Origin of the sequence: Shewanella sp. BJSY2023SW005 (assembly GCF_047314585.1) — a bacterium.
Lineage (GTDB): Bacteria > Pseudomonadota > Gammaproteobacteria > Enterobacterales > Shewanellaceae > Shewanella > Shewanella algae.
Genome location: NZ_JBKORJ010000003.1, coordinates 1 through 55,706 on the forward strand (window position 1 = coordinate 1; position 55,706 = coordinate 55,706).

Annotated in this window: 38 protein-coding genes, 1 tRNA gene and 2 pseudogenes; 22 read left to right on the forward strand and 19 right to left on the reverse strand. The window is 48.7% G+C overall.

Going from position 1 to position 55,706, the window contains the following annotated elements; all coding sequences use genetic code 11:
- Nucleotides 1-219, forward strand: a pseudogene (locus ACMHXI_RS00320) (alpha-amylase family glycosyl hydrolase); the annotation flags it as partial.
- Between the two features lie 203 nt (nucleotides 220-422).
- Here the strand turns inward: ACMHXI_RS00320 and ACMHXI_RS00325 are convergent.
- Together ACMHXI_RS00325 and ACMHXI_RS00330 are read right to left on the reverse strand one after the other, a co-directional pair.
- On the reverse strand, nucleotides 423-1,382 hold the full coding sequence (locus ACMHXI_RS00325; RefSeq protein WP_028780494.1) for a GGDEF domain-containing protein: 960 nt from the start codon (nucleotides 1,380-1,382) through the stop codon (nucleotides 423-425).
- A gap of 16 nt (nucleotides 1,383-1,398) precedes the next feature.
- Nucleotides 1,399-2,394, reverse strand: coding sequence for a response regulator (locus ACMHXI_RS00330; RefSeq protein ID WP_025888766.1), 996 nt, complete (start codon nucleotides 2,392-2,394; stop codon nucleotides 1,399-1,401).
- Nucleotides 2,395-2,759: 365 nt separating this feature from the next.
- Between ACMHXI_RS00330 and ACMHXI_RS00335 the strand changes: the two genes are divergently transcribed.
- Nucleotides 2,760-3,563, forward strand: coding sequence for a crotonase/enoyl-CoA hydratase family protein (locus ACMHXI_RS00335; protein ID WP_144225945.1), 804 nt, complete (start codon nucleotides 2,760-2,762; stop codon nucleotides 3,561-3,563).
- A gap of 90 nt (nucleotides 3,564-3,653) precedes the next feature.
- Nucleotides 3,654-4,157, forward strand: a complete 504-nt coding sequence (locus tag ACMHXI_RS00340; protein ID WP_025010320.1) for a YqhA family protein — start codon at nucleotides 3,654-3,656, stop codon at nucleotides 4,155-4,157.
- Between the two features lie 76 nt (nucleotides 4,158-4,233).
- Here the strand turns inward: ACMHXI_RS00340 and ACMHXI_RS00345 are convergent, their stop codons facing one another.
- Nucleotides 4,234-5,226 (reverse strand): DUF3530 family protein, encoded by a 993-nt coding sequence (locus ACMHXI_RS00345; protein WP_345884793.1) that lies wholly within the window; start codon nucleotides 5,224-5,226, stop codon nucleotides 4,234-4,236.
- A 227-nt stretch (nucleotides 5,227-5,453) separates the two neighbouring features.
- Nucleotides 5,454-8,360, reverse strand: a complete 2,907-nt coding sequence (rapA, locus tag ACMHXI_RS00350) for an RNA polymerase-associated protein RapA (protein ID WP_413733679.1) — start codon at nucleotides 8,358-8,360, stop codon at nucleotides 5,454-5,456.
- A gap of 355 nt (nucleotides 8,361-8,715) precedes the next feature.
- Here rapA and ACMHXI_RS00355 point away from each other — a divergent pair, with 355 nt between their 5' ends.
- The 4 genes from ACMHXI_RS00355 (at nucleotide 8,716) to ACMHXI_RS00370 (ending at nucleotide 19,318) form a co-directional block, all read left to right on the forward strand.
- Nucleotides 8,716-10,110 (forward strand): PhoH family protein, encoded by a 1,395-nt coding sequence (locus tag ACMHXI_RS00355; RefSeq protein WP_025010322.1) that lies wholly within the window; start codon nucleotides 8,716-8,718, stop codon nucleotides 10,108-10,110.
- Nucleotides 10,111-10,256: 146 nt separating this feature from the next.
- A complete protein-coding gene (locus ACMHXI_RS00360) occupies nucleotides 10,257-13,949 on the forward strand; it encodes a response regulator (protein ID WP_413733681.1) in 3,693 nt (1,230 codons plus the stop codon).
- Between the two features lie 60 nt (nucleotides 13,950-14,009).
- Nucleotides 14,010-16,415, forward strand: coding sequence for a zinc-dependent metalloprotease (locus tag ACMHXI_RS00365; protein ID WP_413733683.1), 2,406 nt, complete (start codon nucleotides 14,010-14,012; stop codon nucleotides 16,413-16,415).
- A 119-nt stretch (nucleotides 16,416-16,534) separates the two neighbouring features.
- Entirely contained in the window at nucleotides 16,535-19,318 is a 2,784-nt protein-coding gene (locus ACMHXI_RS00370; RefSeq protein ID WP_260852515.1) for a M16 family metallopeptidase, read from the forward strand.
- Here the strand turns inward: ACMHXI_RS00370 and ACMHXI_RS00375 are convergent.
- The gene (locus ACMHXI_RS00375; protein ID WP_413733685.1) at nucleotides 19,315-21,123 is read right to left on the reverse strand and encodes a protein kinase domain-containing protein; all 1,809 of its coding nucleotides are present in this window, start codon (nucleotides 21,121-21,123) and stop codon (nucleotides 19,315-19,317) included. The two genes, ACMHXI_RS00370 and ACMHXI_RS00375, sit on opposite strands and share 4 nt — an antisense overlap.
- Before the next feature lie 228 nt (nucleotides 21,124-21,351).
- Here ACMHXI_RS00375 and ACMHXI_RS00380 point away from each other — a divergent pair, with 228 nt between their 5' ends.
- Both ACMHXI_RS00380 and ACMHXI_RS00385 read left to right on the forward strand, forming a co-directional pair.
- Nucleotides 21,352-21,699, forward strand: coding sequence for a hypothetical protein (locus tag ACMHXI_RS00380; RefSeq protein ID WP_025888775.1), 348 nt, complete (start codon nucleotides 21,352-21,354; stop codon nucleotides 21,697-21,699).
- Nucleotides 21,700-21,840: 141 nt separating this feature from the next.
- Nucleotides 21,841-22,497, forward strand: coding sequence for a thiopurine S-methyltransferase (locus ACMHXI_RS00385; RefSeq protein WP_144216689.1), 657 nt, complete (start codon nucleotides 21,841-21,843; stop codon nucleotides 22,495-22,497).
- Nucleotides 22,498-22,614: 117 nt separating this feature from the next.
- Here the strand turns inward: ACMHXI_RS00385 and ACMHXI_RS00390 are convergent, their stop codons facing one another.
- Nucleotides 22,615-23,694 (reverse strand): porin, encoded by a 1,080-nt coding sequence (locus ACMHXI_RS00390; protein ID WP_101095676.1) that lies wholly within the window; start codon nucleotides 23,692-23,694, stop codon nucleotides 22,615-22,617.
- Nucleotides 23,695-24,332: 638 nt separating this feature from the next.
- Here ACMHXI_RS00390 and tcdA point away from each other — a divergent pair.
- Both tcdA and pepT read left to right on the forward strand, forming a co-directional pair.
- The gene (tcdA, locus tag ACMHXI_RS00395; protein WP_037436925.1) at nucleotides 24,333-25,166 is read left to right on the forward strand and encodes a tRNA cyclic N6-threonylcarbamoyladenosine(37) synthase TcdA; all 834 of its coding nucleotides are present in this window, start codon (nucleotides 24,333-24,335) and stop codon (nucleotides 25,164-25,166) included.
- Nucleotides 25,167-25,252: 86 nt separating this feature from the next.
- Nucleotides 25,253-26,482, forward strand: a complete 1,230-nt coding sequence (gene pepT / locus ACMHXI_RS00400; protein WP_101059449.1) for a peptidase T — start codon at nucleotides 25,253-25,255, stop codon at nucleotides 26,480-26,482.
- Nucleotide 26,483: 1 nt separating this feature from the next.
- Here the strand turns inward: pepT and ACMHXI_RS00405 are convergent, their stop codons facing one another.
- Complete coding sequence (locus tag ACMHXI_RS00405; protein ID WP_109248779.1) at nucleotides 26,484-28,115, reverse strand: ATP-binding protein; 1,632 nt, start codon at nucleotides 28,113-28,115, stop codon at nucleotides 26,484-26,486.
- Between the two features lie 167 nt (nucleotides 28,116-28,282).
- On the opposite strand from ACMHXI_RS00405, the gene ACMHXI_RS00410 reads away from it, so the two are divergent.
- Nucleotides 28,283-28,894, forward strand: coding sequence for a superinfection exclusion B family protein (locus ACMHXI_RS00410; RefSeq protein ID WP_028780504.1), 612 nt, complete (start codon nucleotides 28,283-28,285; stop codon nucleotides 28,892-28,894).
- A gap of 86 nt (nucleotides 28,895-28,980) precedes the next feature.
- On the opposite strand, the gene ACMHXI_RS00415 is transcribed toward ACMHXI_RS00410, so the two are convergent.
- On the reverse strand, nucleotides 28,981-29,109 hold the full coding sequence (locus ACMHXI_RS00415; RefSeq protein WP_071237139.1) for a DUF3149 domain-containing protein: 129 nt from the start codon (nucleotides 29,107-29,109) through the stop codon (nucleotides 28,981-28,983).
- 271 nt (nucleotides 29,110-29,380) lie between these two features.
- Here ACMHXI_RS00415 and ACMHXI_RS00420 point away from each other — a divergent pair, with 271 nt between their 5' ends.
- The 4 genes from ACMHXI_RS00420 (at nucleotide 29,381) to ACMHXI_RS00435 (ending at nucleotide 32,332) form a co-directional block, all read left to right on the forward strand.
- Entirely contained in the window at nucleotides 29,381-30,970 is a 1,590-nt protein-coding gene (locus ACMHXI_RS00420; protein WP_345859725.1) for a bacteriohemerythrin, read from the forward strand.
- Between the two features lie 272 nt (nucleotides 30,971-31,242).
- Nucleotides 31,243-31,327: transfer RNA gene (locus tag ACMHXI_RS00425), tRNA-Leu, on the forward strand.
- A 134-nt stretch (nucleotides 31,328-31,461) separates the two neighbouring features.
- The gene (locus tag ACMHXI_RS00430) at nucleotides 31,462-31,875 is read left to right on the forward strand and encodes a hypothetical protein (RefSeq protein WP_335922694.1); all 414 of its coding nucleotides are present in this window, start codon (nucleotides 31,462-31,464) and stop codon (nucleotides 31,873-31,875) included.
- Nucleotides 31,876-31,912: 37 nt separating this feature from the next.
- The gene (locus tag ACMHXI_RS00435; RefSeq protein ID WP_335922695.1) at nucleotides 31,913-32,332 is read left to right on the forward strand and encodes a hypothetical protein; all 420 of its coding nucleotides are present in this window, start codon (nucleotides 31,913-31,915) and stop codon (nucleotides 32,330-32,332) included.
- A gap of 596 nt (nucleotides 32,333-32,928) precedes the next feature.
- On the opposite strand, the gene mobV is transcribed toward ACMHXI_RS00435, so the two are convergent.
- The 5 genes and pseudogenes from mobV to ACMHXI_RS00460 all read right to left on the reverse strand — a co-directional run bounded on the left by mobV (nucleotide 32,929) and on the right by ACMHXI_RS00460 (nucleotide 40,020).
- Nucleotides 32,929-34,002 (reverse strand): MobV family relaxase, encoded by a 1,074-nt coding sequence (gene mobV, locus ACMHXI_RS00440; protein ID WP_413733690.1) that lies wholly within the window; start codon nucleotides 34,000-34,002, stop codon nucleotides 32,929-32,931.
- Between the two features lie 176 nt (nucleotides 34,003-34,178).
- Nucleotides 34,179-34,970 carry a hypothetical protein gene (locus tag ACMHXI_RS00445; RefSeq protein WP_335922620.1) on the reverse strand — a complete coding sequence of 264 codons (792 nt, stop codon included), beginning with the start codon at nucleotides 34,968-34,970 and terminating at the stop codon, nucleotides 34,179-34,181.
- Nucleotides 34,971-36,066: 1,096 nt separating this feature from the next.
- Complete coding sequence (locus ACMHXI_RS00450; protein WP_335922619.1) at nucleotides 36,067-37,416, reverse strand: site-specific integrase; 1,350 nt, start codon at nucleotides 37,414-37,416, stop codon at nucleotides 36,067-36,069.
- Between the two features lie 606 nt (nucleotides 37,417-38,022).
- Nucleotides 38,023-38,274, reverse strand: a pseudogene (locus tag ACMHXI_RS00455) (transposase); the annotation flags it as partial.
- A 912-nt stretch (nucleotides 38,275-39,186) separates the two neighbouring features.
- On the reverse strand, nucleotides 39,187-40,020 hold the full coding sequence (locus ACMHXI_RS00460; protein WP_083390195.1) for a DUF6597 domain-containing transcriptional factor: 834 nt from the start codon (nucleotides 40,018-40,020) through the stop codon (nucleotides 39,187-39,189).
- A gap of 239 nt (nucleotides 40,021-40,259) precedes the next feature.
- Between ACMHXI_RS00460 and ACMHXI_RS00465 the strand changes: the two genes are divergently transcribed.
- Nucleotides 40,260-41,333: a redoxin domain-containing protein gene (locus ACMHXI_RS00465; protein WP_413733693.1), complete on the forward strand. Its 1,074-nt coding sequence runs from the start codon at nucleotides 40,260-40,262 to the stop codon at nucleotides 41,331-41,333.
- An 87-nt stretch (nucleotides 41,334-41,420) separates the two neighbouring features.
- The gene (locus ACMHXI_RS00470; protein ID WP_413733695.1) at nucleotides 41,421-43,439 is read left to right on the forward strand and encodes a protein-disulfide reductase DsbD family protein; all 2,019 of its coding nucleotides are present in this window, start codon (nucleotides 41,421-41,423) and stop codon (nucleotides 43,437-43,439) included.
- A 167-nt stretch (nucleotides 43,440-43,606) separates the two neighbouring features.
- Here the strand turns inward: ACMHXI_RS00470 and ACMHXI_RS00475 are convergent, their stop codons facing one another.
- The 5 genes from ACMHXI_RS00475 to ACMHXI_RS00495 all read right to left on the reverse strand — a co-directional run bounded on the left by ACMHXI_RS00475 (nucleotide 43,607) and on the right by ACMHXI_RS00495 (nucleotide 48,288).
- Nucleotides 43,607-44,242 (reverse strand): CatB-related O-acetyltransferase, encoded by a 636-nt coding sequence (locus tag ACMHXI_RS00475; RefSeq protein ID WP_413733697.1) that lies wholly within the window; start codon nucleotides 44,240-44,242, stop codon nucleotides 43,607-43,609.
- Between the two features lie 297 nt (nucleotides 44,243-44,539).
- A complete protein-coding gene (gene ampC / locus ACMHXI_RS00480) occupies nucleotides 44,540-45,688 on the reverse strand; it encodes a class C beta-lactamase (protein WP_413733699.1) in 1,149 nt (382 codons plus the stop codon).
- Nucleotides 45,689-45,974: 286 nt separating this feature from the next.
- Nucleotides 45,975-46,952, reverse strand: a complete 978-nt coding sequence (locus ACMHXI_RS00485) for a hypothetical protein (RefSeq protein ID WP_101059233.1) — start codon at nucleotides 46,950-46,952, stop codon at nucleotides 45,975-45,977.
- Between the two features lie 100 nt (nucleotides 46,953-47,052).
- Nucleotides 47,053-47,484, reverse strand: a complete 432-nt coding sequence (locus ACMHXI_RS00490; RefSeq protein WP_101059232.1) for a GNAT family N-acetyltransferase — start codon at nucleotides 47,482-47,484, stop codon at nucleotides 47,053-47,055.
- A gap of 153 nt (nucleotides 47,485-47,637) precedes the next feature.
- Nucleotides 47,638-48,288, reverse strand: coding sequence for an FMN-dependent NADH-azoreductase (locus tag ACMHXI_RS00495; protein WP_208184873.1), 651 nt, complete (start codon nucleotides 48,286-48,288; stop codon nucleotides 47,638-47,640).
- Nucleotides 48,289-48,349: 61 nt separating this feature from the next.
- Between ACMHXI_RS00495 and ACMHXI_RS00500 the strand changes: the two genes are divergently transcribed.
- From ACMHXI_RS00500 to ACMHXI_RS00510, 3 genes are all read left to right on the forward strand, one after another.
- Nucleotides 48,350-49,723, forward strand: coding sequence for a PLP-dependent aminotransferase family protein (locus ACMHXI_RS00500; RefSeq protein ID WP_101059230.1), 1,374 nt, complete (start codon nucleotides 48,350-48,352; stop codon nucleotides 49,721-49,723).
- Between the two features lie 379 nt (nucleotides 49,724-50,102).
- On the forward strand, nucleotides 50,103-51,692 hold the full coding sequence (gene pqiB, locus ACMHXI_RS00505) for an intermembrane transport protein PqiB (protein ID WP_208184885.1): 1,590 nt from the start codon (nucleotides 50,103-50,105) through the stop codon (nucleotides 51,690-51,692).
- A gap of 1 nt (nucleotide 51,693) precedes the next feature.
- Nucleotides 51,694-52,296 carry a membrane integrity-associated transporter subunit PqiC gene (locus ACMHXI_RS00510; protein WP_071237759.1) on the forward strand — a complete coding sequence of 201 codons (603 nt, stop codon included), beginning with the start codon at nucleotides 51,694-51,696 and terminating at the stop codon, nucleotides 52,294-52,296.
- A 90-nt stretch (nucleotides 52,297-52,386) separates the two neighbouring features.
- Here the strand turns inward: ACMHXI_RS00510 and ACMHXI_RS00515 are convergent, their stop codons facing one another.
- Nucleotides 52,387-54,639 carry a TonB-dependent receptor gene (locus ACMHXI_RS00515; RefSeq protein WP_413733703.1) on the reverse strand — a complete coding sequence of 751 codons (2,253 nt, stop codon included), beginning with the start codon at nucleotides 54,637-54,639 and terminating at the stop codon, nucleotides 52,387-52,389.
- A gap of 433 nt (nucleotides 54,640-55,072) precedes the next feature.
- On the opposite strand from ACMHXI_RS00515, the gene ACMHXI_RS00520 reads away from it, so the two are divergent.
- Nucleotides 55,073-55,537, forward strand: a complete 465-nt coding sequence (locus ACMHXI_RS00520; protein ID WP_045283125.1) for a Fur family transcriptional regulator — start codon at nucleotides 55,073-55,075, stop codon at nucleotides 55,535-55,537.
- Nucleotides 55,538-55,706: the final 169 nt, after the last annotated feature.

Below are 55,706 nucleotides of genomic sequence, written 5' to 3' on the forward strand. Positions count from 1 at the left end.
GTGCGGGAAGACAAGCGTGGCTTTATTGCCTCTTCCAGACCCAAACTACTGCTTGAGCTTGGTATCAGTGACGATGCCTGGATAACTTCCGCCAAAGAGTTTCGCCGTCAGTACAGTGGCATGAGTGGCCGATGGGATGCGATGTGTGCCATGAAGGCCAAATGTGGCGGTAAATGGTGCCGGGGTAAGCAACAAAGCCAAGCAATACATCCCCATTAACCTTAAACCGTTGGTGATTTTGCAGAAACAGGCTTAAGCCTGCTGCAGGCATGCCTGGCAACCGCAGTTTTTGTATGAAGCACGCAGATTACTCGTCTCAGAGAATTTACTTCGAATAATTCATCTTCACTTATAAGCGATTGAGACCGAATGATGTGCTTCCTGTATGCCTCTTAGGTTTTTTATTGGCCGTCATCTGTGGATCAATCACTGAAAATACTGACACAGTTGCGGCCGGAAACCTTGGCCTGGTAGAGGGCCTGATCGGCATTGGCCAGCCATTGATCGCTGTTTTCCACCTCATCACTCAGATCGCAGATCCCCAGGCTGATGGTAAAGGGCACCGGCTGACCATTGAAACTGAAGCGGCTGCTTTCCACCTGAGAGCGCAGCCGCTCGGCAAAGGAGCGGGCATCCTCGGCGCTGGTGTGGGACAAGACCACAGCAAACTCTTCGCCCCCGTAGCGCCCGGCGCAATCGGTTTCCCTGAGGTTTTGGCTGAGAATATGGGACAGATGCTGAATAACCCTGTCTCCGGCGATATGCCCCAGGCTGTCGTTGATCCGCTTAAAGTGATCTATATCGAACATCACCAGACTGGCAGGATCGCCATAGCGGGAATGGCGATCAAATTCCCGCTGCATGCATAGTTGCCAGTGTCTGCGGTTATGCAGTTGGGTCAGGCCATCGGTTTGGCTCAGGTGTTCCAGGCGCTCGTTGGCACTCTTGAGCTGCAGCTTGTTGATGGCAATATCCGTCACATCATAGATGATGATGCTGATATGGGAGATCTGTCCGGTCAGAGAGGCCAGCGGCAACAGGGTGACATTCTGGAACATGAACTCGGCGCGGCCTGTGATGGGCCGGTAGTTCTTGAATTTGAATACATAGGGCCTCTGCTCCCAACTGATGAAGGCGCGGTTCTTCAGCAGAAACACAGACTCCATCTTCTGCTTGAGCCAGCTGGCCGGCAGATCAGGGAAACGTTCAAACAGGTTGTCGCCCTTGATATCGTTGGGAGAAACGCCGCTGTGGTTCTCCATAAAGCCGTTCCACAGCTGAATATTGTACTCTCTGTCCAGCACCACCAGGCCGACCTCTATGGTTTGTACCATATCGATCAGCCAGTGCAGTTCATTCATTGCATCCAAATCCTTTGCCATGGCAAACCTGTTTTTGTCAGTTCATCAGATAGCCGAGCTTGAAATTCAGCGTCGGCAAGGAGTCTTCGGTAAAGAGCAGCAAGAGATCGCACTGCACATTGTGATCTTCGATACGATAATTGATCTCCATCGCCAGCGTGCGTTGCCAGCGATCTGAGTTATCGTGGATCAGATCGTTTACTGTGCAATGTCGACCGAGCACCACAGGGTGCGCCTGGCTGAATTGCATGTCCAGTTGCTCCGAGATACCGCTGAGGAAGGCGCCGATCAACACGTTGGCTGTGTCGATCATCACCTCGATTTCTGTGTTGGCATCTTCGGGATCCGACAGGCCCATCAACTTGGCCATATCCTTAAAGCTGGAGTCGTGAAACAGCAGCAGAGCCTCACCGGCAATCCCGGCACCGATAAAGCCTTGGCACAGCGCCGAAATTTTGGGGCTTTCCTCTGTGGCCTTGAGTGCCATGGTCAATTCGCTGACCTCCAGCACATTGACGTTGGGAATAGGCAAGAGCACAAACACATCCAACAGCTTGGCCAGCAGATCGGCGGCGCGGCCCATGGCAACGTTGGCAACCTCCTGGCAGGCATCGCGCATATCCACCTGGATCATTGGCTCTTCATTGCTTTCGCCGCCTTCGGCCAACTGCAAAATGCCATATTCCTGCAGTATGCTGCTGATGGCGTCTGCGCTGACGGGTTTTTGAATAAAATCCAGCGCGCCCAAGGCCTTGACTCGCTGATGAGCCTTAATTTGTATATCGCCCGAGACGACTATCACCATGGCCGGCAGGTCTTGCTGCTGAATCGTTTGCAGCACTTCGTAGCCGTCCATGACCGGCATGTTGAGATCCAAAAAGACAATCTCGCCCTTGCCGGCGCGAATTGCCTCCAGTCCTTCGGCGCCATTGGCGGCAAAGCTGATGTCTACCTCCCAATCTTTGGGAAGAGTACGGGCCATCTGCTTTCGAGCCAGCGCAGAGTCGTCGCATATGAGTACCGGAATCGCCATAGAGATTTCCTGTTCTACTGCATTACTTGAAGATAACACCTACAGCGGCATTTTTGTGATTATCCTCTGATTATGCCGCTGGATCAGTGAGGACTGGGCCGATAGTCAGTTATCGGCGAGCTCGGGCTTGATGCCCGTTTCTCATACATTTGGCAGGAGAAAATCTTATTATAGTGCAATGGCTTGCCTGTTGAGGGTCGATATTGTGAACACTTGTTGTCACTAAGTCAAAGCTAATGTCAGATTGTTGACGTTAGTCAAAATTTAGACTGCTCTGTGTTGTTGAAACGGGACGCTTTTTGCTCTGGCCTGACCAGTGTGATGGTGATACCGTTAACATAACTTCAACTTTCAAGGACCTGCAGATGCAGTGGCAGACACTCAGCCTGGAATGGCAACAACAGCTGGCTATCGTTAGCTTGAACCGGCCGGATAAGCTCAATGCCATTAATTACACCATGTTCAGTGAACTCAAGGCGATGGCGCGTCATTTGCACCGTCAACGACATTTGCGGGCGGTGATCCTCAGAGGTGAGGGCGGCCAATTCAGTTCAGGCCTGGATATCAAGAGTGTGGCCAACTCTCCCTGGCAAGCGCTGAAACTGCTGTTCAAGCTGTTACCGGGCAATGCCAATCTGGCGCAGCAGGTGTCTGTCGCCTGGCGTGAGTTGCCGGTTCCTGTCATTGCCGTCTTGGATGGCCGTTGTTATGGCGGCGGTTTGCAAATTGCTCTCGGCGCCGATTTTCGCATTGCCGCCAATGACGCCGAGTTGTCAATAATGGAAGCCAAGTGGGGCCTGGTTCCCGACATGGGCGGCCTGGTGAGTTTGCGGGAAATTCTGGCAAAAGATCAGGCATTGAAACTCAGCATGACGGCGGAATTAATCCCGGCTTCCAAGGCATTGGATCTTGGGCTGGTGACCGAGTGCTGCAGTGATCCCCTGGCCCGGGCAAAAGAACTGGCAGCTGAGCTCAATGAGCGCTCTCCCGATGCGTTGGCGGCGATAAAGCTGAGTATTAACCGCAGCTGGAACGGTTCCCGTAGGCGGCTGCTGGCGCGTGAGTCCTGGAGCCAGGTGCGTCTGCTTTTGGGGCGCAACAGAGCCATTGCCGCCGTGCGTCAGAGCAAGGATCCCGAGCGGGCCTTTGAACCGCGGCGAAACTGGTGAGATACCTATCACGTATGATGGGATAATAACTTGACCTCAATGGCAAAACTGCCTGAAAATCCGTCACTTTATTTTTAGACGGAAATTGGGATGCGGATTTTTTTTGAACGCCTGCTCTGGGGCAGTCGCTTGTCTGTCATGGTCGGAGTCTTCTCCTGTGTGCTGGCGGCCTTGGTCACTTTTGTCATGGGAGTCAAGGACGTGCTGCATATGTTTGCCCTGCTGTGGGAATACCTGCTCAGTGGCAGCTATGATGTGCGTAACGATCTTGTGATGGTACTGGTGGAGATACTGGATACCTTCCTGCTGGGGGCTGTGCTGCTGATCTTTGCTTTCGGCCTCTATGAGCTCTTTATCCGTAACCTGGAGCCGGCCGGTAACTCGGATACCGGCGGCAAGATATTGATCATCTCCAGCATAGATGCGCTCAAGAGCAAGTTGGGCAAAGTGATATTGATGATGCTGATCATCAAGGTGTTTTCCTTCTTTGCAGATATCAAACCCAGCTCGGCATTGGACTTGCTGTTCATGGGCGGCACTGTGGTGCTCATCTCCCTGGCGTTGATGTTCTCCAAGGGCGGCAAGAAAGAGTAATCGCACTGCCGATATTTGCTCTACGGGAAGCTTGGTCTGCCGGCCAGTTTTGGCAGCAACTTCTGCAATTAGGCGGTCACTGATGGGTTTCAGTGGCCGCCTTCTCGTTTGGCGCCTGCTGTTTCAGCACCTTTCTGGCCATGCCTTCTATCATCAGCAAGGTGTTTTCAAAGGCAACATCCTGGCGTAGATCCAGCGCCAGCAACTGCTGCCGATATTGATTGTCCAGCTTGCTTGAAGCCAGGGTTTTGCGACTTTCCACTGTAGCCTGCGAGGCCTGGTGACCGTCGGGAGATTGGATATCGAGTATCGCCAACTCCAACCCGGCCAGTTTCTTTGGCAGTGCCAAATTGGCATAGGGATCGTCGAGGTAGGGATTGATCACCACCAGCAAGTCCGGCTTGGCCAACTCCTGCGCCGCCAACAACTCAATCACCAAGGCGGCGGACTGATCCTGGGCTATCAGCAAGCGCTTGCCGGGAAAGGGCTCACCCAAGGCGTCCAATTGCGCCAGACTCTTTTGGATAAAGGTCTGTTGCTGCTTTCTGAGTTTCTGCCACTCCTCCGCCTCTCTGCGGCTTGTTGCCTGATTACTCTTGCCCTGCACTTTGCCATCGCCGGCCTTGCTTATTTCCTGGGCCTCTGTGGTGAAGTTGGGCTGCTCAGGAAAGGGAGGTGGTGTCATGCTGAGACTGGCCCAGCCTGCCGGATTGATGCTGCGGCGCAAGAAGGCGTTGAGCCCGGGGGCATCGGCATGGGTGCCGGGGGGCGGCAGCAACAGCGCTGCGCCCAATTGTTTCGGGCCACTCCAGGGGCGCACCAGAACGGTTTGCTCCTCGCCATCTACTTGGATCTTTTGCTGTTCTGAGGCGGCGACATGCTCCAACGCCCGGCTATTGTCTCTGGGTTTCATAGGGGCTGTTTCAGGTGTTTGCTTGGCAGGCTTCTGCACCGGTTGCGGTTGAGTCTGCTCCTGGTTGGCCATGTCTTTGTTGGCTGGTTCGTCGGCTGCCAGTGCTATCAAGGGGAAAAAGCACAGCATAGCTATCGTCCTGGATATCAGCGCCAAGTGAACTCCTTAAACTTTTCATAGGCTGGAATAGCATGATTCTGCAGCCTTTATTGACTCAATGCCAAAATTATAAGCCGCAAATTTGTGCACTAGTAGCTGTTGTATCGAAAGTTTGTGTGTCGATCCAATGCTTGAAGGCGTGGTGCACCAGGGCTTCTGAAATTTAGCGCAAAAAACAAGACCCGCAGTTAGCGGGTCTTGGGGGATGATATTTGAGTGGATTATCAGGCGTGGCTGACCAGCACCAGGCGCACGGCATCGAGCTGCAGCTGGCATTGATCCAAATAGCCGCGTAGTTCGGCTATCTGATTTTGCAGATACTCAAGCTCGGCATCGCGGATATTGGGGTTCACCGCCTTGAGGGCTTCCAGACGTTCCAGCTCGGCGCCCAATTGGCGCTCCATCTGCTGCTGGGCTTCTGCCTGCAGGTTGGACATAGCCTCTATGGCGTGGGCTTCGCCCTTGGCCAGCAGTGGATGCAGTATCGCCTGCGAGGCGTTGACCAGCTTGCTGCCGATATGGCGGTTAACCGCGCTGAGCTGGCGATCGAAGTGCTCGTAACTCACCTTGTCAGACAGATTGTTGCCATCCTTATCCAGCAGAATGCGCAGCGGTGTCGGCGGCAGATAGCGATACAGCTGGCTAGACTTGGGCGCCGAGGCCTGTGCCAGGTAGATAAGCTCCAGGAATACGGTACCTGCCGGTAGCGCCTTATTCTTGAGGATGGCAACACTTGTGGTGCCTGTCTCAGAACCTGTGATCAGATCCAGACCGGTTTGCACCAGCGGATGCTCCTGGGTTATCAGGGCGATATCATCGCGGGACAGGGCGGTATCCCGGTCGAAGGTCACGGTAATGCCATCTTCCGGCAGACCGGGATAAGTGGGGAACATCATGTGCTCACTCGGGCGCAGCACTATGGTGTTTTCGCCTCTATCGTCTTGATCCAGACCTATGATGTCCCACAGACGGATCACTGAGCCGATAAGCTGGGTGTCGTTATCCATCTGCGCCAGTCTCTCGGCCAATGCCAATGACCTGTCGCCACCGTGGGAGTTGAGTTCCAGCAGCTTGTCGCGGCCCTGCTCCATTGCCTGCTTGAGCTCTTTATATCGGCTGCGGGTATCGCGCAGCAGCTTGGCCATCTCTTCTTCGTTTTCTTCCACCAGCAGTGGCAGCAACTGGGCGCCAAACTCCTTGAACAGAATATGGCCGCTAGGGCAGGTGAGTTCGAAGGCATTGAGGCCTTCATGGTACCAGGCCAACAGACGCTCCTGCGCCGTGTCGGTGAGGAAGGGCAGGTGGATCTCTACATCATGGTTCTGACCTATGCGATCCAGGCGACCTATGCGCTGCTCCAGCAGATCCGGGTTCAGCGGCAGATCGAACAGCACCAACTGGCTGGCGAACTGGAAGTTACGCCCTTCGGAACCGATTTCCGAGCAGATCAGCGCCTGGGCACCACCTTCTTCCTGGGCGAAGAAGGCCCCGGCCTTGTCACGTTCTATGATGGACATGCCCTCATGGAACACAGTGGCGAGGATCCCTTCACGGGTACGCAGTGCTTCTTCCAGACTCAGCGCCGTGGCGGCCTGACTGGCGATGATCAGCACTTTCTTGCTGCGGTTTTGCTTGAGGAAGTCGATGAGCCAGTCGACCCTGGGGTCGAACTTCCACCAGGCGGCGGAGTTTTCATCAAACTCCTGATACATTTTTTCCGGCGCCAGCGCGTAGGCGGCCTTCATTTCCAGGGTGCGGTGACCATTCATCATGGCACTGACTCGGGCCGCAGTGAGGTACTGCTCCGGCATGGCCTGTGGATAGGCGTTGAAAATGCGTTTCGGGAAGCCTTTGACCGAGGCGCGGCTGTTGCGGTACAGCACCCGACCCGTGCCGTGCCTATCGAGCAGCTCCTGCAGCAGCTCGTCACGGGCGGCTTGCTGCTGCTCGGCATCGACGCCGTCAGCCTGGATAAGGCGAATGGCGGGGGCGATATCTTTCTCAGACAAGAGCTCGGTCAGGCTGTTGATGGCATTGTCGGGCAGCTTGTTGCCACTGGCCAACGCCTCGGCGGCGAGGGCCACCTCTTTGTAGCCTTCTTCCTCTTTGATAAAGGCTTGATAGTCGTAGAAACGATCCGGATCCAGCAGTCGCAGTCGGGCAAAGTGGCTCTCATGGCCCAGTTGATCCGGGGTCGCGGTCAGCAGCAGTACGCCGGGCACCACTTCCGCTAAAGCTTCAACCACTTGATAGGCCCGGCTCGGAGCCTCTTCGGTCCACTCCAGGTGATGGGCCTCATCGACCACCATAAGATCCCAGTCGGCATCCAGCGCCTGGTCGAGACGGCGCTTCTTGCGCAGCAGCTCCAGCGAGCAGATCACCAACTGTTCGGTGTAGAAGGGGTTGTCATGGTCGGCAAAGGCCTCGATGCAGCGGTCTTCATCGAATACGGCAAACCGCAGGTTAAAGCGGCGCAGCATCTCCACCAACCATTGGTGGCGCAGAGTATCGGGCACTATCACAAGTACCCGCTCGGCGCGGCCTGTCATCAACTGTTGATGAATGATGAGGCCGGCTTCTATGGTCTTGCCCAGGCCCACTTCATCGGCCAGCAGTACCCGTGGCGCATAGCGGCGCCCGACTTCATGGGCAATCCACAGCTGATGCGGAATAAGGCCAACTCTGGGACCCTGCAGCCCCAGCAGATCTGAGGTGGCCAGGTTGTGGCGTAGCTGCTGGGCGGCATAGCGCACCCCGAATCTGTCCAGTCTGTCTATTTGGCCAGCGAAGAGTCTGTCCTGCGGCTTGTTGAAGCGAATATTGTGGTCCAGCAGGGTTTCCCTCAGCTGCACTTCTTCACCGGTTTCGCTGTGAATGCCGGTGTAGATCACCAGCCCGTCTTTTTCATCCAAAGAGTTGATGGTCAGTGTCCAGTCTTCATGGCTCTTGACCTGATCACCTGGGTTATAAATCACCCGGGTTAACGGGGCGTCGTTGCGGGAGAACATGCGGTTCTCTCCGGTGGCGGGGAACAGCAGTGAGACCATGCGGCCTTCCAGTTGTACTACTGTACCCAAACCAAGCTCTGATTCGGTATCACTGATCCAGCGTTGACCTAAGGCGAAGGGCATCTTTAACTCTCATCTCCGGGCGGATTCTCAAAGGGCGCGTATGTTATACCAATCCGAGTATAATACCAATCCTGCCCCCTCTTATGACGCAGGCCTTTTCGCCCGCTTGTCATCCAATCGTCATCTTTAGCATCCTACACTCAAAAACGGATACCGCGCAGTGGCCATTGAACAGACTGCAAAGGGTATTTGTCATCCGCTGCTAAAGGTGCCAGTATTAGTTTAAGCCATGCCACAGTGGTGAAACCTACCCGCCATCTGTCAGAAACAGGAGTGCCATATACCCCAACCCCAGGCCTGCGCTGGCCCATGACAACAAAGCTGTGAGTAGCTCATTGACGCAAATGGAGGCGCCATGGAACAAGACGACAGAAAGTTGTTTGTACTTGATACCAATGTGTTATTACATGAACCCTTAGCGATTTACTCCTTTAAAGAACATGATGTTGTGGTCCCAATGACGGTACTGGAGGAATTGGACCAGATAAAAGACAGAAAGCGGGATGTCAGCCGCGATGCCAGGGTCGCCATTCGGGCACTGGAAGATATCCTCGGCGGCAAGACCACTCCGGAACAGATAATCAAAGGGGTTCCCCTTCCAAGCCGCGAAGGGCACACAGATGCCACAGGTACTCTGGCCATCTTCCCCGACCACCAGATTGAATTCACCATAGGCTCGCTGCCCGGCGACAACAACGACAACCGCATCATCAACACAGCCCTGCATCTGCAAAATCAATACGAGCCCCGTACCGTGGTGCTGGTCACCAAAGACATCAATATGCGTCTCAAGGCCAAAGGTGCCGGGATACTCCTGGTAGAAGACTACCGCACAGATCAGCTGATCGATGACATACGTTTTCTATCCAAGGGTTTTCATCAATTTGAAGGCAACTTCTGGGAGCATCTGCACAAGGTAGCCACCGAGCGTCATGGCCGTCATACTGTGCATGATGTGCCGCTCAAGGACCTGGGCGACGATCTCTTTTACATCAACCAATATCTGCTGGATGAGGAATCCGAGTTTTGTGGCCGGGTGGTCGGCCGCAGCGAAACCAGTCTCAATGTGCTGGATCTCGGTCGCGAGCGCCTGATGAATATGGAGGCCTGGGGCGTGAGGCCGAAGAACATCTATCAGGGCATGGCGCTGCAGGCCTTGATGGATCCCGATATCGATTTGGTTATTCTCACCGGCCCAGCGGGGTGCGGTAAGACCTTGCTGGCGATGGCGGCGGCACTGGAGCTGGTGGTGGAGCGTAATCTCTACGATAAGGTGATAGTCACCCGAAATACTCCGGAAATCGCCGAATCGATAGGCTTCCTGCCGGGCACGGAAGAGGAGAAGATGGCCCCTTGGTTGGCGGCAATTACCGATACCCTGGAGGTGCTGCACAAGCATGACGTTAATCCCAGTGGTTCACTCAACTACATAATGGAAAAGGCCAATATCCAGTTTAAGTCGATCAATTTCATGCGTGGGCGTTCGATTCAGAACTCAGTGGTATTGCTGGATGAGTGTCAAAACCTGACCGCCTCACAGCTGAAAACCATGATCACCCGTATGGGAGAAGGCACCAAGCTTATCTGCTGCGGCAACCTGGCGCAGATAGACTCCAACTATCTGACCGCGGTCACCTCGGGTTTGACCTATATGGTTGAACGCTTTAAAAATTTTGAGGGCAGCGCCAACATTTACCTCAACGGTGTAGTGCGCTCACGGCTGGCGGAGTTTGCCGAAGAGCAGCTCTGATAACCCCTGCTACTGAAAAAGGCCCCATTTCGGGGCCTTTGCTTTGTGCGGGGTACTGCATATTCGACCAAATTAAGTATATGATATTGGCTTTGTTCTTCTTCCTTCCCGCCGCTTGGGGATGGGACGTGATGCAAGGGTAATGGATGAAATCGAGTGAGCCGGATCTGCAGCTGAAATCTCCGATCCAGAAAAATTACAACCGCGCAGTGTTTTATACCTATATGGGGGTAATTGTACTGGCGTTGCTCACCGCCTGGGTGTTTTTTGAGCGCCAGAAGACCCAACAGATGGAGCTCAGAGAAGAACAGGTCGATCGCCATGTGATGCAGATTGACCTCTTGCTGGAATCCAGTATCCGTGCGGTCAAGAGCCTGCGGAATGTGGCCGTGGACCACTTGCGCCTGGCCGAGCAGGTACGCAAGGACAGGCTGCCCCAGTACGAGAAATTCAACGAAAGCGGTCAGTTCTTTACCCTGGAGCCCAATTACGCCAAGAGTGGTGAGCCATTCACCAACATGGGGCGGATAACCGGTTCCGGTTCTCTCGATGGCCGCAGCGACAAGTTCTATCAGGAACTGGAGATGCTGTTCGAGCTGTCGTTGTCGTTCCCGGTCGCCAAGGAAGCCGCACCCAAGGCCTCGGCCATCTATTACCTGTCCAAGCGGCGAATGATGTCCTATTACCCCTGGCCTTCGGACGAGCAGCGTTTTCGCGATGAACTGCTGAACAAGAAACAGTTTCAACTGGCGACGCCGGCGATGAACCCACAGCGCAGTGTGTTCTGGAGTGAGGCCTATGTGGACTCGGCCGGCAATGGTCTTTTGACTACGCTCGGGGTGCCTATCTATCTCGAAGATGAGTTTATCGGTTCCATTAATCTGGACATGACACTGGCATCGCTCGCCAAACAGATACGTCTCTATTTCAAGATGCCGGGCACAGTGATTTTGCTGGATCAAGGCAACAATATTCTCTCCCACAGCGATTTTGATACCTCCAGCATTAACCGGGTCTACCACATCAGTCAGCGGATCCCATCCGAGCTGCATTCACTGCCGGAGTCCGAGCTGTTCGATGCCCACGAGGGGATGATCCGTAACGGCTATTACATCCACTCAGTGGCGCTGCACAACGCCCCCTGGCGCCTGCTTTATCTGCAGGATGTCGATGACCTGTTTCTGGACTCGTTCGAGAAGCTGCAGCTGACCTTTATTCTTGTGGTACTGGCGCTGTCCGTGCTGGTGACCATAGTGCACTGGCAGACTCGTCGCTCTTTCGTCAGCCCGGCCTCGCGCCTGCTTTCGCACCTGGAAGACTGTTCCCGTGAGCCGATTCGGCCGCCGGAGAAGATCACCCAGGGCTGGGAGCCCTGGTTCCAGTTGGTCAGCCGCATTTTTGAAGAGAACCAGCAATATACCCGTCACCTGGCGGAGCAGAACAAGCGGCTGGATAAACTGGTGGCCCGGCGCACCGAACGGCTGAAAGAAACCACAGAGCGACGTGAGCGGGAATATGCCCTGCTGCGCTCTCTGCTGGACTCGATTCCTGAAGCCATTGTCTTCAAAGATAAAGAAGGCAAGTACCTCGGCTGCAACAAGTCGGCCGAGCGGGTGCTTGGCTACACAGAAGCCGAGATGATAGGCCTGAATTCAGACACACTTACCAGCCCGGAACAGGCCGCCAGAATTCGCGCCGAGGATGAACAGGTACTCAAAGACAGAGCACCGCTGCGTTATCAGGAAAAGGTCGAGCTGGCCGGCAAGCCCGTGCTGCTCGATACCCTCAAGCTGCCGTTTTATAACCGCCGCGGCGAGATGCTGGGCTTGATTGCCGTTTGGCGTGATGTGACCCGCGAATATGAATCGGCCGAACAGCTGCGATTGTCGGAAGAACGTTATCACCTGGCGATGGACGCGGTGGAAGATGGCCTGTGGGACTGGTATCTGGATTCGGAACAGATCATCTGCAACCCAGCTTATTACACTATGCTGGGCTACAAGACCAATGAGTTTCCGGCGCTGCTGTCGACCATAGACGAGTTGATCCATCCGGATGACAGGATCCGGGTCGAAGAGTACCGCGAGCAGTATCTGGCCGATCCTATTGGAGCCTACGAGATAGAGTTCAGGATGCGCGGCAAGAGTGGTCAGTATCACTGGTTGCTGTCCCGTGGCCGGGTGGTGGAATTTACCGCCAACAATGAGCCCAGGCGTATGCTGGGTACCCACAAAGACATTACCCGCAGCAAGAGCAATGAAGTGGCCTTGCTGGAGGCCAAGAAAGATGCCGAACTGGCCAACCTCTACAAGAGTGAATTCCTGGCCAATATGAGTCATGAGATCCGCACGCCGATGAATGCCATCATAGGCATGCTGCAGCTGGCGCAGCGCACCAACCTGACGGTGCAGCAGAAAGATTATCTGGAGAAGGCCGGCTTCTCGGCTCAGTCACTGCTGCGGATCATCAACGATATTCTCGACTTCTCCAAGATTGAAGCCGGTAAGCTGGAACTGGAGCGGGTCTCCTTCCCGCTGGATAAGGTGCTGGAGCACGCCCTGGATATCAACTCACTCAAGGCACAGGAGAAAGGGGTCGAGCTGTTGTTGTATGCCCCTGTGACCGCCGGGCTGATCCTCAAGGGCGATCCGCTGCGTCTCGGCCAGGTGCTGGTGAATCTGTTGTCCAATGCGGTTAAGTTTACCTCCCAGGGGGAGATTGAACTCGGCTGTGAAGATGTCGGCGAACGCGATCATCGCATTACCCTCAAATTCTGGGTTCGGGACACCGGCATAGGTATCAGCAAGGAGCAACAGGAGATACTGTTTGACGCCTTTGCCCAGGCGGATGGCTCCACCACCCGCAAATATGGCGGCACCGGCCTTGGCTTGTCCATCAGTAAGCATCTGGTGTCCATGATGGGCGGCAAGATGCAAGTGCAGAGTGAGCCGGGTGTCGGCAGTGTGTTCAGCTTTACCATCAGCTTTGAGATCGCCGAAGAGGCCAAGATTGAACCTCTGGTGATGCCGGAGCAGCTCAACAGCCTGCGGGCGCTGGTGGTGGACGATAACTCCACGGCGCTGCAGATTTACTCCACCCTGATGCGCGACTTCCACTTCGAGGTGGACACCGCCGCCAGCGGTGCCGAAGCCCTCTATAAGCTGGGCAAACAGGAAACCGACCTGCTGCTTATCGACTGGATGATGCCGGAAATGGATGGCCGCGAGGTGATCCGTACCCTGGACGAGATGGTGGCCGATGGCAGAATAAGCAAGCGCCCCGTGGTGATCATGATGACGGCCTATGCCGCCGAACCGCTGGCACAGGAGGTGGAAGACGCCAATGTGTTTGCGTTGCTGCAAAAGCCCTTCAAGGCCTCGACTCTGTTTGATGAGATAATCTCTGCCTTTGCCGAGAAACCCCATCCGGCGACCGTGGCTGAAATTACCGACAATCAGAGCGGTGGTCATAAAGGCTTGGTGCTGCTGGTAGAAGATAACCTGATCAACCAGCAGGTGGCCTCTGAACTGCTGCGCAGCGCCGGTTATGAGGTAGATCTGGCAGACAATGGTCAAATTGCTCTTGAGATGGTGGAGCAGCGTCAATACGACGCGGTATTGATGGATATTCAGATGCCCGTGATGGATGGCCTGACGGCGACCCGGGAACTGCGCAAGAAATACGACAGGGAGACCTTGCCGATTATCGCCATGACGGCCCACGCTATGTCAGGCGATCGTGAGAAGAGCCTGGCGGCGGGAATGAACGCCCATATCACCAAGCCCATTATGCTCAATGAACTCTTTGATACCTTGAGTGAATGGGTGGGCAGGACTTGAGATAAACCGGCCGATCCCTTAACTTGAATGGCAACTTACAGATAACAATCAGGAGATGGGATGAAACCTCAAAGTTGGACCTTGTTGCTGGCGCTGATCGCGGTACCCGGATTGGCGCAGGCGGCACAGGAGAGGGAGGCCGCCGACGTCATCAGCGAAAGCACTCAGGCCGAAGGTTTTATCAATCTCTTTTATGATGCCAAAGCCGGGCAGCTGTATCTGGAACCGAGCAGACTCAACCAGCCTATGCTACTGCTATCCAGCTTGCCCCACGGCGCCGGTTCCAATGATATTGGGCTTGACCGTGGGCAACTGGGGCATACCCGCATGGTGCAGTTTGAGCGTCAGGGGCCCTATATTCTGCTCAAACAGCTCAATACCCGTTTTCGAGCCGATACCGACGACCAGGCCGAGCAAAGAGCCGTGCATGAAGCCTTTGCCGAATCTGTGCTCTGGCGCGGCAAACTCCTGCCGGGAAAACGTCTGCTGGTGCCGGTCAATGACTTGATGTTGCAGGACCTGCACGGCATCAGCCAACAGTTGGCGGCCAGGGGCCAAGGGCATTATCCTCTGGACACCAGCCGCTCTGTGGTGTTGCCAGCCTCGGTCAAGTCGTTCGAGCGTAACTCAGATGTGGATGTGCAACTGACTTTCGCCAGTGATAAGGCCGGCGCCAGAGTCGCCGAGGTGACCCCGGATGGCCAGACCCTGTCTCTGAGACTGCGCTATTCCTTTATCGCCTTGCCCGAGCCGGGTTATCAGGCGCGTCGTTATCATCCCATGAGTGGTTATCTGTCCGATGAATACAAGGACTATGCCACCGCCATAGATCAGGATATCAACCAGCGCTTCTTGCTGCGCCACCGGCTGCAGAAGGTTAATCCCGGCCCTGAGCCAAGCGAAGTGGTTGAGCCCATTACCTATTATCTGGATCCCGGTGTACCCGAGCCTATCCGTGGTGCCTTGCTTGAAGGCGGCCGCTGGTGGGAGCAGGCCTTCAATGAGGCGGGGTTTATCAACGGTTTTAAGTTGGAGCTATTGCCGGAAGGCGCCGACCCTCAGGATGTGCGCTACAACGTGATCCAGTGGGTGCACAGGGCCAGCCGTGGCTGGTCCTACGGTGCGGCGGTGACAGATCCCCGCAGTGGTGAAATCATCAAGGGCCAGGTCACTCTGGGGAGTTTGCGGGTGCGTCAGGATCACCTGATTGCCCGTGGCCTTACCGCAGGTTGGGAAGACAGGCAAGCGGCCGATGAAGCCGCCATGGCCTTGTCTCTGGCGCGTATTCGCCAGTTATCGGCTCATGAAATCGGTCACACCCTGGGGCTGGACCATAACTTTGCCGCTTCCACCAATAACAACGCTTCTGTGATGGATTACCCCCATCCCTATGTGCGCCTTGATGGCAAGCGGGTGGATATCAGCCAGCCTTACGCCGAAGGGCTGGGGGCCTGGGATAAGTTTGCCATCAAGTATGGTTATGGTGACTTTGGTGATGAAGCCCAAACCCAGGCCGCGCTCAAGTCGCTGCTCAAAGAGGTTCAGCAGCAGGGGCTGAGATACATAGGCGAGGGGGACTCGCGAGAGACTTCAGCCGCCCATGCCTATGCCAGTCTCTGGGACAGAGGCGAGGATCCTGTCAAGGAGCTGGCCAGAATGCAGCTGGTCAGGCGCCAGGCGTTGGAAACTTTCTCCGCCAAGGCGCTGTTGCCGGGGCAACCCTTGGGTGAACTCAGCGATGCTCTGGTGCCCATCTATCTGCTGAATCGTTACCAGATTAGCGCTGCTGCCAAGTTTGTCGGCGGCATTGACTATAATTATCTGGCCGATGCCGATAGCGGTAATTGGCATTTTATTGCGCCGGAATTACAGAAGCGGGCGCTCGATACCCTGTTGGCGACTCTGGATCCCAGAGAGCTTTATCTGCCAACCGAGCTCCTGGAGCAACTGGTGCCCAAGGCCGGCAACTATTACCGCAGCCGCGAGAGTTTCGGCTCATCTCTGGGGGTTGCCGTGGATCAGCTGGCCATGGCAGAAGTGCTCAGTCGCCACACTGTGTCGGCGCTGTTGAACCCTGAGCGGCTCAACCGTGTGGATCAGGCCTTTGCCAGAGACACAGAGCAGCTTTCGGTAGAGGATTTGCTGGACAGATTGCTGGGTAAGACACTGCTGAAATCCCTGCCTTCGGGAGATCAGACCAGTATTGCGATGCGGGTAAATGCGGTGGTTTTGGACGGCATGTTGCAGAGTCTGGAGAGTGACGCCAGCGCCCCGGAAGTCAAAGCCATGTTGAGGATGAAGCTGGATTATCTGCTTAAGCAGTTGCCCAGAAAGGAAAAAAGAAGTTCAGGTTACAAGGCTGCCCACTATGGACAACTGCAAGCTGTGCTTGAACAGGCACTGAAACAAGCCGGGGTCAGAGTGATCAGCAAACCTGCGGAAATACCACCGGGATCGCCGATTTAGTACGTCGTAAGGTATTGATTATGTGACATAATTAATGCCATATCTTATATTGGCATCTTTCATATTCCAGAGGTTCGGGCCCGTTTTGCACCGAACCTCTGTTTTTTGGGGGAATTCTTTTGCCAAAAATCCTGTTTCTCAGAGCCTGGCTCGGCAGCTTATTGCTGCTTCTCTGCTTCGTTGCCAAGGCCGATGGGCTCAGCGTCAGCCCTCGCATTCATCAGGGCCAACTGGACAACGGTCTTAAATATCAATTGGTGGACAACAAGACGCCGGCCAATACCGTCATAATGCGGATGCGGATCGCCTCCGGCTCGCTGCTTGAGGCGGAAAATGAGCAGGGGCTGATGCACCTGCTGGAACATATGGCGTTCAAAGGCTCGGCCGCTGTGCCTGAAGGGGATATGATCCCAAGGTTGCAGCGTCTCGGCTTGAGCTTTGGCGCCGATACCAATGCCGTGACTGAATTTACGCAAACAGTCTATAAGTTCAACATCACCCAAGGGGATGAGCAGAAGCTGGATACCGGGTTGATGTTGATGCGGGAGATTGCCGACAGACTCACTCTGGATCCCAAGGCGCTTGCCCAGGAAAAAGCCGTAGTGCTGGCCGAGCTCAAGGAGCGCACATCGGCCGGGCTGGAAAACTATCGCAACCAGTTGCATTTCTGGTACCCCTCCAGCCTGCTGCCCAGACGTTTCCCTATCGGTGAAGTAGCCAGCATCAAGGCGGCAGATGTCGCCAAGCTGCGCTCTTTGTACCAACGTTTCTATACCCCGGAGCGGACAACGCTGATCTTGGTCGGCGACCTGGACATCGCCCGTACCGAGGCTCAAATCAAGCAGTTGTTTGCCGATTGGAAGCCGCACCCTCAGGCGGTTGCCGCAGCTCAGGTGAAACTTTCTCCGCCTGTAGTCAGAAAGCAGCCTCAGGCGGACGCTTTCTTCGACCCCAGTTTGCCGACCCAAGTCTCTCTTGGGGTGCTGACGCCCATAAAGCCAAAGCCTGATGGTATTGAACGGCGTCGTCAGCTGATGCTTGAGTCGCTGCTGAGTAATATGCTCTATCAGAGGTTGCAACCGCACCTGTTTGCCGAAGAAGGTTTCACCGATGCCTCCGTTGAGATAGGGGAAGAGTTTGGCACTGCGGGAAGGGTGCAATTGGCTCTGGCGACCCTGGAAGACAACTGGCAGGATGGTGTGGTATTGCTGGAGCAGACCATACGCCAGGCCTTGCAATACGGTTTCAGCAATGAAGAGTTGCAGCAGGCACTGAAACGCCAACATAAGCAGTATCAGCTCAATCTGGCCGGCAGTAACACCATTCACAGCCTGAATATGGCCGAGGCTTTGGTATCAATGGATGCCGAGGACTTGATACCGATAGAACCAGCAGATGAGCTGGCCATTTTTGAGGCCTTGGCGCCGCAAATTACCCCGGCGCTTATCCAACAGACACTGACTGAGCTTTGGCAGGGGCAACCCTGGATCTATCTCTCCGGTGCCAAGGCGCCGGCCGCGGCGGAACAACAACTGCTGACGGCATATGAGAACAGCTTGCTGCAATCTGTTACCCCCTATAAGGCCAAACAAGCCAGCGAGTTTGCCTATCAAAGCTTTGGTGAACCCGGGAAGATAGTGGCCGATAAACGGGATCCGGATACCGGAATACGCCAGTTACGTTTTGCCAATGGGACTCTACTCAATCTCAAACCTACCGAGCTTGAGCAGGGTAATGTGGCCGTCAGCTTGTCATTGGGATTCGGTGATTTGCCATTTCCGCGCCAAGAAGGTTTGGGCACTCTGTTCAATAATGCCTTTATTTACGGCGGGCTGGAGCAGCACTCCTGGCAACAGCTGGCGGATATCTTTGCCGGGCAGAACATCTCGGCAAATATTGGCGTAAGTACTGAAGGCTTTGGCGGCGTGACCAATACCAATGCCGATGAACTCAGAACCCAACTTGGGCTACAGGCCGCCTTTCTAACCGCCCCGGGTTGGCGACAGGAAGCCATCAACCTCTTCCGGCAACAAGTCAAGGCAGAGAGCCAGAGCCGTAATGCCAATCCGGAAGAGGCCTTCTGGGATGGTCTGAGCGGACTCTTGTTCCCCGGCGATCCCCGTTATGGTTATGGCCGGGAAGAACAGGTATTACAGCGGGACTTTTCTGAAATTGCCAAGGTGTTGGCTTCGGCGCTGGATAAGGGAATGCTGGAAATCGCGCTGGTAGGTGATTTCGATGAGGCTCAGGGGATAAAAGCGGTCGCCGAGACATTCGCCGCCATCAAGCGGCATCCGGCCAAGGCCCCGGCCTTCGAGCGTCCGGTATTCCCCAAGGTACCGGCACAGAGCCAAATCTTGCACCGGGGCGCCGAGAACTCGGCGGCACTGGCCTGGCTGTGGCCAACCACCGACATGCAGAATGTTCGACGCCACAGCGAACTGATGTTACTCGAGCAGGTGATGGGCATTCTGTTGAATGAAGAGGTCAGGGAAAAAGCCGGCGCCGGATATTCGCCTTATACCTTCAATCATTTCGATTGGCATCCAACAGGTTACGGTTATCTGGGGCTCTTTACTGTCACAGATGCCGCCAAGCTGAAGGCGGCCGAACAGGGCTTTGCCGCGGTCGTGGCCAGAGTCAAGGCCAAGGGGGGCATAGATGCCGATTTGCTGGAGCGGGCGCGCCAGCCCTTGTTGCAGTGGTTTGAAAGTGCCCCGGGAAGTAACGGTTTCTGGTTGGATCTGGCGGCAACGGCCCAAAGTCGGCCGGGCCGCTGGCAGGGATGGCAGCAGCGCAGGCAAATACTGGGGCAACTGGATGGAGAAGCCCTGGAAGCCGTGGCCCGTGAGTATCTTGAGAATGATCGCCGCTTGAGTGTGACCAGCAGTTACGGCGGCTAACCTCCGCTCTTGGGGTTTCTCGGATAGAAGCGCTCCGGCTTGCGCTGCAGGTGTTCGAACCTGCGGGTATTTTTATAGGGCAGCTTCATAAACCCCGAAACCCCCTGGCCCTGGATCTTGTCGACATGACTGAGGATCCTGTCCAGACAGGCGCGAAACTGCGCCTGTTTTCTCGGGTTGAGCAGTCTCAGATAACTGTGGATCTTCATATGGGTTGGCAGGGCTTCGAAGATGATACAGCCTGTGTGGTGTATCTGGTTGAGCCAGCCAAGCTCTGTCATGATTTCCGCAGGCAGCTCCAGGTTTTCATCCGGATCCCGGCCATCTTCAAAGTAAGAGTGCAGCCGGGATTGATCTTCGAGTGTCGGCACATCGCCCACCTCAAAGGGCAGCAGTTGATCCGCCTTGGCCTTGAACGGCTCTGCAGGGGCGCTGCGCTCCAGGTGCAGGGTATCTTTGGCGTTGAAGAAACAGGCCTTGAAGATACCTATGCGATGAATGCCCCGGGCCAGGGTCACCATGTTGTTGACCGCCTGAATCAATGCCGGCCTGAGCTCTTCATCATAAAGCGCCAGGTTGGAGTCGATATAGACGCCTGTCTCCTGCCAATGAATCGCCAAACCGCCCACTATAGGATACTGACCCAGGCGGCCGACGGCAGCGATAAAGCCCTTCTCTGTGTCTCCCATACCGGCGAGGAAGTTGCGGTAGTACTTCTCCAGTTGAATATCTTCGGCGCGAATAGCCTCGGCATCGGCGTCCGGATGATGGCTGCGCAGAAACGACTTACGCGAACTGTAGCTGACTGTTTCCACGTCCCGGGCCCGCTTCTGTACCCAGACGGGGATCTCGGCATTCAGCTCCTGTGGCAGCGGCGGCAGTAAAAGATGCTGGCTGTATCTCATGCTGCGCAGGAAGTAGTCGCCGGCCTTGAGACGGGTGAGAGGATCTGAGCCCAACATCCCCTCGAGGATCCTGGCCAGTTCTAGCGGCAGACCTATGCTGGTGGGCGGGATCACCTGGGAGCCGAAGCGGCTGGCCTGGCCGGACGCCAGCGCATAGAGGGTGGCGGCAACCCCCTGTTCATCAAACCTGGGGCTGGAAAGTGCCCCCGAGAGTTGCTCATCGCCGATAAAATAAACATCGCCCATGCGGGCATTGGTATGCTGCTGATCGCTCGACATTAACTCCATCACATTGCCGCCAACCGGGCGGTTGTCGGCATCGCGCTGGGCAAATACCGCCGAGCCCCAGTCAATCAAAGACAACTTGTCTTCCTCTGGGTCATAAACCAGGTTGGAAGGTTTGATATCCCCGTGTACCAAGGGTCTGCCGCTGCGAAGATATTGCAATAGATCCGCCAACTGCCTGGCAATGCTCATGATTTCTGCCACCGGCAAGGCGCCTTGGCGGCGGCAGCGCTGATCCAGATCCTGGCCCTGAGCTTTGGCCATCACCAGGATCCCCTGGCGCCCGACTCTGTCGAACTTTATCAGTGGCGGCACATTGGGATGATTGACCTGAGACAGCATGAAAGCCTCTTCTTCCAATCTGTCCTGTACCCGCTGAGGCAGGGTGATGCGAGAGAACTTGAATACATGTTCCTGACCATGGCTGTTTCGTCCGGCGAACACAAAACCATAGGCGCCTTTGCCTATCAGTTGCGGGTCATCATAGCCCAACTTGATCAGTTGCTGGCGGCAGAGGCGGATCCAGGCCCTGTGTTTGCGGGCATCATCGGCCTTAAGCAGATAGACGGACTGCTCTTCAGAAATATAAAAGTGCTGCAGTTCAGGTGTTTGCAAGCGATTTCTCCATTGGCACAGGCAAGGATACAAAATAACAACAAGCAGAAGCTCATTAAAACAGCAAGGGATAACTGCGGCAAGTTGTGACTCTGGGATCCAGCTCAGAACCAGGCTTCCTAGCGTATCCTTTTGGGCGGCACTTTGACCTATATCAATTTCATTGCGCCCTCCCCAGAGTAACCTGTTTGCAACAAGCCGCAGTGGCAGAAGAGATTTGGAGGCCTTATGTCAGTGCCAGATAAGCAGGAGCTGATCGCACTGTTCGAGTATGCTCGCCCCAGGGTGATACAGTCGATGGAATTGCGTCATTGTCCCCATGCGGGTTTCTACAATCCGGTGGACGACCGCTGTAACTTTTGTCATCAGGGATTGGAGTGTATCTGGATGAACCAGAATGATGAACTGGTGGATCTGGAACAGAAATCACTCGAAGAGTTGAAGCAGCAGTTATTGATTGCCGTCGACTTTGTCGACTCCAGCCTGAGCCCGCACCATTTGTCACGACGCAAGTGCCAGTGTGATAACTGTAATTGGTTGCGCAAGGTGCAGGAGACCCTGGCCAGACTGCCCTGAATAGCTTGAAAACTGATGCTGCCCGCCCCGGAGTCATTGCACGCTCCGCGGCGGGCTTTTTTGTCTGTTGCTGTTGGGCTCTTTGCAATCGGCGTCCAAGTCGATAGAGTATCAAGGTTTTCTGATACACAGGATGGATAGATGGAACCCGGATTCTGGCATGAACGCTGGCACAAGCAGCAGATAGGTTTTCACCAGCAGGATATTAACCCTTTTTTGGTGAAGTACTGGTCCACACTCGCACTCAGGGGGAATGAGCAGGTCTTTGTCCCGCTTTGCGGCAAGTCTTTGGACATGTGTTATCTGGCCGAGAAGGGCCATGATCTGCTTGGTTGCGAACTGAGCGAGTTGGCCGTCAGGCAGTTTTTTGAAGAGAACGGCCTTGAGTATCAACAGAATGCCTTTGGCGAATTACAAGCGTTTTCCAGCGAACAGATGACCTTGTTGCAGGGAGACTTGTTTGCGCTCAAGGCTGAGCAATTGGCGTCGGTAGGCGCCTTCTACGACAGGGCGGCGCTAATCGCCTGGCCTGAGGAGATGCGTTTGCAATATGCCGCCAAGCTGGCCACCTTGTTGCCAAGGGGTTGTTGCGGCTTGTTGGTTACTCTGGAATATCCGCAGGATATGCTCAAGGGGCCGCCATTCAGCGTGACTCAGGAGTGGATAAGGGAGCATATGAGCCAGTGGTTTGAGGTCACTTTGCTGGAGCAAGCCGATGTATTGGCCGACAATCCCAGGTTCATTGCCAAAGAGGTGCCTTGGCTCAATGAGAGTGTCTATCTGCTGAAACGTAAATAAGTTCCCCAGGAAATTATAATAATCCAAGGCGGAACAAGCGATTAGTAGAAATTTTGGCATACAAAAAGGCGACCCAGAGGTCGCCTTTAGTGTCTATAACCACTATCTCAACAGAGATTAGAAGTCGTAACGTACACCCACGGTGAATACGTTGTCGTCTTCCAGGTCAAACTTAGCACCATTAGTGTCTTTGAACTCGCCTTGGTAGTTTGCGTAGTGAGCAAACAGCAGAGTAGACTTGGCTACACGGTAGTCGGCACCAACAGTGATGTTGGTGATTTCGGCATCATAAGCTGTCTTAACAGCAGTGCCATCAACTCCGATGTTCTGGAAATACTTACCGAAACCGGCTTCGTCATAACCGTATTGCAGCTTCAGGTTAACGCCGTTCAGGTTGTAAACTACGTTCACGAAGTAAGTGTTGTTGTCGTCAGAACCGTCAACGATGCTTTCAGAGTTCTGGAACAGACCGCCCAGTTTGAAGTCACCCAGCTTAACTTGGCCTACGGCACGGTATGCATCGATACCACCAATTCCCTTGTTGTAGGCGATGGCAGCATAGTAGTTCTGAGCTTTCAGCTTTTTGTCACCGATAGTGGCGCTCAGAGCGTAAAGCTCATCAGCTTCAACAACATTACCATTAGGATCTTTAACTGTCTGGTAATTATCATCCATCAGGTAAGTGGCGTTCAGAGTGATCAGGTCAGCGATCTTTGGTGAGTAGTACCAAACACCGTCACCGCTACGAACTTGGCCGCCAACCATACGGTCGATATCCGCGTTGGTGTTACCGAATGCGTCTACGCCGCCTTCAGCTTGCTTGAATACTGTGTCGTTACGACCGACCAGTACAGTACCATATTTGCCTTTCGCACCCAGGTAAGTGTTACGGGCTTTGAAAGTGTCGCCAGAACCAGAAGTGTTCTCTACTTGGAACTCCATCTGATAGATGATGTCTATACCATCAGTCAGCTTCTCTGAACCTTTTACACCCAGGTGTGAGAAGTTGTTTTCGATATAAGTGCCATTTTCGCCTTCTTTCACACCGCTAGTGCCAGTCTGAAGTGTGCTACCTTGGTCAGAGTTAGTAACAGCCAGATCCAGACGGCCATACAGAGTTGGGCCATCAGCCAGCGCACCGAAAGAGGCTGCGGCCAGAACTGTTGCTACTGACGCAGAGATAAGGGTCTTCTTCATGTGTTGTGCTCCCTAGAACCTGAGTTCTATTCCATGTATTTATGGTTATTTAACAAACGAGTGTTCCTGGATTTGTATCGGACATCCTGTCCGTCACAAAGCTGCGCTGATTCTTACAGTTTTGTTTGCTCAAGATTGTGGCCTAGATCAAACTTTTTGCCCCATTCTTGTGGGAAAAGCCTTAATCTGTGACCAAAATGTCCATTTCGGTTAAAAACTATTCAACCGCCATTGTTCACAAAATCAGCATAATCATCTTTTCGCTATAAAAAGATAACTTTGCAGTATGAAGGACTGTATCAGCTGGTTATTTTTAATAGATCAAATTGTAAATTAGTGATAGATGAAGTTTTAATAAAAGTGAAATTTTTCATCATAAAAATGATATTTATGTGCTCTGGTTCTCATTTAGGCACCCAATCCGGCCAGTGGCAAACTCTGCCTTATATAGCCAAGTAGCTGTCCTGGTTCACTCCATGGTGCCCTATCTATCCCTAAAAGAAGCTCTGTATTTACTAAGCCGTTTATATCCATAAGCCCAAGCAAAACATACCCGGGATATACACACTCTCTTACTCGGCTTGGGGATAGCCGGGTATTCGGCTAAAATGCCGCCGAAGATAATTGGGAACCAAGTTATGCAAGATACAGACACAGAACTACTGGAGTCCGAAGCCTATCAACAGCGCTTTGGCGGCATTGCCCGTTTATATGGTGTTGCTGCACTGGCAGCCTTTTCCAAGGCTCATGTAATGGTGATAGGTATAGGTGGCGTCGGCACTTGGGTTGCAGAGGCTTTGGCCCGCAGTGGAATAGGGCACATCAGCCTGATGGACCTAGACGATGTGTGTGTGACCAATACCAACCGTCAGATCCATGCTTTGGCAGACACCATAGGCGAGTCCAAGGTCGCCGTGATGGCGCAGCGGATTAAGGCGATTAATCCTCTATGCCGGGTGGATGAAATAGAAGACTTTATTGCAGCAGATAATCTGAGTCAGTATCTGGCACAGGACAAGGGCATAGACTTTGTGGTGGACTGCATAGATGCGGTAAAGCCCAAGGCGGCCTTAATCGCCTGGTGCAAACGCAATAAGATTAAGTTGGTGACTATTGGCGGTGCCGGCGGTCAGACAGATCCAACCCAGATCCAGCAAACGGATCTGGCCAAGACTTTTCAGGATCCATTGCTGGCCAAGGTACGCAACTTGCTGCGTAAAGAGTATGGTTTCAGCAAGAATCCACAGCGGCGGTTTGCCGTTGATGCCGTGTTTTCCAGTGAACACCTCAAGTATCCCCAGACGGATGGCAGTGTCTGTTCCACCAAGGTTGGTGTCGAAGGTAGCATGAGAATGGATTGCTCCTCGGGATTTGGTGCCGTGACCATGGTGACCGGCAGCTTTGGCTTTGTGGCAGCCAGCCGGGTGTTGGCGCGCTTGGCGCAGGAAGCCAATAATCCCAAGCCTGAATAAACAGCACAAAACATGATCTGAGTCTAATGCAGCAGGTGTCTGGATTGTTAGAATCCAGACACTTTTTCGCTACAGATATTCAGCTTATGCGACAAGCGCTGCTCAATCGTTTCCTGCGGTATGTCAAACAGGATACACAAGCCGATCCGAACTCCCAGTCTATTCCCAGTTCCCAAGGTCAGGTGGCCTTTGCCAGGCAGTTACAGCAAGAACTGCTCGAGTTGGGATTTGATGATGTCTTCCTCAGTGAATCATGCTGCCTTTATGCCAAATTAGCGGCGAATACTGCCAAGGTGCCGGCAATCGGCTTTTTGGCTCATATGGATACGGCGGCAGATTACTCCGGCGCCGGGGTAAAACCTCGGGTGATAGATGACTACCAAGGGCAGATCATTGAACTGGAGCAGGGGGAAGCGCTTAGTCCTGAGCAGTTTCCTTCTTTACTGAACTACCTCAATAAAACATTGATCACTGCCGATGGCACTACGCTATTGGGCGCGGATGATAAGGCAGGCATAGCCGAAATCATCACGGCGCTGCACTATCTATTGCAACACCCTGAAATTCCCCATGGAGAGATCAACCTCTGTTTTACGCCCGATGAGGAGATAGGGCGAGGTACTGATGGCTTGGAGCTCGAGCGTTTCGGCGCCGATTGGGCCTATACAGTCGATGGTGGCGCAGTTGGCGAACTTCAATATGAAAACTTCAATGCCGCCACTGCGGTGATCACCGCAAAAGGCAATAATTGTCATCCAGGCAGTGCCTATGGGGTGATGGTCAATGCCTTGACCATGGCTGCCAGATTTCACGCCAGAATGCCACTCAATGATGCACCCGAGACCAGCGAAGGTTATCAGGGCTTTTTCCATCTGTTATCCATGGAAGGCCAAACAGAAGAAGCCAGGTTGGTGTACCTGATAAGGGACTTTGATAGGGCTCAGTTTGAGCAGCGCAAGGCCTGGCTGCAGGAATCTGTGACCAAATGTAATGCCGAGCTGCAGGCCGGTAGCCTGGAGATTAGCATCAGCGACAGTTATTACAATATGAAGGACTGCATCTTGCCAGTGCCTCATGTGACGGATATTGCCTGTCAGGCGATGGAGATGGCCGGTATCATACCGGATATCAAACCTATCCGCGGTGGCACTGACGGTGCGCAACTGTCCTGGAAGGGGCTGCCTTGCCCCAACATCTTTGCCGGCGGCCACAATTTCCATGGCAAACATGAGTATGTTTGTCTTGAGTCAATGGAAAAGGCGGTAGAGGTGATCATCAATATCGCCAGGTTAACCACCCAAAGATACGCCGAGTAATCTAAATAAAGAGTTCCACCCTGTCGTCATCGGCGGGGCGGGACTCTATCACAGCCGGGAAGCGAACCCGAAAGTGTGCGCCGCCGAGGCTGGAGTCATTGAGAAGGGTGATATTGCCCTTCAGTAGTGTGACGGCATTGAAGGCCGCCGCCAATCCAAGCCCGGTGGCGCCGGTTCGTCTGCTGGTGGTAAAGAAGGGCTCAAAGATCTGGCCGGCAATCTCGGGGGCGATTCCCTTGCCATTGTCTTCGATATCCAGCTGTAGTTCTTGACCCTGCTGTTGTGCACTGATGCTGATCTTATGGCCGGTATCACCCTCAAAGGCGTGAGCATAGGCATTGGAAAGTATGTTGGTCACTATCTGCTTCAGCAGGCTGTGGCTGCTGGTAAGCCAAAGATAGGCCTCGACCTGGATCTCCACATCTACCTGTAATTGCTTGAAAGATAGCGCTACAGCATCGGCAAATTCCTGCAATACCTGGGGTAGCAGCATCTGTTCGTGCACGTCATTGCCTTGCTCGGCAGCAATCGCCTTGAACTTCTGGATCAGGTTACTGGCGCGGGTAATATTACTGATGATCAGTTCACAGCTCTGTTGATACTCGTTGAGAATGGCATTGAGCTCTTCCAGCGTAGCGCCATCGTTTTGCAACAGCTCAACCAATTCATTGATATGCTGCAGCTGGCTACTGGCAGCGGTGAGGCAGATACCTATCGGGGTGTTTATCTCATGGGCGATGCCGGATACCAGACCGCCGAGCGCGGCCATTTTCTGCTGTTCGACCATCACCTGTTGAGCCCGTTCCAACACCAACAGCGACTGTTCAAGTTCTTTGGTTTGTTCTTTGACCTGCCTTGCCAGCTCATCTTTATAGCTGCGTTCCAGTTCCAACAGTCTTTCCCTGTCACTCAGAGCTTCTTGCAGTTCGTAGCGGGAGCGGTTCAACTGTGTGAAGGAGGCGCGCAGCTGTTGCTGCATCAAATTGATGGCCAGGGCAACCTGGGTAAATTCATCCTGTTTGTCCCGACGCTTAAACTGCAGTGGTTGATAATCCTGCTCCAAATCGAGCTCTGAGCAGTACTCACTCAGTTGCAACAAGTGCCGGGTAATGGTGGCCCAAACCAGATAGAGAATAAAACCGGCCACCAGAAAGGTCTTGATACCATTGGCCAGTAGTATCAGTAAGGCCTTGTTCACCAATCTGTCGTAGATTTTGGAGAGATCGGCTTGAACTCTCAGCTCACCGACATTGAAATTCTGGCTGCTGGTCTTGTGCACCAGAGGAAAGCGCTTCTCTATTACACCTTGGTCTCTGTACTCGCCGGCGGTCCATTCTTTACCACTGTCATCTTCTATGACCACATAGCTGGTGTCCGGCAGTTGGTTGAGGCCGTTGAGTTGGGTCTTGATAAGCCTTTCATCTATTACCCAGATACTTGCCGCCAGTACATCCAGGTTGGCTTTTTCAATATTGGCAAACTCATCGTTGATTCGGCCAATGTCACCCTTGTAATCGGAAACCAACTGCAAACCTGTGGTCACCAGAGTGATCAGTGAGCTGAACAAGATAATAGCCAGAGTCAGCCTGCGGCCGATGGGACTACTGATGAGCTGCTGCATAAAACCGGGCATTAATTTCAACTATCTTAAGTGCTTGCTGTGGATAGCTTTAAGCATAGCTTCGCATCTGACTTTCGCGGCATTTTTTGTTGCCGCTGATGGCAAAGTTCGCTGAGCAATCCTGGCACTGGTTTTGCTTGATTAGCGGTTGGAACAATTTTCTGACGCTGGATAGAGCCATGAAGAGACTGAAACTTGAGGTATTGAAAGAGGGCAAGTTCAAGGCCGCTGCATTGCAACTGACACTGTGGGTGCTGCTGATAACCACATTGCTACTGTTTATGCCAAAGTCCTTGCTGGCCTTGTTGCATTTGGAATCCTGGGTAGAAGCCAATGCCCATTATATCGGCCTGACACTGCTGCTGGCCTTGGCCTATATTGGTGCGCTGGCCGTCAATCTTTTGTTGGATGAAGCGATAAGCCGTTTGAGTGAGCGCCGGATCAACGAAATGATTGAAGAGAAAGTCAGGTTACTGGATCCCGCCGAGCGGGCCCTGTTAAGGGAGTTCTTCTTGCAGGGAGCCAGTGTTTTGACTCTGCCGCAAAATGAAACGCCGGTGCAGGCACTGCTCAAGGCTCACATACTCGAGAGCCTGGGAAATGAACGCCATTACGCCATTCAAGGCCCCACCGCCGAGTACAAGATAGCCATGGCTGCCCGTAAGCATCTGAACCGCAAAGTATTGCGTTTACCATCCGGTGAGCCCAGCCAGGAAGAGCTGCAGCATCTTATCAAGGCAAGACCGCAATTTATCAATGGTATTGCCCAAGTGCGGAAACACGCTGCTTGAAGGCGGCAAAAAAAGAGGGCAGCCACAGGGCTGCCCAAGCAATACTCAAAAACGTCATTGCATTTAAAAGAACATGGAAATCAAAGCTAAGGCTTTGCTGACTTTACAATAAACATCCACATAATGTAGGAGATGATCCCGATAGTACTGAAGATAACTATCATCGACAGTAAGCCTATGGGGTTTCCGAACATTAGATCTAACCAGAATGCCATCACTGAAGTCCTCTTTCTTGTAAAGTCAAAGCTAAACTAACCAAATTTGCTTCGGCCGGAGCTGATCTCGATCAACAAATGTTGTCAGAGTTGTTAATCGGGTAAATCAGCTTGTTAAAACATGAGCTTTATCATGTTTTGCTTAAATTAGCCGGCTAAGGAGCAACGTAAGTGTTCCCTAAAGGGAATAGGATCAAAGGCTAATATTAATTACTACACTAAAGGAGTAGGGTGGCTTGGCCTGCGATTGTTCATTGGCAAGGAGCGTGCGATGCAAACATCCCGAGGTCTTTTAAAACTGATATTAAACCAGTGGCAGTTTTATCCGCTGTTGCTCTTGTTGCTTTTCCCCCTGTGGAGCCTGTTACACGGCGCCAGTTATCTCGCCTTTGCTTCTCTATTGGCCGCCTTGATAGTGCTGGCTTGGCTCGGTGCCAGACAGCTGTCCAATCTCAAGCGCCTGGAAAATGCCGCCCGTCATCTGGGAGAAGGCGATCTCAGCTATCAGTTGTCGGAACAGGATGCCGGCATGTTCCATTCTGTGGTCCACGGTATCAACCGTATGGGAGAGGACGTTGGCCGCACCATTCTGTCTTTGGTCAATACCGCAGATGCGATGAAGAGTGTGGCCATGGATATCAAGTCCATCAGCGATGCCGCCCATATCGGAGTGGAGGAGCAGGAAAAACAAGCGGAATTGGCGGCAACCGCCATGACCCAGATGGTTTCTACTGTGCAGGAAGTCAGCCGCAATGCTGCCAGTGCCGCCAATGCCGCAGAAGAAGCCAGGCAGGCGGCCCGCAGTGGCGACCAAACTGTCAGGCAGGTGGTGCGGCAGATAGATGATATGTCGGCTCAGGTTGGGCAAACTCAGCAAGTGATTGCCCGCCTGGCGGAAGACAGCAACAACATAAGTACCATCATAGACACCATTTCCCAAGTGGCAGAGCAAACCAATCTGCTGGCGCTCAACGCCGCTATCGAGAGTGCCCGCGCCGGCGAGCATGGCCGAGGTTTTGCTGTGGTTGCCGATGAAGTCCGTAGCCTGGCACAGCGGACGTCTGCGGCTACAGTTGAGATCCAACAGCAGATATTGCAATTGCAACAGGGCGCCGATGAAGGCGTGAAAGTGATGACCACCAGTGTCGAGCAGGCCAGTACCACCCATGCTATGGCTCACCAGGCGCAGCAAGCATTGGGGCAAATTGTGGCTCAGATTGAAAGCATTACAGATATGTCGCATCAAATAGCGGCGGCTTCGGAACAACAGCAGGCAGTTGCCGAAGAGATCAGCAGCAATATCTCCTCAATGGCACAAGTGGCGGTGGAGAATGCCAAAGAGACCCACAGTACCAACCTCTCCAGTCTGAAGGTATTCAATATGTCGCAGGAGATCAGTTCCCTGCTTGGGCGCTTCCATGTCGACAAACGGGCGATGGAACAGTTGGAGAAACGCCATCGCTTTGTTGAGTGGGGGCCGCAGTTGGATCTCGGCATGGAAGAGATCAATCGTCAGCACCTACGTCTGGTATCCCTGATCAATGAACTGCACCGCACCTTGGAAGAAGCTTATGGCCTGGAAGCGATTAAACGCATAGTACAGGGCCTGGTGGATTACACCGCTAATCATTTCGCCTATGAAGAGGAGTTGTTTGCCCGTTTCGGTTATCCGCAGACCGAGCAGCACAAGCTTAAACACCAGCAATTAGTGGCTAAGGTACTGGATTTCCAGAAACGAGTGGCCAGTGGTGAAGATGTTGCCGATGAATTGATGGCCTTCCTCAAATCCTGGCTTATCAACCATATTCAGGGCAGTGACAAGGAGTACACAAGCTTCCTAATTGCCCGCGGAGCCCAGTAGCCAGACTGAATTTTGTCCAACCGAGCAGGATTTTGGCAAACAGGCTCGTAAAGCGCTTGCCATTGAAGTGAGCACAGGTATAATGCCGTTCACTCGCCGATGAGACTTCGTCGCGAAACAATCTATATGTGCCAGAGTGGTGAAATTGGTAGACACAGGGGATTCAAAATTCACTGTAAGTAAGTATATTTTTGTAAGATAATCAATAGATTAGTTAACAAAAATGTACTCTAAAAAACTTCTAGAGCGTTCTAGAGTATGTTGAAATTTTTGGCAGTGTGGTGGAATTGGTAGACACAGTTGATTCAAAATCAACCGCCTTCGGGTGTAACGGTTCGAGTCCGTTCACTGCTACCAGCTTAAAAAGCTCCCTTTAGGGAGCTTTTTTTTATTTCTAGAAATGATGGCCTGTTTGAAATGCTTTTCTTACCATTGTAAGGTATTAATATAGTTTTAAGGTTTCTTTAATATCCCTAAAGTAAGGATTGCTAATGCGTTATTTGTTCATTTCATTGATGCTGGTTTCGGGAGTGGTAAAGGCAGAACCTAGCCCTGTTGGTGATGTGGCCATTATAGATTTATCTATGGCTAGTATGGCCTGTGCCGCAGTGCAAAAAGTTAATCCACAAGCAGTGGATAAAATTGAGAGCTTCTATTTATCTGATTCAATCAAATTATATCAACTTTATCATGATTTTTCTTATGAAGTATCTGAGCGAAATATTGGTGGATTATACAATATAATAATTGGAGAACCCGCTGTAAAAGCTCAATCACTTCACTCAATTACTGGTGCAAAAAACTACCTATTGAGTTACCTACAAAAAACAGACGCAAAAAATTGTAGTGAGATCCGTAAATATTCAAACCAAATCTTATCTAAATACTATAATAAACTATTATAACTTTACTGATTGTTTAAGGTATAAATGAAACGTGTCTATGTTAAAGCGACAACCATTGTTTGAGTTTGCAATATTAAATAAACGATTTGCTGAAATTGCAGATGAATGTGGTGCAGATATCTTTGTTGATTGCGAAGCTGATCTTACATGTCTCAGTGACGCTTGTAATAATAATTATAAAATTAAAGCTTTATATTTAGATGAAGCTCAATATTCATCCTATCCCTACTGGGTATTATCAATTGACAATAAAGCATGTCTTATGTATGAAATAAATGAGGGTGATATATTCATTTGGGTTTGCTACACGGAAGAGGAATATAGAAAATCAGGCCAAATGACAAAGTTGTTTGAATATTTAAAGGGAATACATTCAGATAAATATATTACTATCGATACTGATAAAGAATATTTAAAGAATTTAGCTTTAAGATTTGAGATAGCAGTTTTTAGATAGAGCTTTCATGTTTCATGAGTATCTAACGGGAAATTGTTTTTGTTAATTATTATTGCTTCTTCAGCATGGTCATTTTTAATGATATCAAAACCAACAATGTGATTCAAATAGACAATTTTATCTAAGACTATTTTAAGCTTTCTTTATTCTCTATTCTTACCATGCTTTAATGTCTAAACCTATTTATCATTTCATCTAATTATAAACTAAAAATTTGTAATTTTTAAACTTCTTGGTTTTTTGATATAAGTAAGTCGCTTTAATATACAGAGTATTTGATTTTTTAATACACTGTCAAATCGATAGATTTATTTGAGGTTCAGTAGTTGAAACGTGACCTGCATCCGGATTTAAACTAACTATTATCCATTTAGGTTTAAATAATGCTAGTAGTAAAGCTATCAATATTATTTCTATTTCATAATAATTTGACTTTAATTTTTCAAGTCGCTCCAATCTCTTTTGATTTATATCCTACTTTAGAGTCAGAGCCCTTTTATTATAAAAATTGATGAATTTTATATACTATTAATCAAAAAAATAAAAGCGTTGCTTTTTATCAGAATAAATGACAACTTAACGTTGTCATTTATTTTTTAAGGAGTTCTTTTCTTAAGTTTATATGTCAGTTCTGGCTTGTATAAGTGCTTTTTCTTAATTTCATCTATCTGTTCTACTGTATCAAGTACAACTTCAGATGCTTCAGCATACTCTTCTAGTTGACTGTTAAGCTCTGTTTTGCAGTCTGTTTCTCTATCACTTTCAATGTTTAAGCTTTTTAATAAACTCTTGCTTAGATATTTTAATTTATCACTTGCGAATGTTTTTATAAAAAGTTTTAAGCTGTCTAACATTGAAGATAAAAGAGATATTTTTTCTTCCTTTTCAATTACTAACAGTTCTGTTTTTTCAAGTTTGAATCTTGTTAATTCGTAATCTTTCTTGAGCTTTTTGTTTTGTGTTTGTAGCTCAATAAATTCTTCTGAATTGTTTTTGTTTGATTTTAGTTTTACAATTTCTCTTTCTAGGTTTTCAATTTTTTCTTCATTTTCTTTTGCTTTATTAGCTTTTTTATAAAATTCATTTACTGTTTGATGAGTTGCTTTGCTATTTTCAGTGTAGCTAAATTTGAATTCTGATTTTAAATCACTTGTATTAAATGCATTGCAATAATCTTTTTGTAACTCTATCAATGCTTTTCTATTAAAAAAGTCTCTAGCACTTAGTCTGCTTTCTCCTATTATTGGTACTATCACTACATGAGAGTGAACGTTGCTTTCATCTAAATGAATACAAACATTAGCAACTTTATCACCAAATTTTTCTTCAAGATGTTTTACTAAAATTTTGTAAAAAGCTCTTATTCTTTCTTTGTTGAATTTGTTTTTATAGTCTAGTTCTTTGTCAGTAAAGAACTCTTTTGAAAGACTAAATACTAGTTCATTAGCTAATACTGCATCTTTTCTTAATTTTTTTATATCGACTTTGTATTTCAGCATTATTGATTTAACGTCATTAACTAAATTATCAGAACCCTTGATTCTTATTGCATCTCTATTTTCGTCGGCGTTTTCTACTTTCATTGTTCTATTATTGTGTCTTTCTGTATTTTTCATCTGCGACCAGCTCTTAATTTTTTCGACTCTAGCTACTGTATGTATATGCTTCATAATTTATCTCCAGTTTTTTTTGTTTTTGGCTCAATGCAATTGCGAACACTTTGGTACAAAGTATAGTGAGTATACATTTAATAAAATGTTTTAAATTGCATCTAATAAAGTTATACCATGACTAAACAAAAATATTTTTCATGGCATGCATATACATACAGAAATTCAATAGCTAATTATTTATTAGTGTATATTTTAAATGAGTTGTAACTATAATCCTCAAACTGAGATATTAATTTAAACTCAATAAAGTTTTTCAATGTGTTTATAATGACTTCATTTGCTCTTTTTTTACTTATATTCTTCAAAATCTTGGAATATAATTTGTTTTTATCTATGAAAAAATAATTTCTATTCTTAAATGTCTTTGTAAGAATCATTAGATAGATTGCTTTATCATATTTATTTTTAAACTTTGATAAATCGTTTAAATTTAGAAGCTGCATATTAAATTGAGACATATAGTCATTTTTAAAACTGTATTTTAGATAAATTTGTATTGACTTATTATCTGGTGATACCAAATAGTCATGGATTAATGAGTATTGTCTACGCTTAATTCTAAAATCAGCGATATTAATCTCTTTTAAATCTATATTATTGTCTGATGATTCCAATACAAAATTACAGCTTTTAAATCTTTCTATTCTTTTTACATATGACTTGAACTTTGAACAATGTCGATCATTAGGTGAGGTTTTTAATGCATCAAATATTTCATTTTTTGTGATGGTTATAGAATAATTCTTTGTGTCAAAAGACTTATTTATAATCAGAGCATAAAGTTTTAAATCGATTTCGCAGTCTAATGTGTATCCAAAATATGTCAAAGATTCATTTTTAGTTCTTTCTGATCTAAAAAAAACCTTACCTTTTCTATTATCAAACTTTATTGGTGCGAAAATTGGGGAAAACAAAAATGCAGATGGTAAAACTGTGTTATATGAGTTGAATGGGGTTAATGTCATAATGTATATCCTGTTTATACTTTAGACAATAACCTATGTTTTAATTTTTTCAATAGGTGAATAAAAACATTTTATAAAACCTCTGCGCATTGGTTACTTATATCTGCGTAAGTAATTTAAAAGTCTGTCTACCGATGAACTAAAATCTGCGTATTAACTAGATTTATCTGGTTTTACGCCGTGATTGCAGATTAAGTCTATAATTATTATGGTTATTTTCATTATAAGACATTAAAATAGAGTTTAGAGAAAGTGTAAAACCAAATTAAACAACAAAATATTCTGATGTGAAAAAGGCACAAGCAGTTTAAGCAGGAAAGTGAAAAAACTGATATATTAATATGTTTTTTGTTATAGGTCAGTAGAAAGATTAAACTCTCTATTTTTTGTGTTGATAATGCCTTATTGATAAGGCTAATTTCATTATTGCCAAGTCTTTAACTATTTCGGATGAAAAATCAAAATAATTGTTGTGTATATATTTCAACCGCTTTTCTGTAATGTCATAAATTTTGTAAAATCCCAAATTTGTAGCAATGTGATTCTGAGGTATGTAATGATCTGACTCCATCAATATACACTTACTTTAGACTTACTAGAGTTCTCTTAGTTTAATTCTGCAACTGCAACTGCAACTGCATGTGCAGTTGTACCATAATCACAAAAAATTCAATATAGGTGGTTCCAGGATTTGGCTCAAACTTTGGAGTATTACAATCTAAACTATCACAGCTTGTTTGTAAATCTTGTAAGCTTCTTGATATATCTGCTGAAATGCTATCATTCAGATATTGAATGGCTTTTAGATGAAGGAGTCTTAAGAATACACTAATTAAATAGTAAATTTATATTATTACAGAAAGTGTTTATCAATCTCTATATGTTAATAATTCTGATTATGAATTAGGCTAAAGTGATCTTATGGAAATGTTCATAACTCGTCTTAAGAGTATCATAGCTAGTTTAATAATGTGGAAATCTGTAAAGTGAATGTTTTTAAAACCAGACAGTTTTCAAGTGTCTGGTTTTAAAAACCGCAGGAGCGCGAGGGTGCAGCCCTCGTATTGTAAATCTTTCAACGTTAAACATTAATCGATTAAAAAATCACCCTGCTTAGTTCTTCTTCTGATAGAAAACTGGATAATTCTTCTTTGGTTGCCGGTCTAGGCACTCCCAGTTTTTTCTCTAAATCCTCATTTATCATATATGCTAGATCAATTGAATTTTCACTGGTTAAAATATACTCAGCTTCTAATAATTCGTCTGGTTTCATCATCGAAAGTAAATGATTGTAATGCTTTTCGATCATTTCAACAGATGTTCCACAATGTTTTGCTACAATATTTATGTTTGCATTGCGTTTTAACTGATTAGTTATAAATGTATGTCTACCGCTATATAACGTTAATTTATGTTCTCTAAGACTTTCTTTTATTTCTTCTATCACATCAGAAAAAATCCTAGGATAGTTGGGGATCTGACCGTTTTTTCTTCTAAAAATATACCTATCCTTATTTTTTTTAAAAAATTGTGTTAAATGTACATCACTGTACTTGTCTAAGTTATGCTCATAGTATTCTTTAAATAGCAACTCTTTTATATGTAATATAGCGTGACCTGATAGAATTATTCTTCTTTTCAGGCCCTCTTTTTCAGCAATTTTTCCGCCTTTAACTTTTACTGTCCAATAGCGATTTTTGTTGATTGTTTCTATCTGAAAATCCTTTGCCTGTAGTTCAGTCAGTTCATTTCCTGGTCTTATGCCAGAATCCGTGATAAAGCCAATTGCGGCTAGTAACAAGTCATTGTTTTCAGTTGCGATGCCTTTTTTCTTTTTACGTGTTTTAATGTGTTGAATGATTTTGTCATAATCGTCTTTATTAAAGTAATTCGTATCTTCCTTTTTCTTGGTTTTAATAGAAGGAATGGCTGGAACAGATGTGATTAACCTTTTAATTAAAGCATAGTCAAACACTTTCTTGATAGCTAGATTGATGTATCTCAATTGAGTTGTACTAATTTTTGTCTGAAAATCAGTGTAAAATGAAACAAGATAAGCATAGTCAAAATCTTTTATATCTATTTTTCCAAATTTTTCAGTCAGTTTTTCAAAAATTTTTATATATCTCAGATTTTCTTTATGTATTTTCTTTTGTTCTACTTCAGATTTATCTTTCTTTCTTGAAATCAGTTGCTTCTCAATTTCTTTGCAGATATGAGCTATTGTTTGTGATTTTGGCTTTAGAAACTCTGTCTCAATCTTCTTTTGAGCGGCTTTATAGATAAAATAAGCTTCTGCTGTAGCCTCGGCCTGATCTGCCGTTCTGAGGCTTTTTGCGGGGTACTCTACACCTTCAAATCGTAGTCTGAGGTACCAGTTTTTTGACTGTTTCATCTTATAGATTGCCAGTCCGTCAGCTAGTTTTACCCAAGTCTTTTCTGTCATATGTTTCACACCTTGTTCTAGAGTGATTTCTAGAGCATTGATCGGTAGTAGTCAAAAGTCAATAAAAACAATATATAAGAATTCTGCGAAGGGGATTCAAAATCCCCCGCCCTTAAAAGCGTGTCGGTTCGAGTCCGACCTCTGGTACCATCTCTCTAAGAGATAACAGAAACCGACCCTGAGTCGGTTTTTTTGTTTTCAGGTCAGAGTCAGCCCCGAGTCAGGTCTGAGTAAGTCATTGCGCCACGCGCGCATCGGCTGGAAGGCCAGCCCCGTCGCTCCGACCTCTGCTACCATCTCTCATAGAGATAACAGAAACCTGCCTTGGGTCGTTTTTTGTTTTCAGGTGGTTATATCATCCGGCCCACAACCTTGACCCCATAGTTCTGCTTTGATTTCCCACAACCAAACGCTCACATTAGTAGGCTTTCTCACTTCACTATGCCGGCATTTTATTGGTCAACTAGCCTGTTGATCTGGTGCTGGAGGATCCCCTCATAATTCGGGTCTCCCAGAAGTATTAACCCGTTTAAGAAATTCACCCTAGGGCCTGCGGAAATGTGATTCTATGATTGAGTATTCCGGACGTTGTCGCGCCTCCTTATCAAGCCAGAGCGATACATCAAAGCCTATCAACAGCAACACATCATAACGGTTTGGACAATGGTTGCAGTTTTGTCTGAGTCCATGTCGTTTGAGGTCGCGAAAGATTTCTTCTCCTTGCATCCGTCTGGCATAAAGCTTGACCACCTGGGTTGAAGAGAAAACCTCCATAGGTAAGTTGGTTGCCAGTAACCAAGGCTCTTTACTGCCAATACGGTAACTTTGATGTGCCGTATGATTGCGTCCTTCGTTCGATAACCCTATGGTGTTATAACTGATATTTCAGCCGACGCGATAGAGCACGAACAGCTTAGTCTATTGTTTCCCCTTAAAGCATCATTGGTGACAGACGAAATTAATGTTGATGGCAAGTGGGTTAAGTTAAAGCCTGGCATGTCAGTCATGGTAGAGGTTAAAACGGGTACCCGCCGACTGATGGAGTTTTTGTATGCACCATTAATTCGAGGAGTAAGTAAAGGGGTGAACTGACTTAGTTTTTTGTAAAAATATCATTAATGCATGCTTTCTACGATTGAGATTCACAATAGAACCAGTTTTCATATTCTAACTTTTGGCAGAAATGATAAAACTCTTCGGTTTCATCTTTCACTGATTGTCTAACAGACTTAACTTGGTATTCTTCAGTGTATCCGTCGGAGCTAAATAAGTAATAACGATAGGGCATTAACCAACTCGCCCATCCGCCAAAAGAATACCGTATAGATATCCTTTGGTTAATTTTACTAAAAGTAATTCGTTTAATGCTGTGTTTTTTCATTAAACTCCTTATGTAAGGTTTAGATGAGTTTCTTATATCAAAAAATATATCGCCATTCACTTTGTTTGAATCGATCAATTCATTGTTAATTTTGACAAGATCTTGCGAAACCGCATAAGTGTTGATGCCGGACTCTTTAAAGAATAGACATGATAATAGTATGATAAAAAACAAAAAGTACTTCCTTCATAGTCTTTTGGACAATTTTTTGCATTTATGGCGACAGCTCAACTTTGAAGTGCCACACCCGCATATCCAGCATGACGGTACTCCTGAAACACCATTTCAGGACGTTGGCTGGAATATTAACATATAAACAGGGAAATCTTATCGATGGAGATGTACAGTCTTGAGTTTATTAGTGCTATCAAAATGTGGTGGTTTCAGTGCTATCGCCCCTGTAGGGCCTTGCTTCTAAAACTTCCTGGGGTAATGCCTATCACCTGTTTGAATTCTCGAATGAAATGGGCTTGGTCATAAAAGCCGGCGTGATAGCCTATCTCTGTAAGAGACTTATCTGTTTCCTGCTTGAGTAGTTCCCGGGCGAAGGCTGTGCGCTGCAAGATACTGTAATTCTTGGGAGACATGCCTAAGTTTTGCTGGAACAAACGTTCGAGTTGGCGCTGGCTGATATCTATCTCGGTCAATAAGTTGCGGATCTCTCCCTGGCCTTTTTGGGCGGTTATCCAGTGCAGTGCATATTTCATCCTCGGCTCCATTGCCTTGGCCAATGATTCATGACCTGCCAGATATTGCATCAGCCTGGTTTCCAGAAGCGCAATGCGTTCCGGCGCTGTTGCCAGTACGGCCAGGCGCTGCGCCAGTTCATCGCTGAGCAGCACCAAAGACAGGTCGGCCGGTGTCAGGGTTTGCCCCAAGATTTCCGAAAGGGGGGATTTTAAAAATGCGCGTCCGCTGCCAGGCCAGAAGCGGATCCCCAAAGCATCTACTTGACCTGACAACTCCAATCTGGTGCTTTGCCTTGTGGGCCCCGTCACCAGGCACAGCGATTTATGCAGCAAGCCATCAAAGTGCATCGGGGCGCCAAAATTGAAGATGATGCCTGTGCCTCCTTCGGGATGCATAAATTCTGTCGATAGTGACTCAGGGCCGGCTGGTCTAAAAATCTGCCAGTAACAACTGATATAAGGCCGCAGTAGAGCACAGGGCTGATAACGCTGAAAACCAAGATGTGGCAATGTCGACATATTACTGTGCTCCATCAACTGGGGGCGGGTATATCAAAGCTCGGCTGGGCAAAAACACGGTACCCCTCACTGCATCTTAATGAAATGTCGAAAATCTACAATTCGCATTTTCCATCATTAGCTAATATTCCAGCAGCCGTGATACCTGGCATTTCATTGCGTAACCAATTCAAGGCGACTTTGTATCTCAGTCAGGTAAACCTCCTTGGTCCCCACGGCCTTCATTTAGCCATTACCTGATATGGGAATACAGCATGACGCATTTACCCTCTAAGCTATCCAAGTTATTGATTGTGGGTCTTTTAACCCAGCTTCTGTCTGTTGTGTTTGGAGGGCAGGCCTCGGCGGAGGATGATTTTGCCGCCGAAGGGGAAAGAAGGGCCAAACTCGCCGGTAGCGAACTCATTGGCACACCGGCGCCGCAGCGAGTGCTGACCACTCTGACCGGAGAAACGCTCAATCTACAACAGCTGTATGGCAGCAAGCCTGTATACATCAAGTTTTGGGCAACTTGGTGTGTTCCATGTCGCCAGCAAATGCCGGGGTTTGAAAAAATTTATCAGCAGTACGGTGAGAAGTTGCAAGTGATCGCCGTGAATACCGGTATCAGTGATGACATCAATTCCGTCGGGGCTTTTGTGAAACAGGCCGGTTTGAACATGCCGGTGACCATAGACGATGGCACTCTGGCCAGGGCGTTTAAGCTAAGGGTAACCCCGCAGCACTTTTTGGTTGATAGGAGTGGCCGTATTGCGTATGTGGGGCATCAGGATGACGAGGCGTTTCATCAGGCGTTGGAAGCGGTTATCGCAGACAAAGGCGAAAACAAGGCGCCGCTCAGCGTCACTGTTGCTGAAAAAGCTTCAGGCTACGAAGTTGGCGATAAGCTTGCCTCTTTGAGATTGAAGTCGATTGACAACATTGACTACCCGTTGCCGTCCACAACCCGGCAGGGTAAAGCTACCGGGCTCGTGTTCTTTGCCCCCTGGTGTGAGTGGTACCTGGCTGAATCAGAGCCGGATACCGCCAAATCGTGTCGATTGGTGCGGGAAATGGTTGAGCAGTCCGTCTCCAATGGCAAGTCTCAATGGTTGCATATTTCCACTAACCTCTGGTCATCCCGGACAGATTTGGTCGAGTACCAAACCAATTATCAAACTCGTTTGCCAATTGTTTTCGATGAGGAAGGCAGCCTGTTTGGGCAATTCGGTGTTACCCAGTTGCCGACCATGGTCTTTATCGATGAGAGCGGCAAAGTCACTGAAAAGGTTAGCCGTCAGGCACCTGACTTTGCCGAACGCCTCCAGGTGTTACTCAGTGGTAAGTAAAGCGGTTGGAGCGCAGAACATACAATGAAAACCACCTCGTTATGGATGCAAATCATTACTGCTTGCCTGCTCATGGTGTGTTCTGCAATGTCAGCGCAAGCCTATGAAGATGAAGGCCAAAAGATAGCGGCATCACTTTTACTTGAGTCTCGCATGCCAGCGGCCGGAACCGAAACCACCTTGGCAATACGTATGTCTCCCCAGGCGGGCTGGCATGGCTACTGGTTAAACCCAGGGGACGCCGGGTTCCCGCTGCAGCTGCAATGGCATCTGCCTGAAGGGGTAACGGTTGGCGAGCTGCAATATCCCGCTCCCGAGCAGTTGCTGGCAAGTGACCTGATGAATTACATCTATCACGGCGACTATGCCTTATTGGCACCATTGGTTATTGCTGATGATATTGCGGCGGGCACACCTATCACCCTCGCCGTGGATATTCGCTATCTGGTGTGCAGTCCCAAGTTGTGCGTGCCCGAGCAGCAGCGATTACAAACCCGGTTCATAGTAGGGGAAAAGGGAGCGCCCAAGAAATATCTTAAGACCTTTAATACATGGCGACGGTTGATACCAAGGCCTGCCGCGGCGTCGGCAGATTTTACTGTTCACAAGGATCAGTTTGTATTGTCGCTGCCGTTACCTGAATCTACCACTCTGGCCGAGGAGCCGCACTTTTACCCCGAGGTGAACGGGGTGCTATCCAACACGGCATCACAATCCTTTGTTCGAAAAGGCGATCGCCTCTTTATGCAAACCGTTGCCACTGAGGGCAATGTCAGCGACTTTTACGGGGTGCTTTCCTTGAATGAGACGCTGGCAATCAGAATCAAGGCTGTCCGGCAACCGGAGGGCGACTTGGTGTTTCCAACCCAGGTGAGTTTGCCGCCCGAGCAACCCGGCAATTTGCTTGCCACCTCTCTGATTGCCGTACTTGGGGCGGTACTGGGCGGATTCTTGCTGAATTTGATGCCCTGCGTATTTCCCATTCTCAGTTTGAAAGTGCTGAGTCTTGCCAATTTGAGTGATGAGCGTGTGGCCAGAACCGGGGCTGTGGCTTACACCCTTGGTGCTGTGCTGGCGTGCCTTCTCCTCGGTGCCTTCATCTTAATGTTGCGGGAGCTTGGTCATCAAGTGGGCTGGGCGTTTCAATTGCAGCGACCGGAAATCATAGTAGCGCTTATTCTGTTGATGATGGCCATAGGGCTGAATTTGGCCGGTTTGTTTGAACTGGGTACCCTGAGTTCGGGTAGTCGGTTGCAGCATAAGCCAGGGGCGGTGGGAGATTTTTGGACCGGAGTACTGGCTGCTTTTGTAGCAACCCCTTGCACCGGGCCCTTTATGGCCACCGCGCTGGGCGCTGCCCTGGTGTTGCCGACGAGCATAGGGTTGATGGTGTTTGCCGGATTGGGGGTGGGCATGGCTTTGCCCTTTTTACTGGTGGGGTTTATTCCGGCATTGCGTCAACGTATGCCCAGACCCGGTGCCTGGATGGTGACGGCAAAACGTTTTTTTGCTGTGCCCATGTTCTTGACGGCTCTGGGATTGGTTTGGGTATTGATGCAACAGTCTGACAGCCAATATGTGTTTACTGCATTGCTGTTGGTGTTGTTACTGAGTTTGGGATTATGGCTTACTGGATTGTTCCAACAGGCCGGGCGTCAAAAACCTTGGTGGCCACTGGTTTTGGTGTTAGTCATTAGCGGCGTCTCCCTGACGACAGTTGCTCCCGGAAGTGGCATCAAGGCAACTGTCACAGATGCAGAGAGAACCATGGCGTTCGATGAAGAGGCTCTCTTGGCCCTGGTAAAAGATCAGGATGTCTTTGTCTATTTCAGTGCCGACTGGTGTTTAACCTGTAAAGTGAATGAGAAGACAGCCATTGAGCGGCAGGAAACCCAAGCGGCTTTTTCCCGAGCCAATACGGCGGTGATGTTGGGGGACTGGACAAATGGTGACCCAGAGATCACTGGCTTTCTGGCAAAACATCACCGCTCTGGTGTGCCCTTATATCTTTGGTATCAAAGAGGGAACCTGCAGCCACAAGTATTGCCGCAAGTGTTAACTTCCTCAATGCTGATTGAAAAAGCCGCAGGAAGAGCAACAAATTAGTGACGGTAAGTCATAGCCGTCTGCCTCTTGGCAAAGTCGCCAGCTCAAACATAAGCGCCGAGCTGGCGATAACTCGAATACCCTGACTGAGATAGAACGAATCCGGGGCTTCAGTATGGCTTGCTGAGCCACTAGGCAAGGTTCAGTCGGTAACTTGAAATAACCGCTTAATCAGCTTCCAGAATGTCGTTATCGTAAAGAGCACTGGCTTGCTTCAGGGCGTCAATATCATTTGCGCAAAGATATTGTTTAAGGTGATTGAACTTGTCTTCGGGCCAGTCATAAATCTTTAGAGCCAGAAGTTCTTCAATAATGGCTTTATCAAAGCGATATTTCACCGTTTTGGCAGGCGAGCCAGCCACAAAGCTGTACGGCTCAACATCGTGAGTGACAACACTGTTTGCGGCAACAATGGCACCTTCGCCAATGGTGACCCCAGGCATGATCATGGATCTCATGCCCAGCCATACCCCATCATGAATATGTGTATCACCTTTGCCGACATAGGCATCTTCGATAAAGTCCATAAATGGGTATAAACAAAACCAATCGGCTCTGTGAGTGCTGTTTCCACCCATCAAGATAACCACTTCCGGGGCGATGCAAACATGAAGTTTATCGATTGTCCATGCCAACTCCCAATCGCGGCTGATCTCATCCCCTTGAAGATATCGTACGACGGACTGTTCAAAGCCCGAGTCCCAGCAGTCACTGTAATAACTGTGTTTACCCTTGATAGTGATGTTGGGATTGGTGACAGCTTCATGCAGTAAGGTCACTTTTGACCAATGTTTGTTACTCATAATAGATACTCTGGAATTCTGTTTAACTGAATGAAAGCCCGCTGATTTCAAATCTCCATTTACCTTGGAGTTACATTTGCATCTAACAAGCCATATATTTTTTAATGTCGATTCTGGATTTGTAATAACAATATTTATTCAATGGTTAATACTGTCTTGTGTTAAATTTAATGGCGCATCTTTGGCTTTTTGTTGCCTGCGAAAGCAAGTGCCAGCTTGGAAATTAATAATTTTTACGCTTCATAGCCGCCGGCATGAGATACGAACCTTCTCTGTATGGAAATATTAAAATGCTCATCATTCCTGTGCTGCTGCAAGTATTTTATAGGCAGCTTCAACCCGTGTGCTAATGGGATAACTCTTATTTGCCAACATCACTATGGCCAGTTTTTTGGCCGGAATAAAAGCTACATAAGCACCAAAACCGCCGGTGGAGCCGGTTTTGTTTATCCAGACTTCCCCCGTTTTTTCAACGATATCGTCGCTGGCCTTCACTTTTGTTGGTTGCGATGCCATTTCTCTTGAGTTTCCTTCAAGTAATTTACTCAAGGTCAGTGGATATTCGTATATCTCCCAGCCCAACGCCTGGGTGAAGCTGGCTGTGTCATAATAGCCCTTGTGAGTCTCTTTGATGGCTGCAGCTATTTGAGGTGACAAAGGCTTGAGCCCCATGTTGGCCTCGAGGTAATGTAGCATATCGGCACTGGTGGATTTGACGCCATAACCCTCGGCATCAAGCATGCCTGATGACACTCGTACGGGCTCATTTTTTGCATTATAACCAAAGGCATATTGCGCCACTCTGTTATCGGGTACCTTGACGAAGGTGTTGTTCATTGCCAACTGAGGCAAGACAGTTTGCTCCATCAACTCAGAAAACTCACGTTTCATGCTCAGCGCAGCAAGATAGCCATACAAACCTATGCTGGGGTTTGAATACAGTCTATGGGTTCCGGCGGCAAATTCAGGTTGCCAGGCTTTGTAGTAAGCCAGCATCTCATCATTGGTGGTGACTTCATTGGGAAACTGCAGCGGCAACCCTCCCGCTGTATAAGTGGCGAGATTGATAAGTTTGGTATTACCAATCGGAGTCCCTTCCCATACTTTCACATACTTGGCTGCATTATCTTCCAGGCTAAATGCTCCAAGGTTTTGTGCATAGCTACCCAATATGGCGGTAAAGGTTTTGCTGATAGAGCCCAATTCAAATAAGGTGTGCTGAGATACCTTAATGCCGGCATTCACATCGGCCATGCCATAGTGATAAAAATGCTGTTCTCCACCAATACTAATGGCGATAGCCATGCCGGGGATATGGTACTTTTCCATCAACATATCGGCTTGTTGGTCTACTTCATCCGTTATCGACTGGATATTTGCAGCAGGTGTTTCTGCCATAGCAAAATGAACGGAGAATCCGAGTACCATAGCCAGAAGTTTTGTCACTCTATTTATCATTTTATTTCCTTTCTAATCAGTGGTCGTTGAAACTATGTGGATAGCTTAATTTTCTTTTAAATACTATATAAGCTTCGTTAGGAAAGGTGCAAACAAGTCCCATGCGTGCTCTGCGTCGCTTTACAGCAATTGGCTTTCTGTGTTATCCGGCTTTGATAGGCCCCGGCATGCCTTCAGTCAAATACCTTGATCGCCAATTGCTGTATAAGCTAGAGTTCCAAGAGGACTTACTTGAGCCTTCCTTGGATGGATGCTCTATATTGTTATCACGTTACTATGCTGTAACCAGTGGTTTCATGATAAAAAATGTAATAATAAATGGTGTAATCATGCATACCCAGAACATTCTATTGGCAAGTTTTTCACCTTTATGTGCTGTCATTACAACTCTTAGTCCTAAAAGTAAATGTACTAACAATGCAAATACACCCAGACCATAGTGAACAACCAGTCGAACATTCCATGGATCTTTTAACAATCCTGGGGCATAAACCAGCCAATCCCAATTCGTATCTACAGACGCAAAGCTTCTGCCTAAGCCAATAACGGCTGTAATGTGTGAAGTAAAGAACACCATCACTAACAGGCCGGTAGCCAGCTGTATGGTTCTATAGCCGTCACTGGCCTTATCAGCATGTTTGGATAATAGAATAAGGCCTGACACGATTTGGAATAAGAAGGTACCTATCAGAAGTACTTCAACCAGCGGCTCTCGATAGTACAGTCTAAGGGTTTCCATCACTTGAATATGAGTTGTTCCGCCCCAGTTTGCAGCAAGATGATTGGTAAGGTGAGCGGCAATAAAAACAACGAGTATCAGAGAGCTTATGCCATGTGCAACTCTTAAGCTTGCTGGAACTGTCTTAACTGCGGATAAGTCTCTGGTGTCAGATTTTAGGAATATAAATGCCGCAATGGCCCAAAAAGTGTAATAGACAAATAATTCCGCCATCATCCCCATTCCAAGCATGTATAGGATGACCCCGATAAGGGTGAACAGGGATGGGACAATGACACCAAGAAGGACAAAGTGGCGATGTGATCTTTCGGTATCGTCAGCCGCGGGTGTTTGTCTCAGGCGGATGGAAAGATACATTGCATAAATAGGAGTACCAAACGCCATGGCTAGCGCTAGTAATGATACGCTTTTATTGAGTTCTCCGACGTTACCTAGATAAAATCCTTTAAGAAACCAAGGGTAAAGGAAAATGAGTAATATGAGTGTGTATATAGGAAGTGGAAGTGAACGCATATATTCTCCAGTGAATTGGTGTAGATGTTGTTCTCTTTAAGTTTATCTAAACTGGGATGTATAGCACTCAAAAACTCTAATGCTATGAGATTGTACTGCTTTAAATTTCTTGAGAGAAGTGAATTCCTTTTGGGAGAAAATCATTTCTAAAATAAAATCGTTGAGCAAGCGCATTCCCCATTCCAGTATCTAATACTAGATGAGCACATGACATGGATTGAGCTTCTTCACGCAAAAAACTGATAATCTTTTCTCCCAGACCTAAGTTACGAGCATCACTCGACACGATTAGATCGTCGACATATAAAAACCTACCATAAAGGAGGTTTTCCAAATAGCGATATCCAGCTAAGCCAACAATATCTTCATTTTTATATGCTGCGAGCAAATGGTAACTTGACTCACGTTGATGTAATATCTGCAAACCAAATGTCTCAGCATCAATCAAATGGGAACGAAGCTGTTTCATTATGATGAAACAACTCTTTATTTCTTCTAAACTTTCCATGTGCTTAAATGATAAGCTATCCATATCTACTCCTTATAATTATGAAAAATAAGCCGTACCCATACTTTTATATAGGATTGATAGAATTTAACATAAAGAAGAAGTTTGAGTGACGATGATTGTAATCAAATTCAACTTCTTGACATTCTCATAGTTATCTTTAGATCAGGAAATCTCCTATAACAAAATGCTACTATAATGCTTTTTTAGATGTGAACGAATTTCTTCATTTATATAATCCATCTTTTTAGCTAGTGCATCTGCTTTCCTGGCAGAACCTTCGAGTATGAAAACGTAGACATCATTTAAACCAATTACAGAAAAAATTTCTCTTAGATAAGGAGTAAAGAAGTCAGGTTGATATGCTTGATCTCCTTTAAAGTAACCTCCAGCAGAAGCAATAATGTAAACTGGCTTACTCTTTAAGGTTCCTATCTTACGTTCTTTTGATACTTCAAATGTCCGTCCAACTCTTACAACATGATCTATCCAACATTTTAATCCAGACGGTAACGAAAAGTTATGTATAGGAGAAGTCACTATTACTATATCAGCCAATGTCAAGGAGGATATAAGGCTATTAGAAAGAGCTAAGCTTCCTTTTGATTCATCAGTCACGAGTCCTTGTGAGCAGAGAGCCATTGCATAATCAATATCAATTGGTGGTAGAGAGGTTACATCCAATTCATCAATAATCGATGAAGCACAAAAAACTTCATTTATCAGCTGTTCAGCGATTAGATAAGAGCTAGCAAGCCGCTGCCTAGGGCTAGCATTAATTAATAAAATTCTCATTGCGTTTACGTCTAACACTATTAGTGTAGACATAATAGCTAGCTATGTGCTCTAATCAAAGGACCATATTTCACTATAAAATATAGTCCAAGATATGAAAAGCGGAACTAAGCAGTTTGCATATGAACAAGTTTATCAGCGCATAAAAGAAGCGATCTTAACAGGGACATTAAGTTCGGGAGATAGAATTCCATCAAGTCGAGCTTTAGCTGTTGATATGGGTGTTTCGAGGGGGACGGTTGAGGAAGGGTACTCACGGCTAAAATCCGAAGGATACATTGAATCCAATGGAAAATCTGGTACAAAAGTCAGTGCAAATTTGCATACTATAGATGTAGAAGTCCATCAATACTCCCCCCTTCAATCTCTATCTCAAAGTAAGTTTGATTGCGAAATCCCGTTCAAGCTAGGTATTCCCGCCATGGATTGCTTCCCTCGCAAAGTATGGTCTAAAACTATAGCAAAATGTGCAAGAGAGACCAAGGTTATTGATCTTTATCAAAAAAATCCTCAGGGAATATTGGATCTAAGAATAGCCATTGCTAGATATTTGCAGATGTCAAAAGGTATCCAGTGTAAACCTCATCAAATATTTATAACTACAGGTTATATAAATTCTATAAATTGGATAGTGCAAGCTCTATTAAGGAATAACTCGAAGGTTGTCATTGAGGACCCAGGGTATCCGTTAACAAGAAAATTGTTGAGAAGTAACGGGTTGGTTCCCGAACCAACAGAGCTTGATATGGAAGGGTTAATCATCCCTCCCGATGGGAGTTTTTCTGCTGTAATTGTAACACCTGCACATCAGAGTCCAACATGCATTGCCTTGTCATTGCGGCGTCGAAAGGACTTGTTAAAGTGGGCCACAAGAAATGAAGCATGGATTATTGAGGATGATTATGATGGAGACTTTTGTAATGGACAACATAATAATCCTGCACTGAAAAGCCTTGATGTCAATAATAGGGTTATTTATATGGGGACGTTTAGCAAGGTCCTTTGTCCCAGTTTGAGGCTGGCATATTTTGTTGTGCCTGAATATAAAGTGGAAACTTTTCTCAATATTGCTGATTTGCATTCAAATAATGTATCTGAATTTACACAGAGAGCAGTAACATTGTTTATGATTGAAGGACATTTTTACCGTCATATTCAGCGTATGAAGGAGGTGTATAGAGTGCGCAGGATGTTTACTTTAAAAGTTTTAAAGTCCATTTTGAACGAAGTGAGTGTTATTCACCCGGATGGTGGTATGAACATTACATTATTGTTAAGTTTAAATAAGTGTACAGATGTAGAACTATCAAAGTATCTCTTAAAAAAAGGTCTTCATGTTGAACCGTTATCTTCATGGTCAACAAGTGAAAAGAAACAAGGGATTATAATTAGCTATGCCAATATTGAGAATGAAGATGAATGTAATAAGCTTGTTGTGAAAATAAAGGATGTCCTTCAGGCTTTATGACTTTGTATTGTTAAGGGTGTCATTTGCGACTTGCATTGACACATCTTGTTGAAAAGTAAAATTATCCTTTTTGATAAAGCTGTCTAATATTTAATAAAAGTAAGATGGATAACTTACATTCTGCATACTAATAGTCCCATCATCAAATACAAAACTGTGCAGTTATGTGATGCATCTTCGAATAAATGACTTCATATGCGCCAGATTAAGTCGCAATAGCTTAATCCCATAATGAGCGTCAATATGATGAATAAAGTTGTTGGTATTTATTTTTCCAAAAAAACGTATTCCAGCTCTACGCATTACTTGCAGATAACTGCGTCGATTGGAATTGTAAAATCTTTCGACGTAAGTTGCTGGGCAAAGTAAGACAGTTTGGCTGATACCTATAGTTGCATTACTCATCGGCTGTTGGATGCTATATGACTACTTCAATCAGCTCGGCAGTGAGATCAAGCTACACCTCAAGACCGCCGAAGGCATAGAGGTAGGCAAAACCTTTATCAAGTCGCGTAATGTCAATGTTGGTGTGATTGAGAGCATTAAATTGAGTGATGATTACAGCGCGATTATTGCGACGGCAAGAGTGTCGCCGGACGCCGAGAGAATGCTCACCACAGACGCCCGCTTCTGGGTGGTAAAGCCCAGGATCGGCAAAGAGGGGATAACAGGGCTCGATACCTTGTTGTCCGGTGCCTACATAGAGCTGGAGCCGGGAAGATCTGCCGTCGCCCACTATGAATTCAATGTGCTGGAGCATCCTCCGGTGGCCTCGGCCGATGAACAGGGCATCAGGGTAGTGCTCAATAGCCGCCAGGCGGGCAAGCTCGGTGTCGGCGACCCTGTACTCTACGAAGGCTTCACTGTCGGCAGAGTGGAAAGCACCGGCTTTGATACCGATAAACGCCAGGCGTTTTACCAGTTGTTTATCAATAAACCCTATGATGAGTTGGTACGCAGCAACAGCCAATTTTGGCTGGCCTCGGGGCTGAATATGCAGCTGTCTGCCAAGGGGCTGGATCTGCAGGTGGGTTCCCTGGAGTCATTGCTCAGAGGAGGCGTCAGCTTTGGCCTGCCGGAGGGGCGTTTGGCCGGGGAAAAGGTTGAGGATGGTGAGGACCATTTCCGTCTCTATGACTCGCGGGAGTTGGCCAGTCAGAGCCTCTACAGCCAGTATTTGGAATATGTCATGTTGTTTGATGAGTCGGTGCGGGGGCTGCATGAAGGCGCCGGCGTCGAATTCCGCGGTATTACCATAGGCAAGGTGGTCAAGGCACCGCTGACGTTACAGCAGTATGGTGTTCATGGCGCAGGCCTGAGCAACGGCACTATCCCGGTATTGGTCAGAATTGAGCTGGCGCGGGTATTTGAAAACGCCGAGTCGGCGGGGCTTGAGCAGCTGCGCGCAGAAATAGACAGAGACTTGGGGGCTGGCCTGAGAGCGAGTCTCAAGACCGGGAGTCTGTTAACCGGCGCGCTGTTCATCGACTTGGATCTGTATCCGGATGCCGAGCCATACCAGGCCGGGACTTTTATGGAGTATCCACTGTTTCCCACCAAGCGTGCCGGAGTGGCCGAAATACAAAAACAGGTGGGGCAACTGATCAGCAAATTAAATAACTTACCACTGGAGAGCACTTTCCAGGGCGTCAACCATACCCTGGAAAACACCAGTGCCGCCTTGGCGCAATGGGACAAGGTGGGGCAAAAATTGGAGCAGTTGCTTAAACAACAGGAGATGCAGGCGTTACCGGGTGAGCTGCAAAACACGCTGCGGGAATTTCAAGGGTTGGCGCAGGACTATGGCCAGGACTCGGCCATGTACGCCGAATTGCAATCCAGCCTGAAACAGTTCAGGGCTGTGATGCGGGAGTTGCAGCCCTTGTCACGGCAACTGAATGAAAAACCCAACCTCTTGATCATGGGGGCAGATACTGCCGCCGATCCGACACCGAAAAAGGCCGATTGATATGCGAATTATCCTGTTTTCTCTACTGCTGGTATTGGCCGGCTGCTCCAGCCAACCCCAGGTAACCACTTACTTCTTGGGTAAAGCGCCGCAGGCAACTCCTGAAGCGAGAGCGACATCCCCTCTGCGCCAGTGCCAATGGCGCCTCGTTGGGGTGGAAATGGCCGACTTTCTGGCGGGCAATGGTTTGGTTTATCAGGTTTCAAACCATGAATTGGCTATCGCCCGTCAGCATCTGTGGGCCGGTGATATCACTGAGCAGATAAAGGTCAAGATGGCGTCTTTGTTGGCCAATGAATGCCCACGTGAGGCCTGGGTCAATATACCAGCGCAGCAGCCGTTAACCCTGACTTTAAGTTTCAACGAGTTTCACGGACGATACAGCGGCGATGCCTTGATTGGGGGCCATTGGCGCATCAGTAAGTCTTCCGGCGAACAAGTGTTGCAGGCCGACTTTCATTATGACGTGCCCCTTGCTTCAGACGGATACCCGGCGCTGGTTGAGAGTCTCTCCCTGGGGCTTGAAAAGCTGGCGCGGGATATTGATGCCGGGATTGCGAGTCTGAATCTCACTAGCGAACAGAATTTGGCTTCTTATCGCTAAGGTTTCGCCTAATTTAGCCACTGCTGCGGCTGCATCATGCGGTCACAGCAGTGTGCTTCTTTTAGAGAGTCTACTGCAATGGGAGTGGCGTCAGAACTTGGCTCTGAATCCCACTGCGGCGCTTCTTCCCGGTAATGGTGCCAGGTAACGCAGGAAACTATTGTGTGGGCGGGCATCTTCATCAGTGAGGTTATCCAAGCGGATAAACCACTCGCTGTCGAGGCCAAACAGGTTTTGCTCTATTCCCAGGTAAGCCCCCAACAGGCCATAGCTGCGGGAAGGATTTTCCAGATAAGCCACCTTGTCCTGCTTGTCGTAGTGGATATAGTTGATGCTGGCGCGCAGATCGCCATATTGCCAGCGCAGTTCCGCCCCTTGGCGGGAGGCGGGCATTCTCGGCATGCTGCTGCCCTCCATGGTACGGCGCCAGTATTCCTTCTCTTCTCCGGGGCGGGGTTCTCGCGGATTTTGGAAATCAAAGGGGTTATAACTGCCATCGTAGCGGTATACAGGTTGGTTTTTGACCCTGTCTATGAAGGCGCTCAGTTCTATGTCGCCAAAGCGTTGCCAGGGCAAACGATAGCTGACTTCAGCCTCCATACCTTCGTTATCTGTATCGGCCTGACGCCATTCTCTGACGTAAACACCACCGCGACTGACACCTGTGTTCCCCAGATAGATGAAGTCCTGATATTTGTTTTGATACCAACTGGCACTGGCGCTGAAGCCGCCATAGCTGAAGCCGGTACTGAGACTCAAAGAGTCGCTCTGCTCGGTCTTGAGGTCGCTGTTGCCTTGCTCTTCTATGAGTAAGGAAAAATGGGGATTACTGGCGTAAAGCTCATTCACCGCGGGAGCCCGTTCTGCATGGACAAAGGCGGTGCGTAACCACCAGAGGGAGGAAATATCCCAACGCAGGGTGGCGGAATAGTTTTTCAGATGAAAATCACGGGCCTTGATATTGGCTCCCGCGCCTCTCCCCGGCTGGTAATCTCCCAATTCGGGTTGATAGTCGACTTTTTCCAAGCGGCCACCGAGTTGCACACTGACAGGCCCCAGCAGAATGTCCTGCAGCAAAAAAGCGGCCTGGCGCTTGGTGTCTATTTCCGGCAGGTAATTGTCCACACCCGAGCCTTGGTGTTGGCTTTGTTCCCATTGCAGCCCCAGCGCTCCGGGAAGACGTGGATGGAGCTGGTAGCTCAGCTTGGGATTGAGTTGCCAGTTATTGAGTTCAAAGCCGTTGACGTCCAGAGCTGACATCTGCTCGTCATCCTCCTGTCTGGAGTAGACCGTGGCGAGATTGAAGTCCTGCAACCATGTCTGGTCGCTGAATCTGTATTGGTAGAGACTGTCGAATCTTAGTTGTTTGCTGTGAATGCGAATATCGCCGGTTTGCTCCAGCGTGTCAGTGGCCCTTGAGCCAAGATGCATGAATCCGGGAATGCCGCGATTACTCTCTGTATATCCTACAGAGGCGCCCAGCAGACTGTTGTCACCCAGCAAGCTGGCCCCCAGACTGCCGCTGGTCATATAGAGGCTGCTGTTGTCGACGCGACCAAAGCTGTCTATGGAGCGGTCGCGTATTTGTTGCCGCTCAACAGGGGTTGCATCAACCCAACGACTGCCGTTCCACTCCCAATCTGGCTGACTGCGTACGACCTGGCACTGATCCGCCAAGCGTGAGTCGCCCACAATCTGGCTCCAATCCTTGCAATCGCGGTCTTTACTGAAGCCGGGGATATGATAATCACTGCGTTCCCTGTGCAGTAAGTTCAAGTTAAATACCAGGCGTTCATTGCCGCCCTGAAGTCGGCTCATCAGGCTCTGATCGGCATTGTAGCCGGTTTGCAGCTCCAGCTTTCCTTGGAGGGGGCTAGTGGCTTGCTCTAATGGAATACGACCATCCTGAAGCTCTACCAGGCCGGCTATCGCCTCTCCACCGTAGAGAATGGTGGCCGCTGGCCCCTTGATGACACTAATGCTGTCGGCAAGAAAGGGTTCCACCGGGATCAGTTGATCATCGCTTATTGAGGACATGTCTCTTACCCCCAGGCCATTGAGGCCTATCAGAACCCGCTGGCCGCCAAGACCGCGGATTTGAGGGCGACCGGCTGAAGTGCCAAAAAAGCTGCTGTTGAGTCCGGGTTGTAATTTCAGAGTATCTCCCAGCGTGGCGGCTTTCTGTTCCTCAAGCTTAGGCCCCTCCATAACCAGTTTATCGGCATCGAGGCGATAGCTGAGTGAAGTTTCAGGACGTTGACCACTGACTTGCAGGTGTTCTATCTGCTCAGCTGCGACCGGCAGGACGCTGCCAAGCAAGAGCAAAGGAATTGAGTATTTCATTGGTTTGCTTTTGTAATGTTATAACGTTTCATTATTTTGTTGTTGTCATGACTTTGGAGCAAGTTCATTTACTTTTGTTTGATTTTTGTTTTGATTGTTTTATTTTTGATCTTTTGTGCGGCTGTGCAGGGAATAGACGTGCGCCAGCAAACATAGACATTGAAGTCACAGTCGAGGGAAGGGCCGTGGCAATAGACAAGCCCAAAACAATCGCTTGATGCAGTGAAGCCAGATAGGTTTTCTCTCCCGGCTTGGACGACCGCTAGCCATTGCAGGTACAATGCTATGAGCCGGGAGCCAGAGCTTAAAGCACAGGGATTCGAAACATAGGGACTCAAAGCATAGAGTCCGAGCCGATGCAGACCACTCACATTGGCAACAGACATGACCAAAACGTTCAGCCCAGATAATTCAATTAAACTCAAACGCCACTATGAATCAAAATGAACAGCTCCAAGCACAACTCCAGCAGTCGCAAGCCCGTTGCCAGGCCAATGGCGGCCGGTTGACGGCAAAGCGCAGCCAGGTGTTGAGTGTACTGCTGATGAGCGATACGCCGCTGTCTGCCTATGAGATAGCCGATAGGGTCAAGAGTGAGTTTCACCAGCAACTTCCCATAGTGTCTGTCTATCGCATGCTGGAGTTTCTCGCTGAACAGCAACTGGTACATAAGCTACTGACGCTTAATAAGTTTGTTAGCTGCGGTGCCCTCGACTGCCAATGTCATAGTCAGGCACAGTTTCTCATCTGCCAAGAGTGTCATCAGGTGGAGGAAGTGCTGCTGGAGCCCGGGATCAGTAAAGCGCTGCAACAGAGTGCCGATGCCAATCAGTTCAGCCTGGCATCGCCTCAGCTTGAGCTGCTGGGGTGCTGCAAACAATGCAGCCATAAGAGCTGAGTTGCCTGACCTGAAGTGAAAAAGCGGCAAAAATGAAAAGACAGTTTGCGAAAAGAAAAGCCTGCAATTGATGCCAACGTAGTTCACTTAAGCGGAGCTGCCTTGTGATTAACAGGATATCGGGTCTTTGATATTTTTACCGCCCTAGGCCGATTTGGCTTAGGGCGTT

What these genes read in the sequence shown, in the direction of transcription:
- ACMHXI_RS00325 (WP_028780494.1), bottom strand. Translation starts at nt 1,382, where the DNA reads ATGGCAAAGGATTTGGATGCAATGAATGAACTGCACTGGCTGATCGAT.
- ACMHXI_RS00330 (WP_025888766.1), bottom strand. Translation starts at nt 2,394, where the DNA reads ATGGCGATTCCGGTACTCATATGCGACGACTCTGCGCTGGCTCGAAAG.
- ACMHXI_RS00335 (WP_144225945.1), top strand. Translation starts at nt 2,760, where the DNA reads ATGCAGTGGCAGACACTCAGCCTGGAATGGCAACAACAGCTGGCTATC.
- ACMHXI_RS00340 (WP_025010320.1), top strand. Translation starts at nt 3,654, where the DNA reads ATGCGGATTTTTTTTGAACGCCTGCTCTGGGGCAGTCGCTTGTCTGTC.
- rapA (WP_413733679.1), bottom strand. Translation starts at nt 8,360, where the DNA reads ATGCCCTTCGCCTTAGGTCAACGCTGGATCAGTGATACCGAATCAGAG.
- ACMHXI_RS00355 (WP_025010322.1), top strand. Translation starts at nt 8,716, where the DNA reads ATGGAACAAGACGACAGAAAGTTGTTTGTACTTGATACCAATGTGTTA.
- ACMHXI_RS00360 (WP_413733681.1), top strand. Translation starts at nt 10,257, where the DNA reads ATGAAATCGAGTGAGCCGGATCTGCAGCTGAAATCTCCGATCCAGAAA.
- ACMHXI_RS00365 (WP_413733683.1), top strand. Translation starts at nt 14,010, where the DNA reads ATGAAACCTCAAAGTTGGACCTTGTTGCTGGCGCTGATCGCGGTACCC.
- ACMHXI_RS00380 (WP_025888775.1), top strand. Translation starts at nt 21,352, where the DNA reads ATGTCAGTGCCAGATAAGCAGGAGCTGATCGCACTGTTCGAGTATGCT.
- ACMHXI_RS00385 (WP_144216689.1), top strand. Translation starts at nt 21,841, where the DNA reads ATGGAACCCGGATTCTGGCATGAACGCTGGCACAAGCAGCAGATAGGT.
- ACMHXI_RS00390 (WP_101095676.1), bottom strand. Translation starts at nt 23,694, where the DNA reads ATGAAGAAGACCCTTATCTCTGCGTCAGTAGCAACAGTTCTGGCCGCA.
- tcdA (WP_037436925.1), top strand. Translation starts at nt 24,333, where the DNA reads ATGCAAGATACAGACACAGAACTACTGGAGTCCGAAGCCTATCAACAG.
- pepT (WP_101059449.1), top strand. Translation starts at nt 25,253, where the DNA reads ATGCGACAAGCGCTGCTCAATCGTTTCCTGCGGTATGTCAAACAGGAT.
- ACMHXI_RS00405 (WP_109248779.1), bottom strand. Translation starts at nt 28,115, where the DNA reads ATGCCCGGTTTTATGCAGCAGCTCATCAGTAGTCCCATCGGCCGCAGG.
- ACMHXI_RS00410 (WP_028780504.1), top strand. Translation starts at nt 28,283, where the DNA reads ATGAAGAGACTGAAACTTGAGGTATTGAAAGAGGGCAAGTTCAAGGCC.
- ACMHXI_RS00415 (WP_071237139.1), bottom strand. Translation starts at nt 29,109, where the DNA reads ATGGCATTCTGGTTAGATCTAATGTTCGGAAACCCCATAGGCTTACTG.
- ACMHXI_RS00420 (WP_345859725.1), top strand. Translation starts at nt 29,381, where the DNA reads ATGCAAACATCCCGAGGTCTTTTAAAACTGATATTAAACCAGTGGCAG.
- ACMHXI_RS00430 (WP_335922694.1), top strand. Translation starts at nt 31,462, where the DNA reads ATGCGTTATTTGTTCATTTCATTGATGCTGGTTTCGGGAGTGGTAAAG.
- ACMHXI_RS00435 (WP_335922695.1), top strand. Translation starts at nt 31,913, where the DNA reads ATGTTAAAGCGACAACCATTGTTTGAGTTTGCAATATTAAATAAACGA.
- mobV (WP_413733690.1), bottom strand. Translation starts at nt 34,002, where the DNA reads ATGAAGCATATACATACAGTAGCTAGAGTCGAAAAAATTAAGAGCTGG.
- ACMHXI_RS00445 (WP_335922620.1), bottom strand. Translation starts at nt 34,970, where the DNA reads ATGACATTAACCCCATTCAACTCATATAACACAGTTTTACCATCTGCA.
- ACMHXI_RS00450 (WP_335922619.1), bottom strand. Translation starts at nt 37,416, where the DNA reads ATGACAGAAAAGACTTGGGTAAAACTAGCTGACGGACTGGCAATCTAT.
- ACMHXI_RS00460 (WP_083390195.1), bottom strand. Translation starts at nt 40,020, where the DNA reads ATGGAGCACAGTAATATGTCGACATTGCCACATCTTGGTTTTCAGCGT.
- ACMHXI_RS00465 (WP_413733693.1), top strand. Translation starts at nt 40,260, where the DNA reads ATGACGCATTTACCCTCTAAGCTATCCAAGTTATTGATTGTGGGTCTT.
- ACMHXI_RS00470 (WP_413733695.1), top strand. Translation starts at nt 41,421, where the DNA reads ATGTCAGCGCAAGCCTATGAAGATGAAGGCCAAAAGATAGCGGCATCA.
- ACMHXI_RS00475 (WP_413733697.1), bottom strand. Translation starts at nt 44,242, where the DNA reads ATGAGTAACAAACATTGGTCAAAAGTGACCTTACTGCATGAAGCTGTC.
- ACMHXI_RS00485 (WP_101059233.1), bottom strand. Translation starts at nt 46,952, where the DNA reads ATGCGTTCACTTCCACTTCCTATATACACACTCATATTACTCATTTTC.
- ACMHXI_RS00490 (WP_101059232.1), bottom strand. Translation starts at nt 47,484, where the DNA reads ATGGATAGCTTATCATTTAAGCACATGGAAAGTTTAGAAGAAATAAAG.
- ACMHXI_RS00495 (WP_208184873.1), bottom strand. Translation starts at nt 48,288, where the DNA reads ATGTCTACACTAATAGTGTTAGACGTAAACGCAATGAGAATTTTATTA.
- ACMHXI_RS00500 (WP_101059230.1), top strand. Translation starts at nt 48,350, where the DNA reads ATGAAAAGCGGAACTAAGCAGTTTGCATATGAACAAGTTTATCAGCGC.
- ACMHXI_RS00510 (WP_071237759.1), top strand. Translation starts at nt 51,694, where the DNA reads ATGCGAATTATCCTGTTTTCTCTACTGCTGGTATTGGCCGGCTGCTCC.
- ACMHXI_RS00515 (WP_413733703.1), bottom strand. Translation starts at nt 54,639, where the DNA reads ATGAAATACTCAATTCCTTTGCTCTTGCTTGGCAGCGTCCTGCCGGTC.
- ACMHXI_RS00520 (WP_045283125.1), top strand. Translation starts at nt 55,073, where the DNA reads ATGAATCAAAATGAACAGCTCCAAGCACAACTCCAGCAGTCGCAAGCC.